We start from the raw sequence: 57165 nt of genomic DNA on the forward strand, positions 1-57165 counted from the left end.
CATCGTGTCCCAGTTGGAGAACGGGTCCACGACGCCGACTCCCTGCACCACCATGTGCGCCCCCGTCAGCTCGGCCACCGATGAGCACTCCCCGGCGCGCCGTGCGACCGCATCCGTTCTCTTAGCGGCTTCGTTCGCGTCTGCCCCCTCTTTGGGCCAACACGTGGGAAGGTAGCCGAGCCCTGGTCCACTCATGCTTCCCTCCTCGTGGAGTTCCATGAAGGCCTCGAACGACTCCTGAAACCGTTCGAGCGATTCGATGGTCCGGCGGAGGTATGCGGGTGTCTTGTCGGTCACATCCACATCTTCGCGTGTCGCAGTCGATCCAGAGGTGCAGGCAATGAAGGGCTAATGGCGCATCGCGGGTCTGGGAGGCGCACTACTTCCCTAACGCGCGCTTCTGCCGCGTCAACGTCGAATACGACCCCTTGAACCCAAGTGGACGCAACTCGTCGAGCAGCGTCTGTGCCCAAAGGTGGGGGTCCTCACGAAGCCGTTCGGTGACGTAGTCGACGAACCGCTCGAACGGGTCCGGGCGGGCCTGGACGCGGACGCCGGGCTGTCGTTCGCCGGCCAAGTAGGCGCGGATCGTCTTGCGGTCGTGATTGGTGTGGCGGGCGATCGCGCTGATCGTCCACCCCTGTTCTTTCAGAGCGTGAATCTCCACGCTGCTCCTCTCTGAGAGCATGAGCAACGGGCCTCCCTCGAAGGCTGGTGTGTGGTCAGAGACCACCAGCATCGAGGGAGGCCCGCCTCATGCGGCGGAGCGACCCAGGGTGGGGAACCTCGATGAGCAGAAGTGGGGAGTTTCAATGAGCGCCGTCACAGTCCCGTACGGAGCGGCCCAGACAGTCACTAGCGGGCGTTGGGTGCTTTGGTGAGGGTTGCCTGTCAGCAGGCGGCTCCGACTGCGCCGATGTTCAATGTTTCTAGTGCGAGGCCAGGTTTCGCCGTGCCTCCTGGAGCCTTCGTGCTGAGGGCATTCGTACTGTCAGTGGCGCTCGTTACCGTGGCTGTCGAAGTAGCGAGAGACCACGGAGGGATCTGATGTTCAACTATGAAACGAGCTTTCCTATCGCCGTCGCCAGCCATGATGACGAGGCGTTGAGGACGGCTATCGGCTGGTGCGCCGCGCATAGGGAGGACGGGGACCGTGTGACCGTCTGGACACGCCAGAAGCAGAATCTAGGCCACAACAGAATTCTTAGCAGGTTCGTCGACGGATACCGCGACGTGGACCATGTCACCGCGCGAGGCGGGTCCTATGTGCGCGGCTCCGGTCCGGTGCTGATGGCGTGGCCGGATCCGGCGGACATTGGGGAGTTCCTTACCTGGAACCACAACAAGGTTCGGGCGCTCTGCGTGATCGCCTGGGACGCCGACACGATTCGACCTTGGGTGACCCAGGTGAAGCCCGCGATCCTCGGCGACAACAGCCTGTGGGATCACCTGTCTCCTGCGCTGGATCCGGTGGTCGAGGAGGCCCTGCGCAGCCTCACGATGACTGTGAACCACAACAACACTATCAGTGCGGGCTACGAGAAGGACCAAGTCGTGGGGTCCTTCCTGGCGCTGCACGACGCCGGGTATCGGCTTGAAGGCGATCTCCTGAGCGGTTGGGCCGTGGCAAACGGATGGTCCGGAAACAACGCGCGTCGACTTCAGGACTACGCCGAACGAATCGAAGGCGGCGCGAGACCGCGCACACGCAACTCTAAGGGGCCGAAGGTGGTCGACTACTACCGAAAGAAGGCCGCGGAGCGGGCAGCAGGAGAGCTCGTCGACTGAGGCGACTGCCGGGAGCAGAAGCTCCTGTGGAGGCTCGAGCCTGTACGGATGAGGCGTTCCGAAATCCCACATCGGATCATGCCGCTGGTAGGAAGATCGTTTCAGCATCGCTGGCGGCTCTGGAAGCTAGCTGTCGCCTCTCGAACTGCTATGTCGAGTCCGACACGGCTTGAACCATCGACAGGACCAGGTCCTCGAGCTTTCCAATCTCGGTGCGGACGGCGTCCAGCGTGAGCGTTGGCGCGAACTGCATGCGCGCGCCAAAGAGGCACTCGCGGTACTTCTGCTTCGCAACCGCCATGCCGAACCCTTTGCCCAGCCAAGGTGCGCTGCCAGCGTCCACAATCGACTGCCACCCACGTCGGTCGATCGGGTGGTTCGGGCGGGCGGGAGTACGTTGCCAAGGCCATGGGGAGTGGGATGCGTCCCCGTCTGGCAGCACGGTGGCTTCAAACACCTTCTTCAGCAGCTCCCAGTCGAAGGCCTCCGAGGTGTCGGTGTCGCTCAAGCGCAGCCCGATCAACGGAGCCGGGCCCTTGACCCGATCCCGGTATTGGCGAGTTGGATGCGGACGCCACTCGTAGGCGCTGAATCCTTCTTGGACCTCGACCTGGACCCTCAGGTTCGGCACGACGGTGTCCTTCCAGAGCCGGAGTACCCACTGCCCGCCACCGGATGACTGGACGAAGTCGCTGTGGAGCCGGTCGGTGGGCGGATGGCTGGCCAGCCAGGCTATCCGCGCCCGGAGGGCCAACTCGAACCCGGCGGCGTCGTCGGGGACGTCGTTCCACACCGTCGCCCCGTCCACCCGAGGGACCAACTCGTCCAGCTGCCGGCGCCATGCCTGCGCAGTCCGGGCCACCCACGAGTTGGAACTTGTGGCGAAGGCGGCGAGGAGCGACTCCCAGGTGAGCGACTGCCACGGGGCAGGGACCATCACCGGCAGGTCCGCCAAGTGCAGTACGTGGTACGAGTCGGCGCCAGCGAAGGCAGTCTCGTAGCGCTGCAGTTGGTCGAGGCCGAGATCCGACAGCACCTTCACCTCGATCGCGGCCGCGGGCTCGCCGCCCGCCATGAGCAGCAGGTCCAACCGCTCCCCCCGAACGGCTGTGCCGGCGACAGACACCTCCCGCCTCACGTCATCGACCATGGCACCGCCGATGAACTGGGCGAGTGGGTGCGGGTCGGTGAGCACAAGGGTGGCCAGCAGGTCACTCCACCGGTTCTCGTTCCAACCCGGCGCCAGGAACCGTAGGTCGGGCATCGTGGTCGCTGCCATGGAGAAAACCCTCTCAAAGACCGGCTCCGATGGGGCCGCGTCCCGGATACTCCGTGGCGATGTGCGCCACATCAGGATGCTACGACTACCGGAGACCCAGTCAGGGGGACAGCTGTCGGCGACGCGCCATGTGGTACTCGTCCCTACCCGGGGAGCCAGCCTTCGACGTACGCTTCTGCCGCAGGGTGCGCGAGGGTGGCCTGTCGGCTGCCGGTACCCGAAGCGCAGACCCGCTCATGCCGCGCTGCGGGCAGCTGGCCGGCAGTGCTCTAAGAGCGCGGCTGTTCGGAGGAGGCCTCCCCGGGGTGTATCGATTGGCGCCGGACGCGGCGAGAACCGTCTTGGAAGTGGAGTCATCGGCGGCCACAGGAATAGCCAGCCAACATTGCAGCAACGTGATCATTGTCATCGAGCTCGAAGATTGCCCCCGTGGTGTCCCCGACGAAGATGGAGAACACGCGGTCGCCGGCGTCACCTTCGACACCCGCATAGTCCCACTCTTCACTGTCGAAGCGCGTCTCTAGGATGGCGAGCGGCGTACCGATAGCTGTGCCGGCGGGTCCTGTCGCGTTCGGGGACAAGCCCGGACGACCATCGAGCGTCGGGTCTATGCGCCAGCCGGAAACCGAGCCGGGCGGGTAGGTCTCGCCATACTCGTCACCGGTGTCTACCTCGTGCAGGACCACCACGGAGAAGTCACCCCAGCGGTATGTCGTGTTCCGCAATGAACTGCTACCACAGGTCGCGGAGTCTGCTTTCTCGTCCGGCTCACCGAGCGCAGCTATCAAGGTGCTGGTCGATTGCGGGCCGTCGCGGCCCATCTGCTGTCCATCCACAGCAATCCAGCCGCCGGCCAGACCACTCAGTGTTGGCCACACACGGTCAGTTGGTAGACGGCCGGCTGGTGTGGCGTCTACCGGATCTGTCGTCGCGGACACCTGAGGCCCTCCAGTGGGGGTGCTGCTCCCAGATGTTCCACTGCTGGGCGCGGTACATGACGATGCGGCGATCGCCAGCGTGACGATCAGGGTCACAAGTCGCAATGAACGATGTTCCATCCGTGCCTCCATGCTGAGGGTGTGAAACGAGTGTGCCCTGCTTCGCATCCCCACAGCAGACGGCACGCGGCCCTTCCGTCCCAGAGGCGGTGAGCAGCCTCCGAGCGCAAATTGCCGCTTGTGTTCTCTCGTCGCAACGTCCGCAAATGCCGCCGGTCGTGGATCACCATCATGCCAACCATCTACAGAATGGGATGCTTTCGGAGAAGGTCGAGATGACCTAGGTCAGGTTGGGCGGAAGTGCCAGGTTGTGCTTCTGAGCGAGGTGGATCGTCTGGCTGTAGCGCACGGAGGTTTTGGCCAGCGATCCCAGCACCGTGCCATTGATTCCAGCGGAGGTGACGACCGCGATCGCGGGCATCTTGGCCACGACCTTCTCGATCGGGATGTGTTGCCCGTTGCTCACTTGCTTCAGTAGCTTCTCGACCGCAGCAGCAATGCGGTGATCGTTGCGGAACTTGTCGCTCCAGCGCACCCGTCCCGCGCCCTCGACGAAGGCATCTCTCGCCCCCTTGACGGTGCCTGCCTTGGGTGCTTGGGCCGTCCAAGCCTTGCGGATCATGCGGTCCAAATGGTTGCGTCCGGCGTCCCCAGCGGGGTCGAGTCCGTAGGCGTGCGCGGCGCGAGTGGCGATCGCGGTGGACAGTGCGTGCATGATGATCAGGTCGAGACCGATAGCTGCCACCGACCCTGCGATGGGGACAAAGGTGATGAGCCCAAGCGCGGCCCCCTCCACGACACCGGTGGTGCGGCACCGCCACACGAAGCCGCGCGTGACTTCGTCGAGGTCTTCCAAGTCTAGTTCTCGCAGGTCGGTCAGGCTCGCGACTGGGCGGCCTTGATCGCGGTGGTGAGCGTAGATCGCCTCAGGGTCACTGAACTCCTGGACAGTTTCAGTGACCCACTCGATCAATCCGAGTGCCGCCTCCGCGGTCGGCTCCAGTGCTCGGTCTATGACGATGCCGCCAATGTCCTTGACGGGCTGCGGAGTGACAGCGCTGATGTATCCGCGAGTCGCTGTGGCGGCCTCTTTGATCCTCGCGACCGCGGCATCCTTAGCTTGTTCGGCTTTCGGGGGGAGGCTACGGCGGCTTGCCTTGCGCTGCCAGAACTCGTCGAGCTCGGTCCACGCCTTCGCCTCATAGGGCGACATCCGGGGCCGATCGGTGGTGGCTTCGCTGCTGGTCACGGCCCTACATAAGCACACCACGGCGGGGCTACGCCGCCCCGTCGTCATTCCCGTGTCTGGTGTGCAGCGGCCCGGCCCTCTTTACTGAACGCCCCGCCGTCGAAGGAGGGGGCATCCGATCATGCCGCTGCGGGCTGAGCGTCAGGTGCACGCTTGGATCGGTCCAGAGGCGGTATGGACCTTGCCTTTGCAGATGCAGTCACGACTCAGGGCGCCCGCCCTGGTGGACGCCATGTTGGTTGCCTCCATCCGCAAGGCTCAGATCCTCCGAGAGGTCTCGAAGGCGTTCCCAGGCGTCTTTGAGGAACCCGTTGTAGGCACCCACGAGATGATGCAGGGAGACGTTCTTGAAGGTCGGGCTTGATCCGAGCTTGTTGCGCGTGACAGAGAGCGATGCCACGCACGGCTCAAGTGCACCAACCACATTCAGGTCAGACTGGAGGAAGGAGTGCTTGTGGGCGTTGGAAACGCTATTAAGCGTCTCCAAGAGCCAACGATGCGTCTCGAAGATGGGCCACCCGAGCGTAAGGGAACTGGAAACGGAGTCGACGATGAGCTTGTTGGGGTATGCCCCGTCGTCGAGTCGCTTCGTCAGCACCCAAACGAGCGTAACCAACTCGTCTGAGGCGCGCCGAAGCAGTGAAACGGCTTCTTCGGCGGTGAGCCAATGGAGAGTGCAATGGTCAACCGTTCCCGGGAGCATCGCCTTTCGAAACACCTCCCAATGTCCATAGCACTCGCTGAGCCGTAGGTTGGCGTGGGAAAGCCTCTGCCCGATCTTCATTAGCTTGAGCTGCATATTCCCCCAGGGGGTGTCGGGAGGCAGCCAGAAGAAGTCCTGTGCGAGCGTGATCGAGTCGAATGGCTCGCCGGTGGGTTTCAAGACGAGGGGGAACACCGGACCTAGCGTACTCACGCGCGGCGCAGGACGCGGAAAGGGGACGCCGCGCAGCGCACAACGGCCGACGCGCGGATCTGCCGCTGTCAGGTCGTTGGCAACAGCGGTGCTGCTGCCGTGTCTCCCCCGATCCCCACCGGTCATCGGCGAGCCATGTGGCGCCAACGTGGCTAGCGGTCGACCCCACGGGATGGGGCACGTGCCGGCACGGGGGAGTCGCCGGGATGGGCAGCGGTGCGACCGGGACGGCTGGTCACGCGCTCGTGAACGCCTACGGCTTCAGCGTGCGCGAGCCGGGTCTTGACGTGGGTGACGTCACGCAGGGCGATTGCGGCTGAACCGCGCGGATCCTGGTTCCAGGCATTGACCAGGTCGTGGAGGGCCGTGCGGAGCAGGCCGGCGGGCAGTCTCAAGCGTTCGGCAACGTCCTGGGTGCCGGTCTCCCAGCGTTCGGGTGGGGAGGCTGCGATGACTCGGAGCGCGTCGACCGCCGCTTCGCTCGCCGGCAGGTGCGCGAAGCGTTCGTCAACGAGCTGGTCGGCGAGCGGCCTCGCGCGCTTGAGCGCGGCGGCGAGGACGCCCGCGCTTCCGGTGGCGACGAGGTCGGCAGGGTCGGTGCCGTCGGGCAGTTCCGCGTGTCGGGGATCGTGTCCGTGGGGGGTGAGGATCCAGTAGTCGCGTTCGGCGGCGACGCGACCGGCGAGGTCGGCGTCGGTGGCGACGATCGGCGTCCGGTGCCCGTGCTGGCGGAGTTGGGCGGCTTGGTCGTCGGTGAGGGAGGTTCCCAAGGGAGCGACGCCGACGTACGTGCCGCCGGTGGCGAGGGTGATGGCGATGGCGTCCAGGGGGCCTTCGACGATGACGGGGGTGACGCCGGGGCCGAGGGGTCCGGTGGTGTAGAGCTGGTCGCCCTTGTGGAACAGGGGGGTGTCGCCGGTGTTGAGGTACTTGGGACCGGCCTTGTCGTCGTCGGTGCGGTCGGGGTGGCGGCGTCCGACGAAGCCGAGGATGACGCCGTCATGCCGGATCGGGAAGACGGCCCGGTCGCGGAACCGGTCGATGAGTCGGCCGGTTGAGGCCCGGGTGGCGACCCCCGCGGCGAGCATCTCCTCGTCGGTGACGCCGAGCCGGTGGAGGTGACCGACGAGGGTCGTCCAGCCAGCGGGGGCGTAGCCGGGGTGCAGGTCGGGGTGTCCGGTGAGGTCGATGCCGAACCGTGATTCGAGGTAGGGCCGGGCCCACGATCCCGGGAGACGGTCGGCGTAGAAGCTGGCGGTGAGCTGGTTGATGTGGGCGAGGCGTTCGGGGGTGGAGGGGCAGTCGCGCCACGCGTCGGCGCGTTCGAACATCTTGTGGAGGTCGTGCTCGGTGGGCTCGGGGAGGCCCATCGTGTCGCGGATCATCACCTGCAACGCCAGCCCTGCCCCCGCGTCCAAATCGTCTGGGTTGGCGTCCCACGGTTCGGCGTCGAGGGTGTCGACGGCGATCGGCGCGACAGCTTCGTCCGGGTCGCCGATGAGGATCGGGTTGGTGGGTTCGTGGCCGTGCCACAGGTCGGCGGGTGGTTCCTCGGCAGGGTGCGGAGGTTCGGGTTCCTGGTCGAACGAGCTGTGGGGGTCGGTGAGGGTCGAGATGCGCCAGACGAGGGCGAGGCAGTCGTCGACCTGCTGGTTGTTGCCGGCGCCCACGCTGAGGAGGTCGGTGGGGGTCCAGCCTTGCCGGATGCCGTGGTCGACGGCGGTGACGAGGGCGGGCCACCAGCGGCTGGCCTGCAGTTCGTTGGCGCGTTCGGTGCCGAGTGTGTCGGCGAGGGTGGTGGTCCAGGCGGGGGTGAGGGGTTGGTCGGTGTCGAGGGCGGCGGGGGTGAGGTGGCGGGCGATGCGCCACCACAGGGCGGCCGCGGCGTGGTCGTCGGGCAGGTTTCCCTCACCGGCCGCTGCGTGGAGCAGAGTGCGGGCGTTGAGTCCGGACGCCGACAGGTGCGCGAGCCGGCTGGCGAGGGTGGAGGTGAAGCCGTCCCCAGCGAGGCGCGGTTCGAGGTGGCGCAGGAGGGGTCCCCACTCAGCCATCGCGGGTTGGCGGTCACCAGTAAGGCGGCGGTCGAGGTGGCGTTGCCAGCGAGCGGCTGCTTTCGGGAATTGGCGTTCGCCGGTGGGGCGCAGGTCGGTGTCGGGGACGCCGATCGCGGCGCGCCAGACGGTGAGCTCGGCGATAGTTTGTCCGGTGGGCTGTCCGAGGATGGACGCTAACCAGGCCGGCGTCCGCCCCGCAGTGAGCGCTTCTTGGTGGACGGTGTCGCCGAGTTCGCTGACCAGGCGGGCGCGGGCGTTCAGGTAGGGACCCCATTCGGGGTGTTCCCGCAGTCTGTTCGGGACGGCGGGGAGCCAGGGCAGCGGCCCGGGTCGGCTGCCGCGTAGTCCGGTGGCGTCGAGGCGCCAGTCGAGGACGGCGGCCGGATCCCCGGCACCGGTCAACGGTTGTTCGGTGGCGGCGCGGCGAAGTTCGGTGAGGGGGTCATGGCCGTCGGCGGCGATCAGGAGCAGGCGGGCGCGGAGCGCGGGCCAGGCGTCGCACCACGGAACGCCGGGGAGTGCGTGGTCGACCTGGCGTTCCAGCGCATGGACGGCGAGGTCGCCGGCGACGTCTTCGGCGGCCGCCGATAGGGCGTCGGTGTAGCGGGCGACGGCCTCCCCGAGCCGGACGCGCGGGTCACCCAGGTGCTGTTGAAGGCTCGTCGCTGAGATGGGGGCGGTGTCGCGGGCGAGGATCTGTTCCAGGACATCGGTGGCCGTCAACGGGTGGACGGTCTCGGGGCGGATGACAGTGTGTGGGTCGCCGTCGCCGACGACCTGGAGGTACACGTGGTTGGCGTGCCGTCCGCGGGTGAGCATCGTGTACAGCTGCTGGCGGCCTTCGGTCCCGGTGGCGAGGCCGTGCATGGTGTCGACGGACACGCCTTGGGCGGTGTGCACGGTGGAGGCATAGCCGAGTTCGGTCGAGGTGGTGACGTAGTCGGCGGGCAGGACCACGCTGCGTCGGCTGCGGGTGTGGAGGGCGCGGACGCTGCCGTCGCCGGGGAGGGCGGTGATGCTCCAGCGGTCGCCGTTCTTGACCCAGTCGGTCGCGGACACGCGGAGTCGGCGGTCGTTGGTGCGGGTGATGATCACGTCGCCGACCGAAGCGGACAGCCCATCGGCGAGTTCGACTTCGTGGCTGGGGAGGGTGCCGTTGAGGCGGTGGTGGCGGGCGCGGGTGTTCAACTCGGCGACGAGGTCGCGGGTGGGGGCGAGCATGATCGTGTCCAGGCCGGCGGTTCGGTCGGTTTGCCAGGCGTCGAACACGTCGTCGGTGATCGTGGCCAGGTCGCCGACGTGGACGCGGTCGTGGTCGAGGTAGAAGCCGAGTGCTTCGGGGTTCCCATCGCGGAGGGCGAGGCTGGCGCCGCCTTCGGCGGGGTCGGCGAAGCGGACGAGTTCGTTCAACCGGGCGGCTCCGTGGCGGGTGGCGATGTCACGCAGGACGCCGCCGGCGCCGATCGCCGCCAACTGTTGGTCGTCACCGACCAGCCGGACACTCGCCCCACGTTCGAGGATGTGCCCGACGGCGGCATCCAAGGAGAGGGTGTCGGCCATGCCTGCTTCGTCGATCACGACCAGCGTGCTGGGCCCGATTCGGGCGGCCCAGTCAGGCAGGTCGTCGTGGTCGATGGACCAGGTGAGCTTGGCGAGAGTGTCGGTGTGGGTGTCGATCTGGGAGCCCAAGGCGGCGGCCGCGGCCGCGGAGGGGGCGAGGCCGACCACGGTGCCGCCGGCCTGCTGCCACGCCAACGAGAGGGCGCGCATGGCGGTAGTCTTGCCCGACCCGGCTGGTGCGATCGCGACCTGGACCCGTGCCCCGGAGCACGCCATCGCCCGGACGAGCGCTACCTGCCCGGCGTTCAACTCGACCCCGTTCGCCGCCGTCTCCAGTAGAGCGACCTCGACGGTGGCCGGGTCGACGGTGCGGCCGTCGTGGCGTCCGGCCGCGTCCACGAGCCGTTGCTCGGCGGCGAGGATCCGCGGTGAGGTGAACAACTCAGCCCCCGCCACCGTGTAGACCGACTGGCCGTCCACGCGCTGCAACGCTGCAGGTTCGGCGATCGCTTCCGCGGAGACGGCGAGCGGAAGGGAGTGCTCGCCCAGCGCGGTCGCGACGAGCCGTTCCACGGCGGCGTCGAGTTGGGCGGTGGGGATGCTGGCGGCACGGGCGCGGCGTTGCGCTTCGGCGCGGACGTGCCAGGCCTGCCAGGTCGCCCGGGAGCCCTCGACCGTGGCGACGATGCTCGCGGCCGTGCGGGTGAACCAGGCCTCATCCAAGGTGGGGGCGCTGGCGCGCGTGGGGTGGAGGGCGGTGTGGAGCATGCGACCGATGCCGTCCGGGCCACCCAGCACGGCTTCGGCCTGGGTGCGCCAAGCGGTGCGCTGCTCGGCAAGGGTGCGGGGTTCGTGCTTCGCGTCGCGGGTCTCGAGGTTGGCCTGTTGGGCCAGGGCGAGGGTCTCGATCGGGGTCGGCGGACGCCCGTGGGTGGCCTGGAACTCGACGGCGAGTTCGTCCTGGCGGGCTTCAATGCTGCGCCGGCGGGCCGACCAGCGGGTGTTCAACGCCGGGTCGACGCCGTCGATCTCCGGCGGCCGCTGCCTGGTCGGCCACTACGACCAGGGTGAGTACGTGGCCGGCTGGCCCGAGGTGGCCTGCGAGTCCATCCGGGCGATCAACCACCTGACGGACCACGGTCCCATCCCGGCGCCCACGCTTTACCGCGTCCTGGGCGAACTCAAGGGCGTCGGCCACTTCCTGCCGCAGGCCTTGGCCCAGATGACGCGCGGACTTCAGGAGTCGCTGGGGCTGTACCGGGTCTACGACGCTCGGGCCCCGGCCGACTCGGTCCTCGAGGCCACCCTCCTGCTGAACCAGGCCCTCCGGAAGGCCGCCGAGCTCGGCAAACTCCTCGAAGCCGCGCAGGCTGCCATCAGCGAGCAGGGCTACCACGACGAAGACGAGGGGGATCCCACCCTCTTCGACGACGGGGACGACCCACGATGAGCGACCCGATCACGACAGTGCCGCCGCGCGCCAACGCCCTAGGCGTGCTGCTCAAGGCCGCCGTCGTGATCCCCGACCTCATCATCGCCAGCCTGCTCTGGCTGGTGATCATCGCCCTGCTTCCGCCGGTCGCCGGCTTCGTGCTCACGGTCGGAGGCTTGATCTTCGCCGCGGTGCTCGCGGCCGGGCTCGGCGAGGATCTGACCGTTCGGGTGTTGTACCGGGCCCGCCGTGCCACTCCCGCCGAGGCGCCGCATCTGGCCGTGGCGCGGCGGATCGCCACCCGCCGTTTGGACGCCGACGGCGTCCGGCTGCGGATCGTCAGTCACGGACCGCTCGTCGGAACGGCCGGACGCCAGCACGTCCTCCTGCGCAAGGACGTCGTGGCCGCCTACTGCACCAACCAGGTGGCCGCCCATCAGGTCGCCGCGATGATCGCCCAGGGCTTCGGATGTCTCCGCCACGGCCACACCCGCTTCGACCTGCTCTGGACGTTCTGGACCATCCCTTGGGACCTCGTCCGCGGCCTCGCCCACGCCATCGGACGCCGCCTTGCTTGGCTCCCGCTGGTTCAGTTCGCTTGGCGGATCCGGATCGTCGTCGGCACCATCGCCGTGATCCTCGAAGCACAGGCCGGACGCTGGCCGTCGGCGATCTTCATCATCGCGTTCATTGCGCTGAGCTACGTCATGCCTTCGTCGGCGCGCTCGTGGGAGCGTCACTTGTTGCAGCACTCACCCCTGATGTTGCGAGCCGCAAGCTCCTGAAGTGCCGTCGTGAGAACGCAGGTGGACGCACGAGGCGTCATGGGATGCGGTCGCTGCTGCGGCTGCGCCGAACTGAGCGAGATGTACTCGTCGAGGAGGAGATTCTGGGTCTCCATGATGCGCCTGTCCTCGAGGCCCCGGTCGAGGCGCTCGGGCCGCCTCCTCTGAATGAGCCTCGATTGTGATCTCATCTGTCTGTCCGGTAGGCAGGATGGTCGAAGGCGTCATCTCTCTGACTGCCAGCCGTGGGAACACCTCCCCTCACCGGACCCGCGAGGTAGTCGTTGCCCGTGTTCCTAGGAAGGAAGTGACTCGTACAGGGCCGACTCGACGCGGATCAGTTCGGACTCGACGAGTTCGGTGAGTGGGCGTGACTCCACCTTGAGGCCGAGTTCGATGTTGTGGAGCTCGGCGCTCGCGGACTGGTTTGCGCTGGTGACGATCAGGAACTGGTGGTCGACGGCCACGAACTTCGCATGGTTGCGGATGTGCTGTCCGCCGTTTTCGGCTCGCGTCACGTACACCTTGGCGCCGACCATCTGCGCGGCGACCTCGGCGAGCGACGGTGTCCCAGCCCAAGTCGACTGCGCGGTCGCGTCATGATCCAGGTAAAGGCGGACGCCGACCGTGCCCCGCAGGCACACCTCACCGAGCGCGTGCCACAGGCTCGATGATTTCTGGATGTTGAACGTCGAGCACGTGACCGCGAACCGGGCCGACAACACGAGATCACTCAGCGACGAAGTGAGTGAGCCGTAGCCGGCGAGGTGCCCGGGCATCGTCCAGATCGGGGTGGTCGAACCTGGGCGCAAGGCTGCGCCCTCGATCGCCCGAAGGACCGGCACAGCCAGCTCCCGAATCACCGGCACCAGCCCGGCGGCGTCCAGGGCCGCCTTGACCTCCGGACGCCGACCCTCCGGTACACCCTTCAGCGCTTGCGTCAGCGTCTGTCCCGCGTCGAGCCGGGCTGCCAGCTGGGACGCCTCGGTCGAGGTCAGCAGGCGCCCCAGCTCCACCATGGGGTCGGTCATGACACGTCGAAGAATCCGAGGTGGCGGTGAGGCCCGGGCAGCCTGATCAGCAGCCGGCGATCGAGGAACCGGTTCGACCGCTCGCACGATGTCTCGGAGGCCATCGCGCACGCGTGGCATGCCGCACCGTGCAGGAAATCCTCCTTCGGACCGGGCGTTCGGTGCGAGCAGAGCGGGTCGGAGCTGCAGCGCTGCGCTCCCCGCAGTGCAGACGTCACCAACTGGCGCAGGCGCACCGGCTCGCTCAGCTGGACGAGTCCGCCCAGCGTGCCGTCCGAGTCCGACGAGGTCGTGAGCAGGAGAAGGCCTGCCGCAGGCGGTCGGTGTTCGGTGCCCCGCCAACCGTAGAGGCGCTCGGAGATGCTCGCTGCACCGTAACCGGACGACAGTGCCATCTGGCGGAAGAGCACGTGCGCCAGCGTGTGCAGCAGCCAGTAGCGGGGCGGTGGCATGCGGGTGTCGGGGTCGATGTTGGCGGCCGTCCCCGACAGGCGGTTGGCGTAGTTGTTGCGGTGTGCCTGCTTGTGGGCAGCCCACAGGTCGGACGCCTCGACCGTGGCTTCCCACGCGGCCACAGGCTTCTCGTCGAGTTGGAGGAACACGCCTTCGCCACGGTTCAGTGTCGCCAGCGCCCATACGGGTTGGTTCACGGTCAGAGGCACCTGACGGGTGGGGACGTCGTCGATGCGGTCCCACTCGTCGATGCGGGTGAAGCCCAGCAGGGCGGTCGCTTGGCGCAGCTTCTCCACCGCAAGGACGCGGCTGAACTCCTTTGGTAGACCCGGGTCGAGCTGGCGGGTGGTCACTACCAGCCCGCTCGCCTCGTCCTCGTGGTGCGCGCCGGCAGTGCCCAGCTGAAGGTGGTTCCATTCAGGCACCATCAGGTCCAAGGCGCTCCACTCGGTGTTCGGCACGACCTCGGGGTCTGCTGGCAGCGGTGAGAGGGCTTCGGTGAGGGCCTGAGCCAGGTCAGCGTCGCTGATCTCGGTGACATCGAGCCGGTCCTTGAGATACTTGCGCAGGAACTTTAGCTCGCCGACGTAGTCCGGCAGGTCGTCCCCAACCACGGACTTGAGGCGGTCGGCCAGGTTCTGCTTCTTCTCGCCGTCGTCCATGGGCATCACGATGGCGCTCTGGGTGATCGGGAACCAGAGGTTCGACGCGCCGACCAGCATCAGGTGCGCCGGCGCGTCGCAGCCACCGACCGCGAAGGCGTCCAGGTGCGGGTGACGCCCACGGCAGGCAGGCAGCTTCGCCTTGCCTGCGGCTCCCTGCGCCTCGTTCATCCCGCGCGAGGCGCCGCACGACGCGCACACGATCCGGGCGGAGGCGCCGCGGCTGAGCGTGTTCTCGGTCATCTTGAGCATCGGGGTGCTGGCGTCGGAGCAGGTTCCCCCGCGGTGCACCCACCCGAGGTAGGGGAACTCGTCGAGGTGCCCGTTCTCGCAGGCCAGCAGGTAGCGCGCCGGCACGCAGGGCGAGCGCTTCTTGCCGCCACCTTTGGCCGTGCGGCTGCGACCGGGGCAGCCGACGTGCTCGAACTTCGCCTCGTCGGGCTTGTACGGGTTGGTGTTGGAATAGGCGAAGGTGCTCAGCGGCGCCAGCCGGTCGCAGCCGGTGCACCGCAACCACTGGGGAAACACCAGCGCCGGAAGACCGAGATCGCGGCCCTCGTCACTGAACGAACTCTCCGCGGGCTGGTGCGGGAAGGGACGCAACTCGGTGACCTGCTGCCCGAGCTGGCGGCGTACAGCCGCCAGCAGCTTGGGCGCATGGATGTAGGGGACGCCGTCGCGGCGCTTCCAGATGCGATCCCATGCGTCGAGGCCCGAGGGCATCACGGTGAAGCGTGGCAGGTCCATGATCGCGCCGGGCCCGTAGGTGAACAGCAGCGTGCTGGGCCGCCCCGACCCCACCTTGGCGTAGTTCTTCTTGATCCCGGCCTTCTTGAGCGCCTCAGCGTCGCCGAGCGGGTCGAGGCTGTGGTCGCCGCTGACGAGGTCGGCCATGTCAGTCCTCCTCCGGGGCGGGGAACGCCCAGGCAGGGGCGCTTTCGGGCGGTGCGAGGTAGAGCCGGTCCGGGTTCGGGGAGACCAGCAGGTTGATCTCGGGTTGCACCTCGCGCATCGAGTTGGCGACCACGAACGGCGCACCGGCTAGCAGGTCCTTGGTCGTGGACGCCTCAGCACTGATCATGAGCGGCCCCTCACCAGCCCCGGCCCGCACACGCTCGTACACCAACCGCTTCTGCTGGGCGGCGAGACCGGCGCGGCGCTTCTTCCACGTGTCGACCCGGTTCTTCAACCGTGCCCGCACCACGTCGGCAGACGCCTCATCGGATGCGGCCAGCGCCCGGGCGACGAGCAGGTCGACCAGGTCACACACGAACGCGGCCGAGGAGTCGATGCGGTCCGCCCCCTTCTCCGGGGTGAGACCGTCGACGCCGGCCTGCGCGTCGAGCACTCGGGCGGCGCTGACGAGGACGCCGTCGAGGCCCCGCTCGATCGACGTGAGCGAGTACGGGGTCACCGATAGGGCCTCCACCTGGGCGTAGAACGTCTCGTGGTAGTGCCGGAACTGCTCGAAGTGCGCCAGATCGCGCGGCCGCGCCCAGTTGCCCAGGGTCACCACCAAGCCCGGGCGATCGCCCGCACGGCCAACGCGCGAGGACGCCTGAATGTACTCGGCGGTGTTCTTCGGCTGACCGACGATGAGCATCAACCCCAGGCGCAGCACGTCGACGCCGACCTGGAGCATCGAGGTGGCCAGCACAGTGTCGTAAGGCAGGGCGCCCCGTTCGGGTGCGGGCTTGCCGCCTTGGACGGCCGCCAGTGCCGCCGCACGGGCGGCCGTCGAGTCGGACGCCGCGGTGAACGGCACAGCCATTCCGTCGAGGGTGTCGGTGATCCGGGACGACGACACGCGGCTGGTCAGCTCGGCCCGGTTCAACTGGCCGTAGTTCGTGCCGCGGCGGCGCGGCAGCTTCGACCACGGGCGTCCGCGCCCCAGGGCGGTCTCGACGTCGTCGCTGAGGTAGCGGGTCATGCCCGCCAGCTCGCGGATCGCGTTGAAGTAGCCCACCAGAGTGAGATAGGCGTCCGCAGCGTCACCGTGCCGGTCGAGCAACTCCTGCCCCGAGGCGAGCAGCACCTCGGACAGGCGGATCTCGGCGGCCGTCAGCCTGACGCCTGTCGCGCAAACGCCGAGGTAGCGGCGTCCAGGCGCCTCGCGGCTGATCGGTTCCTCGGAGCTGAACCAGGTGTCGCCGGCGTCCAGCACCTGGGGCGGGAAGATCGCCAGCCCGCGGCCGTACAGGCTGCGCACCTGGTCGGCCGCCCGTCGGACGGTGGCCGAAGACGCCACGATCAGCGGCGCGACGCGGCGACCCTGGCCGTCGGTCCACGTGCAGAGCGTGTCGATGACCGCCTCGAACAGGCCCACCGTCGTGCCCAGGGCGCCGGTGATGAGGTGCAACTCGTCCTGGATGATCAGGTCGGGCGGCCGCAGCCGACCGCACGCCCGCACGGACGCCGCCGGATGACCGCCGCTGGCGTTGTGCTTCGACCCGGCCTTGAGCGAACAACCGGAGTCGTCGGGGTGGGTGTAGCCGTGGCGGTCGCACACGGTGGCGACGTGGCCGAACAGGGCGGCCGCCTGCCCCTCGCGGGCGAGCCGGGCGAACTTGTCGACCGTCGCGATGACGAAGGCGGGAGCCAGCCGGTAGATCTCTTCGTCGACGGTGAGCACCGGCAACCCCTCGCTCACCTCACCCGCCGAGCCGAACGGGCAGTCGAAGTCGTCGCCGCAACGCACGAACACGCGGCCGAGCACCGTCTCGACTCGGATGTTGTCGCGGGTGATGGGGGTGCCGCACCACGGGCAGCGCCGGAACTGCAGCACCGTCAGGCCGTGGTCGTACCCGCTGTCGGCGGCCGCGCGTAGCTGCTCGTCGGCCTCCTTCACCCGCTTGGGTGACACGTTCGACCCCACCCACAGGCCGATCCGGAACGGGGTGGGACCCCAGACCTTCTCATCCCTTCGGCGCTCCAGTTCGGCGGCGCACACCATCGTCGTGGCGCGCTGGAACTGCTGCGCAGTCAGCAGCCGCAGCGTGTAACGCATCAGCACCGCCAGCCCGTCGCCGCCGTCAAGGGGCCCGGACGCCGACGCCACGACCCCCCGCCGGCGCCGGATCGCGAACGTGAACGCTGCCAGGCCCAAGTAGGCCTCGGTCTTGCCGCCACCGGTGGGGAAGAACAGCAACTCGACCTGAGCCAGGGCGGGGTTCGACCGCTGCGGCAGGGTCGGGTCACACAGGGCCGGGAGCTGCATGAGCACGAACGCGAGCTGGAACAGGCGCCAGCTGTGCGCGCCCGCCCCCTCGGCGTTGACCTCGGCGAGGGCGGTGGCCGGCGTCAGCTCCGGGCGCTCGCCGCGGCGCCGGACGACCTCGGAGTGAATGCGCTGATCAGCCATCACGGTGTTCATGAACTGAAAGCACCGCAGTGCCTCCTCATCACGCAGCAGGAAGTCGATGCCGTCAGCCAACCGGCCGGCGGCCTGCTCTGCCTCGACGATCGCATCGATGGCCTCGCCCTGAAGGTAGACCGGCAGGCTGTCAGCCGTCGCCTTGAGCCCCGTCAACCAGGCGGCATAGCCCGTCGTGATTGGCGTGAGCGCGGTGCGCAATTCATCGACGGACGCGGTTGCCAGCCGCCTCATGTCGGTGACGACCGCGGACTCGGACCGGGCCCGGGTCTGCGGGGTCTCGGAGGTGGGCAACCAGGTGGTGCGCACCTGGGAGGCCCGGCGGGCGCCCGGCTGGGCCGTCCAGTCGGCCGAACAGGTGCGGCCAATGGCAAACTCGAGCCTGTCGCGATACTGGAGGCGCAGCCGGTTGACCTCGTCGTCGTCGTGCGGCGGGATCGCCTCCGCCACCACGTCCTGCACCGGCAGGAAGGCCTCCGCCCCACCGGCCTCGACATGCAACTGGGTCTGGAACAGCGACTTGCCGACCGGCACCCGGCCCACCCCTGGGTCCGCCTCGTTACACAGGGCCAGCTCGAGGATCACCGAGTTGTCCGTGTTGTAGCGGTCCACCCGCAGCACCACGCCCTCGGGTTCGACCCCGGTCAGCGGGATGTCGCGGGTCTGGCCGGCGGTCAGGTCGGCAATCGTGACGACGACGGAACGGGACACCTGGGTGCGCACGTACTCCGTCGCGCGTGCGGCCGACGGCGCGCCCTCCTCGGCCGCCCGCTCAGCCTTCCGGGTGGAGTAGTGCCCCCACGACGCCCGCACAGTCACTGACCGTTGCCCGGGTGAGATCTGACAGCGCAACCCCATGGACGCCGGCGTGATCGCCCCGCGGCGCACCGGCGTGTCCTCGTCGGCGTCCGCGTCAGGAGCGCCAGCCTCATCAAGGTCCTCCTCCGGGGCACCCTCGGTGGGGATCGGTTCGGTGGCGAGTTGCTGCGGGTCGAGGCGGCCCACGAGGTAGGCGACGTGGGGAGAGACCGGCAGCACCTCAGCATCGCCGTACAGCGGGCCAAGCAACTCGCGGGACAGAATCGACGTCAGGTTCTCCCGGACAGCCCACGCCGTGCCATCGGGCACCTCGTAGGGTCCCGGCGGCAGCACACCGTCGTGCGCAGTGGTGGTCATGCCTCGGCCTCCTCAGCGTCGAAGTCGTGTTCCTCGGGCTCCGACGCCGCGAATGAGACGCCGGTGCCTGCCGCCGCCTCGGAGGCTGCGCGGCGGTGGTTTTCCTCAAGCAGCCGGTCGAGGATCTCGACACGTGCCGCGGGGCTGACCGTCCAGCGGGTCATCTGCCGGTAGGTGTGGAAGCCATGATCGAGCATCACGTCCGACCAGCCGTAGGCCGCCATCACCGTCTCGTCGAGCTCGACGTGGATCGCACGCAGCCGGGCCGCATCGGGGTCGGATGCATCGGGCAGGTCCGGGTCGTTGACCAGGTTGTACAGCTTCGTCAAGCCCAGATCGCGGCGCAGCATGATCTCCCTGCGCTCCTCATCGAGGGTGCGACCAATCACGCGAAGAGCATCGGTCTCATCGGGCCGCGGGAATGTCTCGAACACGTCCGAAGGCGTGTACCTAGGATCGTTTCGCATGCCCGACCCATACTTGATCGCCCACATCTGGTGGAGTGATGACGAGAGCACGGCCTGCTGGGCGAACGAATCCGTGGCGAAGACGCCCAGCGCGTGGCTGAAGACTTGGCCCGTGGGGACTCGCAGGGGCATGACGGTCTTGCTGACTAGCGCGATTGCCAGGACTTCTTTGAGGGGGAGGGTGGCTCGCCGGAGAGCGACTGCCGGGGCCTCGTAGAGCCACCATCGATCCCGCACGCGGGGCTTATTGCTGAGCCCCTCGCGATGAGGCTTGACGCGGGACTCTACCCAAGCGAAGGGCTCCGAGAACCTCGATGCGGCTATGCGATCCAAGCCGGTAAAGTCCACGACATACCTTGAGGCGAGTCCTTGTGGGTCGGAGTTGATGTCCTCACCCCCAAGGAAAGGGGCCAACACCTGGGCTGAGGGGGGGGAGGAATCAATCATCTTGCGGGCGACCCACGGTTCCATCGTGAAGCCGACGCCGTTAATGTTGTTACCGATATACGCCTTGGCGAGGTTTTCCGTGAGTCGTCTTGGGGGGCCTACGATGCGTCCTTCGGGTTCCAGCAGCGAGCTAATGCGTACGACCCACTGGTCATCGGAAACCGCGCCTAGCCCATCGGGGAGAGTGCCGCGAGCCCCCCAGACCGCAGCGTACTCAAGGTTGGCGCTCGCTGCGGGCCAGGACCTCGACTGAATGCTGCGGGTGATGGTGAAGTTCTTGGCAACCATCGTGTCCAAGCTCACTTCGCGAGTGTCCCCTTGGGCCACCGAATTTGTGGCAATCAAACCCAATGTGCCCTCGGGGTCGAGCAGAGAATAGGCGCGGAGTAAGAAGTAGGCAACTAGGTCCGCATTTCCCTTGGCGCCGTCAGCCAACACATTGACCAACCATTCGCGGAGGTTGGAGCCCATTGCGGGGGAGATCTTCTTACCGCCGAGGAAGGGTGGGTTTCCGACGATGGTGTCGAAGCCGCCGTGGTCGAAGACGTCTGGCAGTTCGATGGGCCAGTGGAGAGGCTGCCAACGGCAATAATCTGTGTCAACAGTGGGGGTGAGGCCGACGCCAAGGATGTCGTCCAGCATCGCGCGGTTTGCGGCTCCCTGGGCCGGATAGGCATCGGCGGCGGCGACACGTAGATCGGCGTACGCCTCGTCGAGGGCCTTCCCGAGCTTGCCTCCGAGGCGCAGGCCGGCGGCGATGACCCCGTCGGCGAGGTCGCGGACTTGGGCGGTCACCGTGCGCAGCTCGGCAAGTAGGGCCGCCTTGGTGACTGCCGAGCGCTGGGGGTCGTTGTTGTCCACCACGCTGGACAGGTCTTGCCGCAGTTGGATTGCTTGGTCGATGGCGGAATCAACGTCAACGTTGGTGCCGACCGCTGCCGACGTGACCTCGAACAGCGCGGGCGCGTTGGTGGCGCGGCCGGGGTTGATGTGGAGGCGGCGCACTTGGTCGAGGTCGGTGATGCCGAGCAGGGAGTTGCCGACCAGCACCTTGTCGTCGACGAAGCTGAAGGGCAGCTTGGGGTCGAGCGAGACCAGCCATAGTGACAGCTTGCACATCTCGATGGCCATCGGGTTGATGTCGGCGCCGTAGAGGCAGTGTGCGACGACCTCGCGGAGCGCTCGGGTCTCCTGCTCTTCGGGGGTACCGAGGCCGGAGCCTTTCGCCTCCCACGCCTCGACGAGGCGTGCGGCCAGATACCGCGCTGCCGCGACGAGGAAGGCGCCCGAGCCGCAGGCAATGTCGGCCACCCGTAGCCGCAGAATCTGCCCGGGTGACTTGAGCACCCACGCCGTCCGGTCCATGGTCTGGTGCGGGCCGGGGGCGTAGACCAGCGGTTCGAGGGCGTGCAGGACGACTTCTTCGGCCAGCGAGCGGGGCGTGTAGTGGGCGCCCGCGTTCTTGCGCGACGGGGTCTCGACCACAACCAATCCGCCTTGCAGGACGACCGTGGGCCGGTCGCGCAGGTCGCGGCGGATGATGCCGAGCCAACCACGAAGCTCCTCGGCGAGCGCGGGGTCGTGGGTGACGGCGCGCAGGGCGACGTCGGCGTCCTCGATCGTGTCACCTGCGGCGAGAGCCTTGGTGAGCTGGTTGACGGTCGGGGTGCTAGCACTGGGTTGGTTCTCCTTGACCCAGGCCAGGATGGCTGCGGCGACGCTTCGGTCGTCGGCGTTGTCCTCGTACAGGTCATTGAGCACGCTCAGGGGGATTTCGGCTTCGGCACCGGCCTTGCCGATCAAGCCGATCACCGTCTCGGGCGCGCGGCGACATGTGTAGCCGAGCAGGCCTTCGTAGATGTAGCCGATCTGTTCCACATCGATGTCGCGGAACGAGATCGGACGCCGCCCCTCCCCCTTGACGTCGGCCATCTGCACGGCGTCCAGCACCTGCATCATCACCCGGTCATCGACAACCAAAGAGAGCTCGCCGGTCGGGGTCAAGGTGGCTAAGAACGGGAACCGCTCTGGGTCGAACAGCGATCCGCCGTAGGTGGGCAGGCGGAGGTCCTCGAACGAGGCCCCGCGGTAGAGCGCCCGTGAGGTGGCCAGCAGGCGGTGCCAGACCGCGGAGGTGGCGTCCAGGCCCTCGGGGGTCTCGACTTGGGCGCGGCTGCGCAACTCGTCGAGCTGTCCGGTCAGGCCATAGCCGCCGCGGAACAGTTCGCTCGAGGGCAGGAGGCCGCGTTCCTCGGCGAACAGGAGGAACACGACCCGCATCATGACCGTGACCGCCGCTTCGTAGATGATGCCGGCGTCCTCGGGGAGCGGATCAGCCTCGCCGCGGTGGAGGGCCTCGGCGGCGGACTCGGAGAAGGATTGCACGACCAGCTCGACGGCACGTCGCACCTGGGCGCCAAGGGCCTCGGTGACGAGTTCGGCGGACGTGACTGACTCGCGGAACAGTGCGGCTAGGCGGTCCTCGGGCTGGCCGCCGGCGAGGCGCCCGGGGGCGAGCAGGGCGGCGACCGCGTCACGTGCGGCCGAGTCGTTGACCCAGTCGAAGGCGTCCACGATGCCGGAGGCTGCTGTGATCGACGTGCCCGTCTTCGGGTCGCGCTGGGCGCTCACCAACCCCCACCAGCGGCCGTCGGTGACCACACCGACCGGCGTGTGTGAGGCGCGCAGCATGAGTTCGAACCGGTCGATGGTGTCGGTGGCCCAGCCCTCGGTGCCGATGGAGCGGAGGTTGTCGACGGGGTCGACCACCCAGACCAGCGCTGCGACCTCGTCGCCCCGGCGGAAGGCGCCGGTGCTCGTCGCGGTGATGGCCCCGGTGGGGGAGGCGACGGTGGTGTGGACGGCTTCGTCGAGGACGAGGTGATCGCCCCAGCCGAACGTGTCGCGCAACACGTGCTCGACCCACGCGTCGCGGGCCACGCGGAAGGCGTCCAGCGGCAGCTCGCCGATGGCGTGGGCGTCATGGGCCCCCTCGAAGGACGCCTTGGCCACCTTCAGGTCGGCCAAACGTCGGGAGTCCAAGCCTGGGAAGTTGGCCTGAGGCCACACCCGGAGCAGCGCTGGCAGCGTCAGGAATGGGCCCTCGGTATCGACCAGAGCGAGCCACGAGCGGTGCAGCTCGGTGCCGCTGGGAGCGCGGCGGCGACCGAGGGCGGGGCGCGGACTCATCGGGTGACCTCCCATGCGGCGGCATCCTCGGCGGTGATCGCGAAGACGAGCCCGGCCGTCGAGGTGTAAGGCTTGACGTCGGTGTACCGGACTTCGATCGCTTCGCGTTCCCGCCGCTCCTCGGCGTCCAGTGAGTCGAGGCGGGACTCCATGGCGCGAACGTCCTTGGCGCGCTGGACGCGCTGGTCGTCGGCCAGGGGCAGCATGTCGAGTTGCTCCTCCTCCTCGCGCTTGAGGCGTCGCAGCGAGTCGGTCAGGTTCCTGCGGAAGGCGGAGAAGATTGCCGAGGCACGCTCCAGGTCGGCAGTGCGGCGTCCGGCCAGGGCTGCCTCGACCCGCTTCTGCCGGGCCTCGGCGCGGTTGCGGACGGCTCCGGTAAGTCGTTCGTGGAGGCGGGAACCGTCGGCGTTCCACGCGTCTGCAAGGTGCTCGCGCACGGCGGGGGATGCTCCTTGGTGTGCTCCGGCGTCAAGGGCGCGGTCGAGCAGGTCGAGCACCTTCTCCTCGGCCATATCCTGGGCCTTCATGCGGATACCCGTCACGAACACCTCCTCGTGCAGGCGCAGGCCACCAGCGCCCACGAGGACGAGCCGTGAGACCGCGGCCGCACAGGAGGCGTCCAGCCCCGGGACGACGACCGCGGTGACGCGGTTGACGTCGGAGCCGCCCTTGGTGAGCGTGTTGCGCAGCAGCCGGGCGGAGCGTTGCAGGAGCGGGTGGCCCAAGTGGATCGCCACCACGTCGGTGCGCGTGCCTCCGTCCGCCGTGAGCAGCGCAGCCGGGTCGAAAGTGATCGGGCGCAGGCGTCCCGGGTCGAGCCTGGTGGACAGGCCCGTCAGCGCCTCCTGCCAGCGGGTGCTGAGCGCGGGCACCCGGTAGAAGTCCGCTTCGGCGGCGTTCGGACCGTCCGCCGGGTCGTCGACCGGAAAGGCGGGGTCGTCCGTGCGCACGAGCGCGGGCTGCCGGGACAAGGTGAGCGCCTCCTGCACCACTCGGTGGGTGGCGGCGGGGGTCAGGTGCAACTCGGTGAGCTTGCTGGCATACGAGCGGCTCAACTCGTCGAGCTGCTTGTTGAGCTCCAGACCGCCGGCGAGGGTCTTGTTGATGAGCGTGGCGGCGCGGTCATCGCGGACGGTGCCGCGGCGCGGGTTGGGTGAGAAGCGCTGCTGGATGTCGTGGTCGATGACCTGGTTCATCGAACCGAGGTCGGACGCCGCCCGCCCTATCTTCAGCGCGATGCGGGCCAGGAAGTCGAGGTCGGCGTTGAAGGTGGTGGAGGTCTTGTCGGGCACGAAGTGGTAGACCTCGGGCGCGTGGGTCTGGCCGTAGCGGTCGATGCGCCCGATGCGCTGCTCCAGGCGGCTCGGGTTGAACGGGATGTCATAGTTCACCAGCCGGTGGCAATAGGCCTGCAGGTCGATGCCCTCGCCGGCGGAGTCGGTGGCCAGCAGCACGCGAACCGGTTCGTCGTGGGGGTCGGCGTTGAACCGCTGGCGGATGAGCTCACGCTGTTCAGTTTCGGTCGAACCCTGGATGACCGCCAGCCGGTCGCCATAGCCCTTCGAGGCGAGCACCTGAGCGATCCAAGCGAGCGTGTCGGCGTACTCGGTGAACACCACGACGCGTTCGTTGCTCCACGTGCCGTCGGGGCGGCAGATGGCGTCCAAGAAGCGGATGAGGGCGGTCAGGCGGGCGTCCGGGCGTGCCTCATACGACAGGCCCCAGTTGATGAGCCGGTCGAGCTGCTGGGAGTTGGCGGCCACGAGCGGATTCGTGCCGCGGCGCTGCTGCAGCGCGATGAACTCGGGGTGGTACCCGGCGCCTTCCTCCTCGTCGCTGGCCTCGCTGCCCAGCACGTCGCGGAGGACCTCGTCGTCATCGTCGAACAGGGATGCAGGGAGGGCGCGGCCGCCCTCGGGCAGGTGGGTGAATGCGCTCAACGTGCGCCCGAACGAGACCGGGCTGGACAGAAACCGCTTCTTCAACAGCATCCCGGACAGGTCGCCACCGTGGTCGCGGCCGTTGAGCTTCTTGCTCTTCTGCAGCAGGTCGGTCAGGTCCGCAAAGTGCTGTTGTTCGTCGGCGTTCGGCGTGAATGGGATCGGCTCGATGCGCCGGGATTGGAATTTCTTCGAGGTGATCTCGCTCTTCAGGCGGCGCACGGTGACATCGCGCAGGGCGGCCTCATCGAGGTCGGCGCCGCGGGCGAACCGGCGGTTGTCGATCATCTCCAGCAGCGCGGTGAACGACTCGCTGTGCCCGTTGTGCGGGGTGGCGCTGAGGAACAGGCGATGCTCGCACCGTTCGGCCAACTCCCGGGTGTGGATGGTGCGCAGGCTGTCGACGGCGTAGCTGCCGGCCTTTCCGTTGCGGGTCGGGCTCGCCGGGGCGACGTGGTGGGCCTCGTCGACGACGAGGATGTCGAACGCATAGCGCCGGGCGGTGCGCCGGTCGTCGGCGTCGGCGTACACCTCCCGCAGAAGACGCTGGGCGCGCGGCGAACGCAGCCACGCCATCGACACGATGACACGCGGGAAGAGGCGGAACGGGTTGGCGTTCAGCCCGTGGCTGCGACGCAACTCCGCCATCCTTTCAGAGTTCACGATGACGAAGTCGAGACCGAACTTCTCGCGCATCTCGTCCTGCCACTTGACCGAGAGGCTGGGCGGGCAAAGTACGATCACGCTGCTGGCGCGGTGACGCAGGAGCAACTCCTGGATGACGAGGCCCGCCTCGATCGTCTTGCCCAGACCGACGTCGTCGGCCAGAAGAAGGTTGGTGCGGGGGGCAGCCAGCGCGCGACGCAGCGGCTCGAGCTGGTACGCCTCCACGTTGGCCCCCGACCGGAAGGGCGCCTGGTAGGCGTTGTCGTCGGCCGAGGTGACCGCCCCCCACCGGGTGGCGTCCACGATGGCACCCAAGCGATCGACGCTGTCGAACGCGGCAGGGTTGATCCGTTCCGGCAGGTCCTGGTCGGGGGCGAGGGCGTGGCCGACCTCCAGCTCCCAGATGACGCGGAGTTCGTCGCCGAGGTTGTCCTCACCGAGGGCTTGCAAGGCCACAACGTGCTGCAGGCCGGCGTACCCCTCATCAGCAGGCGAGCGGGACAACCCCTGCTCCTGGACGTCGGTCACGGCCCACGTTGCGCCGCGCACATTGACCACTGCACCGGGATGCGGAAGGGGGGGTGTCGACAAGACTCACTCCTTTGCGGCTTGTGGGCCCCAGCCAATCACAGTCTGGGGACGCCAGGTTGATCGTGTCATGTTTTGCGAAAATCGCAAACTGCGCGCAGACTGTGACGCATGGAGACAACGGGCGACCGAGTGCGCCGCCTCATCGACGAGGCAGGCAGCACGCAGAGGGCGTTCGCCGAGCAAATTGCCATAGAGCAGTCGAAGCTGTCGAAGTCACTCAGTGGAATGCGGAGGTTCACGTCGCTGGAGTTGGCGCTGATCGCCGAGGCCCTCCACGTGACTGTCGACTGGCTGCTCACAGGCCAGGAGCCGGAACTGGCGACCGCAGCACGCCGCTCCGCGGGCAGCTCGGCCGAAACGGCTCTGCGGTTGGCACGCCAGTACGCGACACAGAGGACCAATCTCACCCGTCTGGGATACCCGCAGAAGCCCAATCTCCCAGGGCCGGTGAGTCGTTCCACAACCTGGATCCAGCAGGGGGAGGCGCTGGCGAGTGCGACGACGGCCATGCTGGACTCGATGGGCCTTTCGACGGTGGGTGACCTGCCCAAGGTCATCGAAGAGGCCTTCGGCATCGACGTGGCCATCGAACAGCTGGGAACAGGTTTCGACGGGCTGGCGGTAAGCACGGAAACCACGAAGCTCATACTGGTCGACGCCACGTCGATCACTGCACGGCAGCGGTTCACCATCGCACACGAGTTGGGCCACCTGCTTAGCGGCGACGATCAGGCCATCCATGAGGATGCTGACATCTACTCCTCAGCCAGCAAGAAGGGCGAAGGAGAGGTGCGCGCGAACGCGTTTGCCGCGGCCCTTCTCATGCCGGAACGCTTGGTTCGGTCGATGGTCGCCGAACAAGGGTCGAGCCTTGAGGGGTTGAGCAGTGTGGCCCAGGCGCTGAGTGTCTCACCTACCGCCCTCGCGTACCGCCTCGAGAACCTACGGGTCATCGACGCGGGTCTGCGGAGCGCACTGATGGCTACCACGTCCAAGGCAGCTGCCATGAAGGCGGGGCGGGCAACCGAGTTCGCTGCCGCCAGTGCGGCGTCGATGCAGCGCCGTCCCCCGGGGTTGCTCTTGGCCGACGCCCTAGCTGCCTACGAGGCGGGCCAATCCACCCTGCGGGTGTTCGCCGAGATCCTCGGAGTCGATACCCAGACCTTGCGGCGGGAGTGGGCCGAGGGTGAGGGCCGATAGCTGATGGCCGCCCTGGTCTTCCCGGACACTACGGTGCTCTGCAACTTCGCCGTGGTGCGACAGATGGGACTCCTTGAGGGCTGGCTGCGTGGGCGCGGCCGTTGGACGTCTGCCGTCCGGTTCGAGGTGGGTCGATCGCGCGCTTATCACCCGGCGCTGGGGGACGCGGTCGACGGGCGCTGGCTCGGGGAGGTCATCGAGTTGGAGGGCCACGAGGAAGCCGTCGAGCGCATGAGGCTGGGCGTCTTTGGGGGCATGCCGGAAGAACCGCTGAAACACCTTGGTGAGGCGCAGACCTGCTACCTCATACGCCACCTCAGCGAGTTCGAGGATTCGTGGTGGGTAACCGAGGACGGCGACGCTTACGACTTCGGCGTCCGTTCAGGCATGCAGACGCTGCGCACGTTCGAGGTGATGCAGCACATGGTCGCAGACGGCGATCTGACAGCTGAGGCGGCTCTGGCCTTGATGCGCGCGATGGAAGAGGCGGGGCGCGCCCTGCTGCACGTGCCACAACGGCCGTCATCATTTCGCTAACAAGCGGACTGGCGCCAGGAAGAGCCCAGCCCCTATCCTTCGAAGCCCGCTGCCTCACTCTGGAAGGTGGGGCGCGCGATGGAGTGCCGCCCCACCAGGCCCCCCCTGACTGTCACCGACCGCTCGGTGGCGCACCGACCACCGGGACACTGGCTCACGTCGAGCGCAACACGCAGTCGCGGGATGGGAGATGCTCCGACGGGGACCGGCGTCCAGCGCAATTCCCTGTGCGCTTCGCGGACCACGGCGAGAAGGGGCGTCCAGCGGATCGGGAGTACGGGCAGCCGGGTCCGAAGCTCGACGCCGGGATGGCGCTACGAGCCGCAGGTCAGTGCGGGAAAGCGACAAGAGGCGAAGGCCACCTAAGTCTAGTTGCTCATGACGTTGGTGACGCCCGTCCGGAGGCGTGAGGCTGGGGGCTGGTCACCAGCAGCGCTGTGGGGCCGATGGTAGTTGTAGTGCAGGTTCCAGGTCGCGATCGCTTGGCGGCGGTGCTCCTCGCTGGCCCAGGGGCGGGCGTAGAGCAGCTCGTTGGCCTGGATCCGTTGGTAGCGCTCGACCTTGCCGTTGTGTCGGGGCGTGTACGGCTTGGTTCGCTGATGGCGTGCGGCGAACGAGCAGACCGCGCGGGTGAAGCCCTTGGCGCGATAGCAGGAGCCGTTGTCGGTGACGATCCGGGTGAACCGGGTGATGCCGTGGGCGGCGAACCAGACGTGGGCGCGGTGGAGGAACCCGATCGCGGTCTTGGCGGTCTCGTCGGGGAGGGCCTCGGTGTAGGCGAGCCGGGAGAACCCATCGACTGCGGAGTGGAGGTACACATAGCCGGGTCGGGCGCCACGCACTTTGGCCTTGGCGGTGGGCGCGGGCTGCGGCGCGGGCTTGGTCTGAGTTGATGCCGTGGATGCGCCAGCCGCCGCCGTCGGGGATGCGGCCGACTTTCTTCACGTCGAGGTGGATCATGTGCCCGGGCCAGTGCGCGGTGATCTTGCCGGGCTGGCGGAGCGGTTCGCCGTCGACGTCGAGGTGGTCGAGTCGGTGCAGGCCGAGCTTGTGGAGCCAGCGGGTGACGGTCGCCACCGAGATGGTGATGTCGATCGCCGCGAGTTCGCGCACGATCCGGCGTGCTGACCACTTGTTCTTCCGCATCAGCGCGATCTGCTCGACCACCGTCGTCGGGGTCTGGGTCGGGCGTCGTCGGGGTGCGCTGGAGTGATCGTGGAGGCCGGCTTCGCCGTGCTCGCGGTAGCGGGCCACCCACTTGCCCAGGCACTGGCGTGAGACGCCTGCTTCGGCGGCGATGTGGGCGATTGGGCGGTGGCGGCAGGGCAGCACCAGCCGCAGACGGCCCTCGGGAGTCAAGGGGGCATTACGGTGGGTCACAGGGCAGGTCCTTCGGATCGGCGAGGGTTGTCTTGGTCGACTTCCATCTTGCCGCCGGGGACCTGCCCGTCCCTCACCCCCTACCGCCGGGTGACACCAACCTCATGAGCCGCAACACCTAAGCGGACGGTGCACCATGCAGCAACCCTGTGACCATGGCACCGATGCTGGAGTCGAGCTCCTCGGGTGAGCCGTGCAACGACAGCCGGACTGTGTCCAAGATGGTTCCCCCGTTGCGCACGTGAAGCCGCCTCGGTGGTGCGGGGAGGTCTCCGGCGTCGGCGTAGATCAGGACGCCTCTGGGAAGTGCGAGCGACGTGCAGTAGGCGAGGAGCTGGTAGTAGTCCGAGCTGCGCCCCGTGCCATCGGTGGTCAACTTGTACTTCACGTCGGCGACCAGTTCCGTGCGGCCCCCATGATCGGTGACGATCAGGTCCGGCGCTGTGACCACGAAGCGTTCTTCGTCCAGGGGCACGGGTTGCTGGCAGGTGAGGCGGCGCCCGTCGGTCAGCAGGGCGGCGACCCGCGCCGAGACGAAGTCTTCGAACACCTTGTTCATGTCGACCATGAAGGAGGAGCTCACGGTCGAGCCGGCCCCGTGCCCGAAGCCAGACGACCTGAGGATGAGGATGGCTAGCTGGGCGGTGTCTGCGTAGTGGTCGTTCAGGCGGTTGGTGAGCGGTGCGGTGGCTGTGAGGTCATCCGGCCGCAGCGCTCCGACTCCCGGGATCATGCGCATGAGGCGCCTGAGATCCATCGCGGTGTGGGCGGGCACCCCTGGCTGGCGGGCCAAGGCGTGGGCGGCCGAGGTGACGAGCCGGTTGAGGCGCGTGTCGACCGTCCATTCGTCGAAGCGGCACGGAAGGGGGGTTGGCAGACCGCCTGTGTGGGCGAGCGCGGGGAGATCGACGCGTCCGCGTAGGGCGTCCAGTCGCTCAGCCTGCTCCACATAGGCGCGATCAGGGCCGAGCACCAGCGTCCGTTCGAGCATTCGCGCGTACCACGCGGCCACCGCTGGGGTGAGGGACGCCGAGGCATGGCCCAGTGAGAAGTCGAGGAAGGAGACACGCCGAGTGCTCCATGTCATGAGGCGCAGAACGTTCTCCATCGGCACCTTGGGGGTGACGTGCACGATCAATCCGGGGATGCTGATCGACCCCACGTGGGAGGACGCTGTCAATCGGAAGCCTGAGCGCGCAGGACTGATGGTTAGCCGAGATCCGCTTGCCAGCTGAAGCTGGCGAGCTTGGGCGTCCGTCAGCGACACGTCCACCGACCGGTACTCGGGAACGTGGATGGTGACGGGTTCGACGGTCATGCTGGCCCGTTCAGGGCAGTTCTCCGTTGGGTGCGCTCGCGCCGCTTTGCGTGTTGGCGTCAGGTGACTCGCCTTCTGGTTCCTCGTCCCGAGGTGCGGCACCCAGGTTCAGCTGGGATTGGTAGCGGACGCGTACCGCAGGCCAGCTCCACCGTGCGAGCTCCTGGGTGCGGCCCCACAACAACTCCTCCAGGGTCGGGTGGATGTTGTAGGTCCAGATGCGTTCCAACGCCTCTTCGGACAGGTCCTCCTTCATGAAGTGGCTGGGTCCGATCACCAAGTGGTCGCCGATCTCGGTTCGCAGCTCAGCATTGACTGCGTCTAGCAGATCCGCGACGACGGTAGCGCGGCCGTAGCGGTGAAGCCAGCGGCGCAGGAGACCCTTCATGGCGCCGAGGTGCGGGAAGAAGGGGATGAAGTGGAAGCGTCGACGCAGGGCGGCATCCACCAGGGCCACTGATCTGTCGGCCGTGTTCATGGTCGCTATGAAGAACAGGTTTCGTGGCAGCTGGAAGCCCTCAGGTCGGTACAGAGTTGCGACCTTCGCGTCCCGGTACTCCAGCAGGAACAGCAGTTCACCCATCACCTTGGGCACGTTCGCTCGGTTGAGCTCGTCGATCACCAGGACGTAGGTGTGATCCGGATCGACGCGGGCTGCCTCCGCGATCCTGGCCAGGGGTCCCGGGCGAAGCTCGTAGTGCACCTGACCGCTGGCGAGAGTGGGTCGGAGCCCCTCGAAGAAGTCCTCGTAGGTGCTGGCGGGGTGGAACTGGACGATGGTTGTCCGCTCGGCTTCGCCTTCGGCCAGTGCCGTGGCCAAGCGCTTCGCGACGAAGGTCTTGCCCGTGCCAGGCGGGCCGTAGAAGACAACCTGCCCCTTGTCGTCCAGGAGGGCCGCGATCTCCTCGAGGAAGGACCGATCGAGGCTCAATTGCGTGGCGGCGTCGCCGAGGTAGTCCACCTCCGTGGTCGGAATCTCCTCTGGTTCGGGTGGTTCTTCGCCCTCTTCGAACGGCACCGCTCCCCTGAAGGCGAGCAGGTCGTTCCACTCGGCGTCGGACCACGTCTCCGGCTTCCCTCTGAGGCGGACGAGGGTCCACAGGAGCCCTTGGACGTCGAGCCGGTCGCGGGGCGGGTTCTCCCAAGTCGGAGCGTCGCGCAGGACCTCGTCGAACAGCAGGTACGCGCGGTGGAGCAGGTGCCCCGGGGTGGAGTCCGGCGGCGCCTCTCCCCAGCCAGTCAAGCGCCACATGGCACGTGCGGTTCCTATGGTGACCGGGGGGAACTGCTTCTCATCCTTGGCAAGGAGGAGCGTCGATGCGAGGCTCAGGATCGCGCCCGGCGTCGTCCGTCCCGACGGTGCGATCAGCCGCCCGAAGGCATCGACAGCAGGTGCGACATTCTCGGGACGCGCATCGGCCCAGAGTGTGTGCAGCGCGTGAGCGCCGTCGGCGGGATTCTCACGGACCCAGTCGTTGAGGGGCAGGCGGTTGAAGGTGCTGGTGAGGTTGTTGCTCCTATGGTTGAGCCCGGCTCTGACCAGATCAGGCCAATCCGGACTGTTCGAGGCTGCACTGCGGGCTTCGCTGAGCTTCCCGGCGACCTCGAGCTTGTAGCTTCGCTCATGCCGGTCGAAGTCCAACTCGGTGGTCTCCCACAGTCGGCGCGCCCAGGAGAGGAACGCGTTCCATTGCTTCTGAGGCGCAGCCCACAGCCAGTGCAGCGGGTCGCTGGTGGCGTCGTAGTAGCTGTAGCCCGCACCCCAGGTCGCCGAGAGCCGTCGCCGGATGGCCATGAGTGCGCGGTCCGGGTCCGAGGTGTCGTCGCCCTCTTGGGCGAAGCGATCGATGATCAGTCGCTTGTGCGTTGGAGAGACCGTCGACTCGAACACGTCTGGGTAGAGCTCATGCAGCAGACCCCACCGGGCGGCGTCCCCCGACGGTGTCGGTGAGGCGGCCCAGAAGTCTCGCAGTGCCAGCGGGTCGTTCTGCAGCTCGGCGATCTTCTCGGGGGGTTCCCGCAGGAAGGCCGAGATGAGCGTGATCAGCGTCGTGAGCTGGACGTCGCGGCGCGTGTTGGCCCACTGGCCGGGGTGCGCGAAGCCCGGGCTCATGGACGCCGCCACTTCAGCAGGCAGAGCGGGCCGGTCGGGGTGCCAGGACAGGATCGCGTTGAGGTCGGAGATCTTCTTCTTCCCGGAGATGGCCCCTTCCCAGATCCACCAGAAGAAGACCACGTGGAGCTCAGCCATGAGCTGAACGGCGTCAGGGGACGCATCGCTCAGTTGCTCCTGCAGCTTCTGCAGGAAAGTGAGACCCGCCCTCAGGTCGGGGCGTTGGACGAACTTCTCATCCAGCTCCTCAAGGTTCTCGAGGGTCCAGATTCGCTTACCCGGGGTCAGGATGGAACCGCCCTCGGGCAGGGTCTCCACAAACCATTGGGACGCGAGCGTGTAGATCCGCTGCTTCTCGGCGTCGTTGCCTGCATGAGCTGTCACGGTGCCTCCTGGAAAGACTTACCCCCATCCTGCCCACTGAAGCCCCGATGCTGTTGTCGCGTCGCTGAACTGGGATGGACGCCCACAGTGCGGCGCGGGTCGCGGAATCCCACGAGGACCACCAAGCCGACCCCGTGTTGCTGAATGGTACGGATTTCGTTCGGAGTGTCCGTGGAGGGCCTTCTTGGTCACTTCTGGAGGGCGAAGGACCACACCAGCGTCCGTCAATCACCGAGGAGATGACATGACCGCCCTGACGATGACTCGTTCGAGGAAGCCCACCAAGCAGCCGACGTGCGATCGCACGTCGAAGTGGTTGTCCTACCCTGAGGCGGCCGAGCTGTCCACGCTGTCGGTGCGGTCGCTGAAGCGGCTGACTGCGGCGGGGAAGCTGCCGTGCTACGTGGTGGGAGGCAAGGTGCTGCGGCTCAAGGCGTCCGATGTGGAGGCCCTGTTCGTGCCCGCGAACGAGTGCCGAGGGCGGTGACCGTCCACGGATCTGGATCCCTGGAGTGCGCGTCCCCATGGGGGCGCGCACTTCGCGTTGGGGCGGACGGGCACGGCGGGCCTCAGGCGTCGTCGAGAGGATGGGCGAGCATGGTCATGCGCTTGGCGAGGTCCTTCTTCCGGTCGTTGACGGCTTCTTGGTAGCGCATGGCGACGTGGATGTCGCTGTGGCCGGCGAACTGCATGAGCTCCTTGGTGGTAGCCCCGGAGATCGCCGCCATGGTGGCGGCGAAGTGCCGGAGGTCGTGGAAGCGGAAGTCGGGGCGTCCGATTTGGTGCCGGGCCTTGTGGAACCCATTGCCGGGGTGGGTCTGCTTGCCGGTGCGCTTGTTGAAGCGGGGGGCGTGGCCATAGACCTGCCCAGGGGTGAGGGGGAGACCCTCGTTTCCGGGGAAGACGAGTGCGTCGGCGTCCGACGCGGTGAAGGTGGCGAGGTGCTGGTGGACGTCATCGATCAGGTGGGGTGGCAGGTAGACGGTCCGGCGTCCGGCCACCGACTTGGGGGTGGTGATGAGTCGCTGCCCTGACACAGTCACGGCTGCTTGCCGGACGGTGATGGTTCCTTCGGTGAGGTCGAGGTCGCGGCGGCGGAGGCCGGTGAGTTCGCCGAACCGGAGACCGCACCACGCAGCCAGGAGCACCAGGAGCCTGTGGCGTGGGGGCATCGCTTGGGCGAGGTCCTCGATCTGGGCGATGGTGAGCAGGGTGATGTCCTTGGGGGTGGCGCGGGCGGTGGCTCCTTCGACGGAGACGGGGGACTCTGTTACCAGTCGGCGGGCGACGGCGGTGCGGAAGATCGACTTGAGCAAGGAGTAGGCGTGTGAGCGCATGGTCGGGGCGTCGGGGAGGGTGCGATACCAGGCGTTGATGTCCTGATGGGTGATGGACGACAACGTCCGATCATGGAGCGGGGCGAACCAGCGTTCGTGGATGTCGAGGTAGTGCTCGCGGGTGCGGTCCTTGAGGGGGCGTCCCTTGACCAGGCGGTTGTCGATCCATTCGCGGGCGAACTCGTCGAACGTGGTCGACGCGACTTCGACCTGCCTGCGTCGATCGGCGGGAGGCGTCCACTCTCCCCGCTCGATCAGGCCAAGCTCCTGGGCCAACCATCCTTGGGCGCGGATCTCGTTCGAGAACGTCATCCCGGCAGTGTGGTACTTGCGATCAGGGCCCTTGTAACGGACGGCGAACCGGTTGCCGGTGCGGAGTAGAGTCCCGAATGATCGGTATCGCGCTCCCTTGGCGGGCCCGGGACGCTTCCTCGTCGTGTCCGGGGAGCTTGGTTCTCCACGAACGGTGTGTATCTTCCGTGTATCTTCGCGGTCTCGATCGGCCCTTGGTGCCCGTCCGGTCATGAGCCCGATGATAGCCACGCCAGATGCAAAAGTGCTAGTGGATGCCTGATTGGCCTGCCCTGTCATGCCGTGGCTGCAAGAGGCTGAGATGGTCAAATCACTAATTCAAGTCCAGTTAGGCCCACCGATCATAATGCCGGTTTTACTAGGGGAAACATCCACCAGGTCGAACCGGCGTTCTCGTCTCGTGCGATATAGGTGCGATACGGGTACCCCTCGACCACCTCAACGGAAGGTCGTCCCTCATGTTGACCACACCGCGCTACACCCGTCACGAGGCCTATCTTGACCGGGGGTACTTGCCGTAGTGGTAGGCCTCCGTAGCCCCGCTTACTTGGGGCGAGATCTTCAGCAAACCGGGGTCCGTATCTCTTGTCATGATCGATGCCTCTCAGATGTCCAGATCCTCGACGAGTTGCCCCTCGGATGCTCTTTCGAATGCTGCCCACTGCTCCGTGGTTAGAACCCCTTTGAGGTCTTCGCTCGTCGGGAAGATCCGGAGCGATCTAACGACCGCTTCATAATCGGCGGGGCCCCATCCAGCACCGTCAGATCTCAGCCCGGTGAACGTCCACGTCGGAATGTTGCGGACATAAACGGCGAACTGCTGCCTAGCCGTCTCGAAGATCTCGGTAACCACGAGGTGCTGTTCGGACTGCTGGCGATGCTTCAGGAGCCGGCGCCCGAGGAACCGCTTCGTCACAGTGACACCGCCCTCATCGACGTCGAGCTCCACCCTCGCCAGCCCCGCGGACTCACGATGCTTGGCCTCGACAAATAGCCGCAACCCACTTGCGACTGCTGGCGAGAGGCCGCCGCCCAACTCTGCCGCCTCACTGAACAGCTCGGCATCGTCATCCGACACGTACACGTTCCTCGTAGCCATGACAATGAGCATAGTTATGCACATACACCTAGTCAAGAAGATTCACTGATCAATCTCTCTGGCTCCAGACCCGGTATGCACTCGTGCTCCTGATCATCAGAGCGTTGCAACGACCACCAGGTTTCAGCGATTTCACCCTGTCACCTACGTCTTGAGACATCACACGATCTCCCGTCTGTACGTATGCCACGGCGAGGCCGTGGCGCACACCTCCCTCACGAGACGACTCATGAGGGAGGCCGAGATGAAGGGCGGGGTGAGCCTGTTACGCAGCACAGGTGCCGCCGCGCGCCGCTATGTCGAGGCCGACCGTTCCCGCGCTGACGAGTACTCCCATCCATGACGTGACGAACCTGCTCGCGCGAGGTCAGTGCTGTCATGTCGGGAACTTCCCATCAACCGATGCTCGCCCGGTTGAAGGGGAGGAGGAATACCGCGAGCACGTGGTGCAGAACACTGCGGTCCGGATCATTGCGCACACCCTGGATCTCGATGACGAACCCACCGTCGTGTTGCGGAGCGTCCACCAACTAGTCGCCGAGATGCGGGCTGCGGGCGTCGCAACCTGACGAGTGTGTTCCTGGTGGTGAGTCACGGTTTGCCCGATCTCATATCGCCTCCCAGCAGAGTCCCGGGAGGCGCGAGGGTAGTTGGGGTGCTCAGGAGTAGCTGGTGATCAGGTTGATCGCGACGCCGACGATGGCCGTGTTGTACAGGAAGCTCAGCACTCCATGCCAGGTGACGATGCGGCGCATGTGCGGGGTGATGACGCTGGAGTCGCTGGTCGCGAACGAGATGCCGAGGGTGAAGGCGAAATACACGTAGTCGGACGGCTCGGGGGTGGCGTCCCCGGCGAACTCGATGGCAGGGGTTTCGCCGCGGGCTAGCGCCATCGCCGCCTCGTCGCGATACACGTCGGAGTAGCCGAAGTGGAGTACCGCCCAGGCGAGCAGGATCATCGGGACGGCGACTTCGTCGAATCCGTAGTCAGCGGGGGTGATGACGGCATTGAGGGCGCCTGTGAGGCCGACGGCGCTGGCGAGCAGGGCGAACGCGAGCCGTGTGCGGATGCTGCGGGCCGTGGTGGTCCGGTCCCTGCCGGGGACGCGGAGCCGGACGAGCCGGAATATCACGTACGTCGCAGCAATGAGGCACCACACCAACGATCCCGCGGGGCCAGACATGAGCACCACGTAGAGGCCCGACAGGGTGAGGCTGAGTTGAAGCAGGGTTTCGATGATGATGCTGGTGCGTGCCTTCATCGCGTGCACGCCTCCACGGAACGAGGCGAGGTGAGTGCGGGGAACAATCCTCTGGGTGCCCGGATGGGTGACGTGGCCACACTGCGGTGGGCCAAGGGGGCAAGCTCATGGAGTCCAGGCTAGAGGTTGGGGTGGAGGGCGCCATCCCGTGCCGTGGCTACCGCTGAGGCGCGCAGGTAGCATGAGGTGGCAGGTTTTCCCCGAACAGCGAGCCCCAGGAGTGTCGATGTCAGAGTTGTACCTTCTCCACCCCGAACCGCGTGCCGCGATGGTGGTCGTACAGGTCCCCGAGGTGCCCACAGCCGTCGTTTCGGTCGTTGACTACCCGCTGGACGAGATGTCGACGCTGTTCGACCGGGGGTTCTCGGCGCTCTTCCCGGCCTTGGCCGCCGCAGGGATCACGCCGGTGGGCCCTGCCTTCTCCCTGCACCACCGGATGCCGACCGCGACCGGCGACTTCGAGATCGGCGTCCCCGTCGACCGGGTGTTGCCCGAGCCGATCGACGCTGACGGCGTCCGGATCGAGCCGTCAGTTCTGCCCGGCGGCGACGTCGCGACGGTCTCCCATGTGGGCGCCTACGACGCGCTGGGGGAGGCGTGGGGCGGGCTGATGGCGTCCGTGATCGCCGATGGTCGCGAGCCCGCGTTCCCGTTCTGGGAGGTCTACGTCACCGAACCATCCCCGGACGCCGACCCTGCCACGCTGCGCACCGACCTGTACACACGGCTGGCTTAACGCAACCCGGCTGATCTGGTACACGCGACCGCGGTCGGCCGCCTCCGCCTGGGTTTAGGTGGCCGGATCGAGCCGTTGCATCTCCTCGACGATCCAGCGCGCCGTCTCGCGGGGGCAGGCGCCCGGATCGCTGAAACTCACCGCGAACACCCCGGTGATCTCGGTGAGTTGCGGAACGCCGCGCAGCGCGAGGATCTCGTCGGCCTCGGCGCTGTACTCGTCCCGGGGTGCGCCCGTGGCGATCAGCCCGACCGGGTCGGCCTTCGCCAGAATCTCGATGAGCACGTCCCGTGAAATCGCCATGCGCTCAGACTAGAAGACCGAACCGAACCCCGCTCGCCACAACCCGGCTCACCGTCGGACGGCTAGCGCATCCGCGTGATGGAAACCTCGACATACATGTCCTCGGCGGGACCGCCGGTGAAGATGCCGCGCATCGGCGGGACATCGGAGTAGTCGCGGCCGCGTCCCACCACCACGTGATCGTTGCCGACCACGCCCGAGTTTGTCGGGTCGAGCGGCACCCAGCTTCCGGCCCAGTACTCGATCCACGCGTGCGACTGCCCGGTGGTGGGCTCATCGAGTTCTTGGCCGCTGTCGGCCACCAAGTAGCCCGACACGTACCGTGCGGGTACGCCCGCGACGCGGAGCGCCCCGATGGTGAGGTGGGAGAGGTCCTGGCAGACGCCCGCCCCCTTGCTCCACACCTCCTGCGCTGTCGTGGACACGCTCGTCACACCCGGAACATACGAGATGCGTTCGGCGATCAACTCCCGCGCAGACGCCACCAGCGCCTCTGGTGTGGCGGCCCGGGCGGACGCCTCCGTGATCGACGCGGCCAGATCCGGGTGAGGGGCCACCAGGGGGCGGCATTCCAGGAACTCGGCGAAGTCACTGAGCAACTGTGGTGACCGCAGGGTCTCCCAGGACGCCGACCGGTCAGTGTCGGTGGAGCGGTCGACGTCCACCGTGCTGGTCGACACCACCCGCAGATGGTCGTGCAGTTCGTGCACCTCAAAGCTGGTGACGGCCGTACCCCAATAGTCGGTGTAGGCGTGCGTCCAGGCGGTCGGGCTCACATCCAGCCGGGTGTGCAACACGACTTGGTTGCCGTCCGACAGGGGGGTCATGCGCACCTCGTTGAACGAGGACGTTGCACCCCCGTCGTAGCGATAGCCGGTCGAATGGACGACCCGCAGCGTCGTCGCCGTCATGCCGCACCCCCGCTCCACACCGGGGCCAGCGACCCGACGAAGTACCGGTGCGCGATCGCCGCATCGACGTCGACACACACCTGCTGCAACTGCCTCAACCGATCAGGAAGGTCGGTGAGAACCTCCGACAGGCTTTGATACTCCAACTCGGCTCGGGCCCGCCCCAGCAGCCGCAACCCTTCGCTGGGGAAACCGCTGCGCCGTGATCCGGGCTCCAACTCCGCCAGCGCCTCCTCGGCCCTGCTCAGCGAGTGGACCACCGAGCGGGGGAACAGCCGATCCAAGAGCAGGAACTCGGCGGCGTCGTGGCCGAGCGTCGCCGCACCGTGGGTGCGACGGTAGGCGTGGAGGGCGCCGCTGGCGCGCAACGCGTTGTTCCAGGCGCTCATGGAGCGCCGGTTGGCGGACACCCACAGCAACAGCCGGGCCATCATGTCGACTCGTTCGAGTTGGCGTCCCAGTTGAAGAAACTGCCAGCCCTCATCGTGGCTCATCGTCGTGTCCGCGATACCTGAGATCAGGACGCACCGATCCCGGACGAACGCCAACGCCGCCAACGGACGCCGACGCCGCGACTCGTCGGTGCGGACGCTGTTCCAGGTGGTGTTGAGGCTCTCCCACATTTCCGGGGGGACGGTCTCGCGGGCCCGGCGCGCGGACTCGCGTCCGCCCCCGAGCGAGGCGAGGATCGAGCAGGCTGCCGTCGGATGGTTTTGGATGGTGCGCAGCACCTCCTGGGAACTCACCGGCCCGGCGGGAGGTTCCATGCCCAACACGGCGAACAGGGTCACCGTCGAGAGACGGGTGTCGACCGACGGATCCTCCACGAGCAACTGGAGGTACACCTCCAAGAGACGGGACGTGTCTTCGGCGCGCTCCACATAGCGCCCGATCCAGTACAGCGACTCCGCGATGCGGCTCAGCATGTCGCGCCCCCCTCGGATGCCGTTTGCTGTTGTTGTTCCTGCTGGGAGCGCGGCGGCTGAATGCGGACGTCTTCGCGTCGCTGCATCGCCATCGCGACCGGATGGACGCTCGCCTCCGGGATTTCCTCGTGCGGACGCTCGGAGGTGTCGGCCAGCACCCAGGTGTCCTTCGAGCCGCCGCCCTGGCTGGAGTTCACGATCAACTCGCCTTCGGGCAGGGCGACGCGGGTCAACCCGCCGGGCAGCACCCACACGCCGCTGCCATCGTTGACCGCGAACGGACGCAAATCCACGTGCCGGGGAACCAGTCGGTCATTGATCATCGTCGGCACGGTGGACAGTTGCACGACGGGCTGCGCGATCCAGCCGCGCGGATCGGCCTCGATTCGGGCCCGCAGGGCGGCGATCTCCTCGGCGGAGGCAGCCGGGCCGATGACGATGCCCTTGCCGCCCGAACCGTCCACGGGTTTGACGACGAGTTCGTCTAGGCGGTCCATCACCTCTTCGCGGTGCGCGTCCTCTTCGAGGCGCCACGTGTCGACGCCCGCGATGATCGGTTCTTCGCCGAGGTAGTAGCGGATCAGGTCGGGCACATAGGTGTAGACGAGTTTGTCGTCGGCCACACCGTTGCCGACAGCGTTCGCGATGGTGACGTTGCCGCGGCGGGCCGCGTTCATCAGCCCGGCGACGCCCAGGAGCGAATCGGAGCGGAACGTGGCCGGGTCGAGGAACTCGTCATCGACGCGGCGGTAGATGACGTGCACCGGACGCAACCCTTGGGTGGTGCGCACCGACACGTAGCCGTTCTGGCAGACCAGGTCGCGGCCTTCGACGAGTTCGCAGCCCATCATCCGCGCCAGCAAGGCGTGCTCGAAGTAGGCCGAGTTGAACACGCCCGGCGTCAGGACGACGACGGTCGGGTCGGACACACCGCGGGGCGCGCAGGCGGTGAGGGCAGCGCGGAGCCGCAGCGGATACTCCTGCACCGAACGGAGCTGGTGCAGCGCCGCGACCTCGGGTAGCGCCGCCGACAGGGCACGGCGGTTCGAGATGACATAGGAGACCCCTGAGGGCACCCGGACGTTGTCCTCCAGGACGCGGAAGTCGCCCTGCGGGTCACGGATCAGATCCACCCCGGCGACGTGGACGCGGACCCCGTTGGGCGGGTTGAACCCGTGCGCTGCCCGGTGGAAGTGGTGGGAGGTCGTCACGACCTTGCGGGGCATCACCCCGTCGGTGAACACGCGTCCCTCGCCGTACACGTCGTCGAGGAACTTCTCCAACGCCAGCACGCGCTGCTTGACGCCCGCCTCGACGACCGCCCATTCGGCGGCCTGCACGATGCGCGGCACGATGTCGAGCGGGAACGGGGTTTCACGCCCGCCGAGGTCGAACGTGACGCCCTGATCGACGTAGGTGCGGCGCAGGAACTCGACACGTGTGTGCAGTTCGCCGGGGTCGAGCTGGCCGAGGGCTTCGAGAACACCCGCGGCGGCGGGGCGGAGTGTCCCGTCCGCGAAGAACACTTCGTCGAACGAGTCCGGACGGAGGGGGTAACCGTCGAACCAGGGGCTCATGGTGAAGAAAGCTACTGGCGGGTCGTTTCCGCCGTGTTTCGATCCGGTTCCACCCGAGCGCGACCCTCTAGGCTCGGGGCCGATGAACGCTACACCTGCTGTGCCGGGCCTGACCCCTGCCGTCCTCGCTCAGCGCACTACTGCCGTCGCCGCGATGGTCGAGGGGGACGGCATCGTCGCCGGTGCCGACGCCGAGGGACGCCCGCAGCCGTTGCGCGTGGATCCTGGCCCCCTGGTCATCGACGCGCAGGAATGGGCGGGGCTGGAGCGGGCACTCGCCCAGCGGGCCACCCTCCTGGATGCGGTATTGGCAGACCTGTACGGCCCGCGTGAACTCGTCAAACGGGGCCTGATCCCGCCCCAGATCATCGTGGGGCATCCGGGGTTCTTCGCGGCGGCGTCCGGGATCCCGACCCGGGGTGCGCTCCTGACGACGGCCGCCGACCTCGGCAAGGACGCCGACGGGCAGTGGCGGGTGCTGGCCGACCGCACTCAGCGTCCGCTGGGGGCCGGGTATGCGATGGCGATCCGCCGGGTCATCGCCCGTGCGCTCGCGCCCGTGCACCGCGCCACACCGTTGCGACGCCTGCGCGGCTACTTCGACGCGTTGCGCTCGGGGCTGCTGGAGTTGGGGTCGTCCGCGTCGGAGGCGCCCCGTGTCGTCATGCTGCGGGCGGCCGACGAGGACGAGTCGGCCTTCGATGAGATGTTCGCCGCGACACTGCTCGGTTTTCCGGTGGTCGTCTCCGACGATGTGGCGTTGCGTGACGGGCGGCTATGGCTCACCACCACCGGACGCGACGAGCCCATCGACATCCTCGTGCGCCGCGTGGACGCGCGCAGCGCCGACCCGCTGGATCTGGTGGCCGGGTCGGGCGCCGGCATTCCGGGCCTGGTGGAGGCCACGCGACGCGGCAACGTCACGGTGGTGAACCCGGTCGGCTCGGGCGTCCTGGAAAACCCGGCCCTGGGAGCGTTCCTGCCCGCCATCGCGCGCGCCCTCCTGGACGAGGATCTGTTGCTGCCCTCGGCTCGCACCTGGTGGTGCGGTGAGGAGACCGGACGCCGTCACGCCGCCGCGCACCTCGACGACATCGTCGTCGCGCCGCTGGCCTCGTTGCCGGGACAGGGACGCGTGTTCACCGCCGACCTGACCCGCGACGAGCGCGCCGCCTTGTGGGAGCGGGTGGAGTCCGAGCCGTGGGCATGGAGCGCACAAGAGGTTCTGCCGCCTTGGCAGGTTGATCTGGTGGGCGCCGCGCCGGGAAGTAACCGAGCGGGTTTGCTGCGGACGTTCACCCTGGCCGGGGCGTCCGGATCCACCGTCATGCCCGGCGGGCTGGCGCGCTTCGCCGCACAAGAGGGAGCGCGCCGCGTCCCCGCGCTGGCTGAGGCCATCGCCAAGGACGTCTGGGTGCTCGACGAGGACGCCGAGCGCCCCGACGTGCCGCAAGGCCACCGCGACCGCGACCGCATCGAGGTCCCTGCCGCGACGGTCGGCCCCGTCCCGTTGCCGCCCCGCGCAGCCGAGGATCTGTACTGGTTCGGGCGCTACGTCGAGCGAGCCGAATCGACGGCGCGACTCTTGCTGGTGGCTGACGACCTCGTCGAAGACCACCTCACCCGTCCCGGCACCATCGGTCACGCCGCCATGACCACCATGCTGGGCGCCATCGACGCCGTCACCTCCGTCCAGCGGTATCGCGGACGCGCCACCGCAGCGGATACGGCAGCGTTCCCCAGCGGCGAGGATCCCGTCGGGCACCTGCGCCGCCTCGTCTTCGAGGCGGGACGCCGCGGCAGCGTCCGCTTCTCGGCGGCACGCGCCAACCAGGCGGCCTCCCGCGTCCGGGAGTTGCTGTCGCTGGACGCCTGGCTGGTGCTCAGCCGGCTGCAACGCACACTCATCCCCACCCAGCCGAACGAGGAGGATCTGCAAGGCGTCCTGGCGGCGGTCATCGAAGCGTGCCTGGCGTTGTCCGGCATGAGCGCCGAGGGCCTCGTCCGCGACGCAAGTTGGGCGTTCCACGATGCCGGACGCCGCGTCGAGCGCGCCCAAGAGACGGTGCGGGTGCTGCGCCGGACGCTGCCCGCCGCGTCCACCCCGGGTGCTGCGCTGGTGCGGGAGGCGACCCTGCGCGCCCGCGAGAGCCTGCTGTCGTATCGCCGACGCCGCGCAGAGGGCGGCCGTGGGCGTTCCCCGCTCGCCGTGGCGCTGGAGTTGCTGCTGCTGGACGAGACGAACCCGCGCTCGGTGGCCTACCAACTCGACCGGCTGCAGGACGATCTGCGGCACGCGCCCTCCCCTGATCCGGCGGCAGTGCTGCGCGTCCCGACGTTGGCGCTTGCGGGGGCCGACGCCGTCGCCTTGGCCCTCGACCCGGAGGCCCTCGACGTGTTCCTCGCCGACCTGGAGGCGCAACTGCGGGCAGTGTCGGGCAGCGTGGAGGCGGCGTGCTTCCCGCATCGCGCCCCCGCGCACAGTTTCGAGGAGCGCCGGTGAAACCCCTTGATCCGCAGCACTTCGAGCCTCGCTTCTACGAGGTAGAGCACATCACCACCTACGACTACAGCGCCGACGTGCGGGCCAGCTACGGGCGGGCGTGCCTGCGTCCGCGCGACACCGCCACCCAGCGGATCTGCGAACACACGATCCGCGTCACGCCCGAGCCGGGACTGCTCAGCGAACACACCGACCTGTTCGGCAACGCGAGCCACTACCTGGAGATCCAGCAGCCTCACCGACGCCTGGAGGTCGCCAAAACGAGCCTGGTGCACGTGACGGCTATCGCTCCGGACTTGTCTGCCCTGAATCGTTGGACGGTCGCCGAGGCGGCCGCCGTGCCGCCCCCCGGCGATCCCACCTTGGGGGCGGCGTACCTGCTGCCCTCACCGCTGATCCGCCCCACGGCCCCCGTTCACGCTCGCGCCCTCGATGCGCTTGCCCCGGATGCTCCCTTGGGGGAGGCGCTGGATCGCCTCATCACCGGCATCTACACCGACTTCACCTACTCCAGCGGTGTCACAAGTGTGACGACGTCCCTGGCTGAGTTGTTGGAGTTGAAAGCGGGCGTGTGCCAGGACTTCGCCCACTTGGCGATCGGTTGCCTGCGGGCCGTCGGATTGCCCGCCCGCTACGTCAGCGGCTACCTGGAAACGCAGCCGCCGCCAGGTCGTCCGAAGCTGCGCGGCGCGGACGCGACGCACGCGTGGGCGTCCGTGGGGTTGCCGGACGGCACCTGGCTGGATCTGGACCCCACCAACGATTGTGTGGCTGATGGACGCTACGTGACGACGGCGTGGGGTCGGGACTATCGTGACGTCACCCCGCTGAAGGGGGTCATCTTCACTGATGGGACGACGAGTTCGCTGAACGTGAGCGTCGACGTCCATCGCGTCGAGGAATGACCCCACCCCCGTACGCTCGTCCCCGTTCAGAGAGACCCCATGCCCCAGCCTGTCACTCACGTTTCTTCCCATCTGGAGGCCGAGGTCACCGCGGTGGCCGAGATCGTCTTGAGCGTTGCGGTCGCCTACGGCGTCGAGGAGGAAACCCTCACCGTCAGCGTGGACGGTAGCCCGGTCGCCGTCGAGGAGGTCCTCGCCCCGCATGGGACGCGGCTGCACGTCCTGCGGGACGTTCCGGTGGGTGCGCTCGTGGTCGACTACCGGGCCTCCGTCCCTGCGGGGCACGGTCCTGCGCCGATCCCGTCCGCGCAGGACGCCGCAGAGCCGCTGGAGCGCATCACCTATCTGCGCCCCAGCCGTTACGCCGAGTCGGACGCGCTCAGTTCCGTCGCGGTGGCCGAGTTCGACGGGCTTGCCGGGAAGGCGCTGCTGGACGCGGTGAGTTCCTGGGTGGGCCAGCACCTGACGTATGTGAGCGGTTCCAGCGGGCCGACCGACGGCGCGGTGAAGATCTACGTGGAGCGCGAAGGTGTGTGTCGCGACTACGCCCATCTCGTGATCGCCCTCCTGCGTGCCCGCGGCGTCCCGGCACGCCTGGTGTCGGTGTATGCGCCCGGCTTGGAGCCGATGGACTTCCACGCCGTCGTCGAGGCCCGGTTGGAGGATGGCTGGTACCTGGTGGACGCCACCAACCTGGCCCCCCGTCAGGCGATGGTGCGGATCGCGACGGGCCGCGACGCCGCCGACACCGCGTTCATGACGGTCAACACGGGCCGGATGGACTTCACCGGCATGCGGGTGACGGCCATCCGGGAACCTAACCTGCCCGTCGATGACGTCACGAAGCTGGTTCGACTGCGGTGAGGGCAGAAAAGTCTGGCGGTGGTGAACGGCTGCGGATCAGGGCGTGCCGGGGCCCGGAGGAGTATCCGAGCCTGGTGGCGAGCTGGCGCAGCGCCGTGGACGCCACGCACGGCTTCCTCGCGGCCGAGGATCGTGCCGAGATCGAGGCGCACCTGATACCGGAGTACTTTCCCCACGTTGACCTGGTGATTGCTGAGCGTGGAGGGTCGCCCGTCGGGTTCGTGGGGGTGGCGGCGTCCAAGATGGAGATGCTGTTCGTCGACGCGCTGGCACGCGGCAGCGGAGTGGGGAGCGCTCTCGTGGCGCACGTCGTGGAGGTGTCGGGTGTGGACGCCGTCGACGTCAACGAGCACAACGACGAGGCGACGACCTTCTACCGCCGCCGAGGATTCGTCATCACCGGACGCAGCCCTCATGACGACCAGGGCCGTCCCTACCCGATACTTCACCTCTCACGGGAATGAATGACTCCCAGTCCGCGTGCGTTAGCGGAGCGCTGTGAGAAGGTCGATTGCGAGTTTCTGGAGTTCTTCGAGGCCTGGCTTTGCCTCGCTGCCAACGAGGTTGATGTTGCCGTGATGCGGCGTTTCAACAAGGCACATGATTCCGTCGAAGGCTTTGCCGCAGACGATGGCATTGTCTGCCACGAAGACGGGGTCGCTGAGTATCTCGGCTGACTCCTGCGCGGTGGATTCTACGCTGGTTGCCAGCACAATGTAGTTGTCGTTTGGGCGATCGAAGAAGCCCTGTCGTTCGCTGACGGGGGTGTATCCCCAGCCGCCGATGGCGGTCGGCAGCGTCTCCATGAGGGGCACCGCGTCAGCGAGTGGCTCCCGTGTCGAATGGGGTGAGAGCGTAGATGATGCGCCTGGCGCTGGCGAGGTGGGCGTCGGTGGCTGCGAGATGAAGTAGGCGCTCACGCCGATGATGAGCGCCAGCACGGGGAGGCCGATGAATAGAGGCAACATCCACCCGGAGGGTTTCTTACCCGGCGGTGGTGCTGGCGGGTAGCCGTACTGCCCGGGTGCGTAGCCATGAGGTGCTGGTGCGTAGCCATGAGGTGCTGGTGGGTAGCCCTGAGGTCCGGACGGATAACCCTGTGGTGCCGGTGGATAACCCTGAGGCCCGGGTGGGTTGCCATGGGGCTGGGGTGAGCCATGCGGGCCGGGTGGATAGCCGTGCGGCGGGGGCGGGGTGCCATGAGGAGAACCGGCCCCCCAGTTTGCGTTGTTCATGGCTCGTCCTTTCCGATGCCGCCGCCTCACCCCATTGTGCCTGATCGGCCGCCCAGGCCCTAAGACCCTCCAGGGGTGTCTTCAGTTGTCGAGGCGGGTGGTGTTCCTCAGTGGGGGCAGGCTCGACCAGGGGAACGCGATCCACTCGTCGGTGCGCTTCCACACGTAGTCACAGGCGATCAGTGAGCGCGGCTTCTCGTACAGGACCGCCGTGCGGGATTCGCTGGCGTGCTCGTCGCAGAAGTTCCGCACCGAGCGGAGGGTCTCGCCGGTGTCGGCGACATCGTCAATGATCAAGACGCTGCGGCCATCGAGATAGTTCGTGGCGGGCAGCGGCGGCAGGAACACCGGCGCGGGCAGGCGCTCATCGACGCCGGTGTAGAACTCGACGTTGATGATGTGGATGTTCTTCTGATCCAAGGCGTAGGCGATGGCCCCCGCAGGCAACAGGCCCCCGCGTGTGATGGACAGCATCACGTCCGGCTCGTAACCCGAATCGACGATCTGCTGCGCGAGTTCGCGCGTCGCCTCTCCGAATCGTTCCCACGTCAAGATTTCGCGCACCTCACCCATGACGCCATTCTGACAGGCCCGAGGGGGACCGTCAGCGTCTCTCGGGTGGGTCGGTCAGGTCGCGTCGGGGCTGTCGGTGCTGGCGCGGGAACGCGACCGCAAGGCAAAACTGCCACCGGCCACCGCGACGCCGACCAGCATGATCGCCGCCCCGATCAACTCGCCCGCTGAGGGAACCTCGTTCATCACCAGCCAGGCCGAAGCGATCCCGACGACCGGAACGAGCAAAATGTAGGGCACCACCGACGTCGCCGGATGCCGGGCCAGCAAGCTGTTGAAGATCGTGTACCCGATCAGGGACGCCGCGATCACCGTGTACGCGGTGCCCAGCACGGCCGTCCACCCGAACCCGGCAAAGCCGCGCGCCAACGCGGCCGGGCCGTCCAGCACCAGACTCAACGCGAGTGCGGGCAGCGGCACCACGATGCCCGACCACACCACCATCGACAGCCCCGAGGCCACCTTCGCTTGGCGGACCAGCACATTGCCGATCGCCCACGCGGCCGCGGCGGCCAGCGTGACAAACAGGGGGATCACGGGGGCCTGCATCCCGTGAGCCACCGCGATGATCGCCAACCCCACCGTCCCGATGAGGACGCCGACCAGTTGTTCGCTACGCGGACGCTCACGCAGGCCCACCCAGGCGAGCAGGACGGTGAACAGCACCTGGGCCTGGAGCACCAGCGACGCCATTCCGGCGGGCATCCCGAGCGAGATCGCGAGGTACAGCAGGCTGAACTGCCCCAAACTCATGAACGCGCCAATCAGCAAGATGGTGCGCCAGGCAGCGTCCGGCTTCGGGACGAAGAAGATGGCCGGGAACACCACGAACACGAACCGGATGGCGACGAACATCAGCGGCGGCAGGTCAGCCATGCCGAGGTCGATGGCGATGAAGTTGAGACCCCACAAGACGGCAACGAGCACAGCGAGGAGACGATCACGAACGGGCACCCGCCCAGCGTCGCATGCTGCACCCGTCACCCGGGCGGATGCCCACATGCGGCGTCCCCCGAAGAAGCAGCAGCGCTGTCGCCCACACGGCGAGCAGGCAACTGGGGACAACTCCGAGGGCACGGGGGAAGCGAGCCAGATACAGTCGAAGTGCTCGCTGGCTTTTCTGCCGCCACCCTCCGCGAGATCCACCGATCCAACCCCGATTGGGCGTGATTGTCGCGCCCCGGAGACTGCCGCTGTGATGTCCGCTACCCGTTCCCTGACCGCAGGTCCGCCGTTGCGCGTGATCGTCGCCTTCACCTTCCCGCTGCTGATCGGCAACCTGTTCCAGCAGGTGTATCAGTTCACCGACGCCGCCGTCGTGGGCCGCATGGTCGGCGTGGACGCGCTCGCGGCCGTGGGGGCGTCCGGATCCCTGGTGTTCTTGCTGATCGGCTTCACCTTTGGCGCGTCAACCGGCCTGGGGATCCCGGTGGCACGCGCCTTCGGTGCAGGAGACATGGGGGCGATGCGCCGCCATGTCGCGCTCGGCATCCTGATCTCGGTTGGCATCGCTGCCGCCATCACGACGGTCGGGACCGTCTTCGCCGAGCCGATGCTCGTCGCCATGCAAACCCCCGCTGCGCTTATGGCCGACGCCACCGCCTTTCTGCGCGTCACCTTCTGGGCGGCACCGATCACCATGGCGTTCAACTACCTTGCGGCCGTCATCCGCGCCCTCGGCGACTCGAGGACGCCGCTGATCTTCCTCATCGTGTCCTGCGTTCTCAACGTCATCTTGGTCATGGTGTTCATCGGATCGTTCGGGCTCGGCGTGGGGGGTGCCGCGCTCGCGACAGCCCTCGCGCAGTGCACCTCCGTGATCGCCTGCCTGACGCTCATCGCCACCAAGATGCCCATCCTGCGGCTGACGCGCGCCGACTGGCGTGCCCTCCCCGGTGAACTGGGGGAGTCGGCGCGATCCGGCATGGCGATGGGGTTCCAGATGTCGGTGATCGCGATTGGCGCGATCGTCTTGCAGTACGCGATCAACGGGCTGGGAGCCGAGGCGGTCGCGGCCACGACGGCGTCCCTGCGGGTCGACCAGATCGCCGTCGCACCGCTGGCGTCCTTCGGCATGGCGTTGACGACCTTCGTCGCCCAAAACCGCGGCGCAGGGCACCTGGCCCGCATCCGCACCGGAGTGTGGCAAGTGACCTTGCTCACGTGGGGAGTGGCGTTGCTGCTCGGCGGCCTCATCTTCGTGTTCGGTACCGCCGTGGTGCAGATCTTCATCGGGGACGCCGCCCCGCACGTCGTCGACTTGGCTCACCAATACCTGGTGATCAACGCCGCCCTCTACCCGATCCTGGCGAGCCTGTTCGTCCTGCGGAACGCGGTGCAAGGGCTCGGGTCGAGCATGGTCCCCACCCTCGCGGGGTTCATGGAACTGGTGTTCCGGGCCGCCGCAGGCCTCCTCCTGGTGGGCCCGCTCGGGTTCGTCGGCGTCGCGGTGGCGGCACCGCTGGCATGGATCGGGGCGCTCGTCCCGGTCGCCATCGCATGGTTCCGGTGGCGGACCCGGCTGCTGTGCGAGGAACGCGGCTGCACCGGGGTTCCTGCCGACGAACTCGGATCGCTCGCGACCGCTTGACGTCAGAGCCAGTTTGGCTCAGGCAGGAGGCAGCGGCAGGTCGAGGGCGGTGACGGCGCCGATGATCGTCAGCGCGGGAGGTTGGACGCCGGACGCGGCAGCCTGGTCCGGCAGGGAACTCAGCGTCCCGCGCAGCACCGCCTGACCGGGCAGTCCGGCGTTCGCGACCACGGCTGCCGGGGTCTGCGGATCCATGCCGCGGGCGATGAGCCCGGCGCTGATGCCGGGCAGTGCCTTGACCCCCATGAGGATCACGATGGTGCCCCCGAAGTGGGCCAGCGCGTCCCAGTCGACGGTGGACGCCGGATGCTCGGGGCCCACATGGCCCGTGACGACGGTGAACTGCTGGGTGATTCCGCGGTGCGTGACCGGGATGCCGGCAAGCTCGGGCCCAGCAATGGAGGACGACACTCCGGGGATGACCCGCACCGGGATGCCCTGCTCCGCACAGGCGAGCCACTCTTCACTGCCCCGCCCGAACACGAACGGGTCGCCGCCCTTGAACCGGACGACATTTGCCCCGCTCAGCGCGTGCTCGACCAGCAACTCGTTGATGCGGTCCTGGCCGGTCTGGTGGCCGCGGGGGAACTTCGCGACGTCAATCAAGACGGCGTCGTCGCGGCACTCGTCCAGGCAGGACAGGGGCGCCAGATGGTCGTACAGCACGACGTCGGCCTCACGCAGAGCCCGCAGACCGCCGACGGTGAGCAGATCCGGGTCCCCGGGGCCGCCGCCGACCAGCACGACGCTTCCCATGCGGTGATGCGGGGACGCCGCCGCGTCGGCGGTCTGGTCAGTGATCGTGGTGGATTGATCCGCCGGGACGTGATGCGCCACCGGAGCCTCCTCAGGTTTCCTCGCCCGAATGCATGAGCCCAAACAGGGAGGGGTGAGTTCCTGACTCTCGGGCGATGAAACCCGATCACAGTGGCGGGACCGTCCCGGAATCGCATGCGCTCACCGGTGTTCCTCAGCTCATCTCTGCGGCCGTCAGTATGACACACTCGGCAGCGGGTCCACCGAGGAAGGAAGCACACTGATCATGCTTGCCAGCGCCGCACGCGCCACCGGCATCCTCCTCGGTTGGTTCGCTGACCAAGCCCTCGGCGATCCGCGCCGCTGGCACCCGGTCGCCGGCTTTGGGACGCTGGCCCTTGCCCTGGAGCGACGCCTCTACCGCGACGCCCGCCCCGCCGGGGTGCTCTACAGCGCCACCCTGGTGGGCGGCGCGGTCGCGCTTGGCGCGTCCGCGGAGGTGCTGGGACGCCGCCGCCCCGTCGTCCGGATGCTGCTGACCGCGGCAGCTACCTGGACGGTGCTCGGGGGGCGCTCGCTGGCCCGCGAAGCCGAGGCGATCGCCGACGCCCTGGACGCCGACGACCTGCCACGCGCCCAAAGCCGCGTCCGCAACCTGGTGAGCCGCGACCCGTCCGTCCTGGACGCCGATGGAGTCGCCCGGGCCACCGTGGAATCAGTCGCCGAGAACACCTCCGACGCTGTCGTCGCCCCCCTCCTGTGGGGTGCGGTCGCCGGGGTGCCGGGGCTGCTCGGCTACCGGGCCGCCAACACCCTCGATGCGATGGTCGGCTACCGCAACGAGCGCTATCGGCAGTTCGGGTGGGCGTCCGCCCGCCTCGACGACGTGCTCAACTGGGTACCCGCCCGGCTGGCCGGTGGCCTGGCCGTGCTCTGCGCGCCCCTCGTGGGCGGCGAGCGGTCACGTTCCTGGCGCGCGATCCGGGAACAGGCGCCCGCTCACCCCAGCCCGAACGCCGGCGTGGTCGAGTCAGCGTTCGCGGGTGCGCTCGGCGTCCGGCTGGGTGGCCGCAACGTGTACGGCGGCGTCGTCGAGGATCGCGGCGAACTCGGCTACGGGGAACCCCCGCGTCCGGCCGACGTGGCGCGCACCAACCGCCTGGCGGCCGCCGTCTCGCTCGGGGCAGCCCTGACCAGCGCGGGCATCGCCGCAGTGATCGGGCGGGTCCGACGCCGGTAGCGGCGCTCTAGAGGTGTTTCAGCATCCGCGTGTTGCCCAAGGTGTTGGGCTTCACGTGCGCGAGATCCAAAAATTCCGCGATGCCCTCGTCAGGGCTGCGGACCAGTTGGGCGTACACGTCGGGGGCGACGACATGCTCCCCGATCGGCTCGAACCCGAGGCGCCCGAAGAAGTTCACCTCGAAGGTGAGGCAGAACAGCCGTGACAGGCCGAGGTCGCGGGCACGACGCTCCAGTTCGCCGATGATCTTCGCACCGATGCCCTGCCCGCCGTGGTCGGGGCTGACGGCGACACTGCGGACCTCGCCGAGGTCCTCCCACATGACGTGGAGGGCGCCGCAGCCAACCACCTCACCGTCGACCTCAGCGACAACGAACTCCTGCACGTTCTCGTAGAGGGCGACGGTCTCTTTGCCCAGCAGGATGCGGCGGTTCACGAACGGCGACATCAGCGACCGCATCGCCGCGATGTCGGGGGTGCGCGCCGGACGAAGCAAGAAGGTCACCCGACCAGCCTAGGACGCCGGAGGGTCAGGGAGTCCCCATCACCACGAACGCGGCGATCATCAGCCCTGCTCCGCCGAGCAGGCACACGACGGCGAGCACGGCCACGGCGAGGATCGCCACGCGTCCCACCCAGGACCGACGCGTCGGCTGCCCGTCCGGGGGCTGAGGGGGATGCTCATGCCCGCAAACGCCGCAGTTCGTGCAGCAGCCACGGGTACTCGGTCTGGATGGCGTCCACGCCCAGTTCCAGCAGTTGCGACCACGCCGCAGAAGGGCTGTGGGCGAGGGCCTTCTCGTCGTCGAAGCCCGCGAACAAGGGGACGCCGGTGGTCAGCGTCTCGCTGTTGACCCAGATGAGCAGCGATTCGGCTCGCAGCGCGTCCACGACGTCCGGGTCGAACCATGCGCTGTCTTCGTCCAAGGCGATCAACTCGACACCGACCAGGTTGATGCTCGGGTCGTGCAGGGGAAGCGCGTGGAGTTCCTCCTCGGTGGAGCAGATCGCCAACGTGGGGTACTTGACCTTGTGCGCTTTCAGTTTCCCCAGGGCGGAGAACTCCCAGGCGGGCACCTTGAGAAGGCACTGCTCGGTCATCTGCAGACCGTCGAGCACCTTCAACAGGGTGGGCCAACGCCACCAGGAACGATCCAGCGCGAACAAGACGTCCTTGCCACGAAAATCGCTCAGCACCGACGCCAGCCGTTCCACACGCGCCGGATGCCCGGGACGGTTGCGCTGCTGGTAGCTCAGCCCGGCGATGGTGGCCGCGGGCAGCGTCTGAATGTTCTCCTCGACGCCGAGCAACTCGGGTTCGGTGCCGTCGTGGAAGGCGTAGAAGACGTGGTCGGTGCTGCTGCTGACGTCGATCTTGACGGCGTCCGCGCCCGACAACAACGCGCCCCGCACAGCCATGGAGGTGTTGGGCGGGACAACGCCGACGGACACCCCACCATGCGAGACGACCAGGGGGTGAGCCTGGGCGACGAGGCGATGGATCAAGGCATTCGTGGCAGCGTGAGGTGTGTCTCCAAGCAACGTGGACTCCTTGTCACGGGCATGCTTCGGTGGATGACGTGACCCGTCTAAGGTTACCCCGGATGCTGGCGCGACCTGCGGCAATGCCCGGAATGAGGGTGCTGGCCACCCATTAGCGTGGTGGCATGCCGACGTTGACCGAGCGCGTCGAGGGAGCAATCTGGGGTCACCTGGTGGCCGATGCCCTCGGTGTCCCGTACGAGTTCCATCCGCCCGAGTCCGTGCCGACGCCGGTCGCGATGACCCCGCCGCCGGGGTTTCCTCGCGCCCATGCTGGGGTGCGGCCCGGGACCTGGTCCGATGACGGTGCGCAGATGCTCGCCCTGCTCGACTCGCTGCTGAGTCGCGGCCGGTTCGACGCCGACGACCTGGGGGGCCGGCTGCTGGCCTGGCTGGATCGCGGCGAGTACGCCGTCGACGGGATCGTGTTCGACGTAGGCATCCAGACCGCTGCCGCGCTCACACGCCTGCGTCAGGGCGTTCCGGCGCTGCGAGCGGGGGCCGCGGACGAGCAGTCCAACGGCAACGGATCCCTCATGCGGGTGCTCCCCTTGGGGCTGTGGCATCGCGGCACGGACGCCGACCTGTGCGCCGACGCCGCCGCGTCCTCACGGGTGACGCACGCACACTCCCGCTCGATCGCCTGCTGCCAGGTGTACAGCCTGTGGGTCCGGCGGTTGCGCGATGGCGCAGATGCCCGGGAAGGGTTCACCGACGCGGTGGCGGCCTTTCGTGAGGTGCTGGGGCCGCACGCCCCCGAGGTGCGAGAGTTCGACGCGCACGTGCTTCCTGTGGAGGGCGTCCCGCTCGGGGGCAGCGGCTACGTGGTCGACACGTTCCGGGCCGCCGTCCAGCTCACCTTCGCCGGGGGCAACTACGAGCAGGCGGTGCGGGCAGCGATCTCCCTCGGCCACGACACGGACACGACCGCATGTGTCGTCGGCGGTGTCGTGGGGCTGATCGGCGGCGTCCAGGAGGTGCCGCAAGCGTGGCGCGATGCCCTGCGCGGCGAGGAGCGTGCGCGTCGCCTGCTGGCGCGGCTGGAGGCGACGATCAGGGAATGATGACCTGATCCGTCGGCGCCGAGAAGGGGAACGGGGCAGACCTGGGGAAGCGTGCTCGGGCGTCTTGCAGGTAGGGGATCAGGTCAGGGTGCGCCGCGAGCGCCTCGGACAGGATCCGCCACTTGCGGGCCTGGACGCCGAACGTCGGAATGGACATCAAGGCGAGCACAGCCGCCGAACCTAGGGTGATCAGCCCCCAGGTGAGGGCCAGGCTGAGGTCGCCCATGGCGGCGCTCACGATCAGGAGCACGACACCGAAGACCGCCACGCCTCCGGCGACACCCAGCACGTTCGCGGGAGACACCGGCCCCTTGTCGGGGGCAGGTTCGAAGGCCAGATCCAACGGGGACTGCCTGAGTTGGCGTCCGACGATGATCGTGTCGCGCACCAAGATGATCACCACGACGCCCAGCACGGCGCTGATGATGATCGCCACCGGATGCAGCGAGGTGGCCCACAAGATGACCGGAATGACGATGAGGCAGGCCAGCGTCAGAATGCGCGTCATGGCGTAGACGACGCCCCGCATCGTTGTGCGGTTGGCGATGTTCTCGACGTAACTGGCTGCCTCCATCCCCCCAGCCTAGGGATTGTGTCTCTCCACGGCCCCTTTGTTGCCCTCGGGGGGTGACGCCGTGCGACCATGGCGACATGGCCTTGCCTCGCAAACTCCTCGGCGCCGACGAGAAGGTCGTGCTCCACCTGCGGACCCATCGCAAGGCACTCATCGTCCCCGTCTTGTGCGGGATCGCGTTGGTCGTGGCCGTGATCGTGGTCTTCGCGATCACGATCCCCAGCCTCCGGCCGTGGGTGGACTGGGGAACGTTCGCGGTCGCGATGATTTTGTTCATCGTCATGACGCTCGTGCCGTACCTGCGCTGGCTGACGTCGACCTACACGATCACCGACCGGCGGGTCATCACCCGGCACGGAATCTTCCGCACCACCGGGCACGACCTGCCGCTGACCCGCATCAACAACGTCACCTACGACCGGTCGTTGCTGGATCGGATCCTCGGCTGCGGGACCCTCCAGTTCACGACCGCCGCCGAGGCGCCCGTCACGCTGCCGGACGTGCCCGACGTCGAGCGCGTCCACGTCATCATGACCGAACTGCTGTTCGGCGACGAGCAGGGGGAACGTCGCCGCCCCGAATCGCGCGACTGAACGCGAGCACTCGCCTTTTCGCCCCTGCGGGTGCCGGGTTATCCTGGTCGCGGTAGTTAGGCAACCGCGCATCAGGGTGGGGGATGTGCACCGCGAGAAGCGTGCCCGGAGAGTCGATGAACCCGTCTGAACCCCAACCCACCGTTCCTACCGCCCCCTCCACCGCCACGCGCCCGCTGGCGCTCCTGGTGGAGACCGCGGGCGCCCCCTGGATGCTGCTGGCCTTCCTGGCGCGGCTGCCCGTGGCGATGCTGCCGCTCACCGTGCTGGTCAGCGGCCAAGTACTCACCGGTTCCTTCGCCGCCGCAGGCTTGCTGGTCGGAGCCCTCAGCCTGGGCGGTGTCATCGGAGCCCCGCTGGTGGGGGCCCTGGCCGACCGCATCGGGCATCGCCGCACCCTCGTCGTCATCACCGTGCCCGGCGCCCTCGGCATCCTCGGGCTCATCAGCCTCTTCTTCTGGACCGCCCCGCTCGGGGTGGCGCTGGCGCTCGCCGCGATCGTGGGGGCGTCCAACGCCCAGGTTGGTCCGCTGGCCCGCGCAGCGTGGTCGACGCGCTTCGCGCGGCATGCCGACGCCCGGCACCGGGTCGAGGTCGCGATGGGGTACGAAACGGTCGCCGACGAGGTCTCCTATGTGGCGGGGCCCGTCCTGGGTGCCACGCTCGCAGCCGTCGTCTCCCCGGTGGTGGCCCTCAGCGTCACGCTGGTGCTGCTGGTGTGCGGCCAACTCGGGTTCGCGCTGCTCAACCCGAGCGACCACACCCGCGTGGCTCCCATCGGCCGTCGGCTCACGCGTCCGGGCCTGCTGGCTCCCTGGATCGCGGTGGCGGCGTCCGTCGGTCTCGTGTTCGGGTCCGTCCAGGCCTCGGTGACGGCCTCCCTCGCCGAGACGGCACCGGGGTTCACGGGCGTCGTCTACGCCTTTGTCGGGATCGGAAGCGCCACCTCGGGGATGCTCACCCACAAGCTCGCTCGCTGGTCCCTGCCCGACCGGGTGATCGGCGCGGGGATCCTGCTCGCCCTCGCGGGTGGCCTGCTGGTAGCGGCGTCCCTCCTGACCGGTGGGCCGCTGCTGCACGCCGGAGCGCTCGCCCTGGCCTGCCTGGCGGTCGGGCTGTGCGTGGCGCCCCTGCTGGTGTCGAGTTATGCGGCTCATCGCGAATGAGAGTGTATGAGCGGTCTGAATCCGCCGGCTTCGAGGAGCGATCTGGCGATGTAGTGGCTGAGGTTCCGGAAGCCGAGGGCGGAACCGCGAAGGTGCTCGAGCCGGCCGT

Annotated in this window: 45 protein-coding genes and 1 pseudogene (1 of these 46 only partly in view); 17 read left to right on the top strand and 29 right to left on the bottom strand. The window is 67.8% G+C overall.

The features are described 5' to 3' along the window. Positions 1-30: the 5' end (the start) of a TIGR02391 family protein gene (locus C1706_RS06280; protein ID WP_164987457.1), read on the bottom strand. Its footprint begins 600 nt before the window's first position; only the first 30 of its 630 coding nucleotides appear in the window; the start codon lies at positions 28-30; its stop codon lies off the left edge, out of view. Between the two features lie 349 nt (positions 31-379). Further along, complete coding sequence (locus C1706_RS06285; RefSeq protein ID WP_206661003.1) at positions 380-667, bottom strand: hypothetical protein; 288 nt, start codon at positions 665-667, stop codon at positions 380-382. A 488-nt stretch (positions 668-1155) separates the two neighbouring features. Between C1706_RS06285 and C1706_RS06290 the strand changes: the two genes are divergently transcribed. Beyond that, positions 1156-1788, top strand: coding sequence for a DUF1889 family protein (locus tag C1706_RS06290; RefSeq protein WP_206661004.1), 633 nt, complete (start codon positions 1156-1158; stop codon positions 1786-1788). Positions 1789-1936: 148 nt separating this feature from the next. On the opposite strand, the gene C1706_RS06295 is transcribed toward C1706_RS06290, so the two are convergent. The 5 genes from C1706_RS06295 to C1706_RS06315 form a co-directional block, all read right to left on the bottom strand. Next, a complete protein-coding gene (locus C1706_RS06295; RefSeq protein WP_129458361.1) occupies positions 1937-3067 on the bottom strand; it encodes a hypothetical protein in 1131 nt (376 codons plus the stop codon). A gap of 353 nt (positions 3068-3420) precedes the next feature. Further along, positions 3421-4137 carry a hypothetical protein gene (locus C1706_RS06300; RefSeq protein WP_129458362.1) on the bottom strand — a complete coding sequence of 239 codons (717 nt, stop codon included), beginning with the start codon at positions 4135-4137 and terminating at the stop codon, positions 3421-3423. A gap of 208 nt (positions 4138-4345) precedes the next feature. After that, the gene (locus C1706_RS06305; RefSeq protein ID WP_164987458.1) at positions 4346-5314 is read right to left on the bottom strand and encodes a hypothetical protein; all 969 of its coding nucleotides are present in this window, start codon (positions 5312-5314) and stop codon (positions 4346-4348) included. Positions 5315-5513: 199 nt separating this feature from the next. Beyond that, a complete protein-coding gene (locus C1706_RS06310; RefSeq protein WP_129458364.1) occupies positions 5514-6212 on the bottom strand; it encodes a hypothetical protein in 699 nt (232 codons plus the stop codon). Between the two features lie 170 nt (positions 6213-6382). Further along, positions 6383-10852 (bottom strand): AAA family ATPase, encoded by a 4470-nt coding sequence (locus tag C1706_RS06315; RefSeq protein ID WP_129458365.1) that lies wholly within the window; start codon positions 10850-10852, stop codon positions 6383-6385. Between C1706_RS06315 and C1706_RS06320 the strand changes: the two genes are divergently transcribed. Further along, the gene (locus tag C1706_RS06320) at positions 10818-11294 is read left to right on the top strand and encodes a hypothetical protein (protein WP_129458366.1); all 477 of its coding nucleotides are present in this window, start codon (positions 10818-10820) and stop codon (positions 11292-11294) included. The two genes, C1706_RS06315 and C1706_RS06320, sit on opposite strands and share 35 nt — an antisense overlap. After that, positions 11291-12061: a hypothetical protein gene (locus tag C1706_RS06325; RefSeq protein ID WP_129458367.1), complete on the top strand. Its 771-nt coding sequence runs from the start codon at positions 11291-11293 to the stop codon at positions 12059-12061. Before C1706_RS06320 ends, C1706_RS06325 begins: the two co-directional genes overlap by 4 nt. Before the next feature lie 296 nt (positions 12062-12357). Here the strand turns inward: C1706_RS06325 and drmC are convergent, their stop codons facing one another. From drmC to drmD, 5 genes are read right to left on the bottom strand one after another with little or no spacing between them, the layout of a single operon-like run. Then, positions 12358-13092 (bottom strand): DISARM system phospholipase D-like protein DrmC, encoded by a 735-nt coding sequence (gene drmC, locus C1706_RS06330; RefSeq protein ID WP_129458368.1) that lies wholly within the window; start codon positions 13090-13092, stop codon positions 12358-12360. After that, the gene (gene drmB / locus C1706_RS06335) at positions 13089-15101 is read right to left on the bottom strand and encodes a DrmB family protein (RefSeq protein ID WP_129458369.1); all 2013 of its coding nucleotides are present in this window, start codon (positions 15099-15101) and stop codon (positions 13089-13091) included. Before drmB ends, drmC begins: the two co-directional genes overlap by 4 nt. A 1-nt stretch (position 15102) precedes the next feature. Continuing rightward, the gene (drmA, locus tag C1706_RS06340) at positions 15103-18756 is read right to left on the bottom strand and encodes a DISARM system helicase DrmA (protein ID WP_129458370.1); all 3654 of its coding nucleotides are present in this window, start codon (positions 18754-18756) and stop codon (positions 15103-15105) included. Continuing rightward, a complete protein-coding gene (locus tag C1706_RS06345; protein WP_206661005.1) occupies positions 18753-22859 on the bottom strand; it encodes an Eco57I restriction-modification methylase domain-containing protein in 4107 nt (1368 codons plus the stop codon). Before C1706_RS06345 ends, drmA begins: the two co-directional genes overlap by 4 nt. Continuing rightward, positions 22856-26056, bottom strand: coding sequence for a DISARM system SNF2-like helicase DrmD (gene drmD, locus C1706_RS06350; protein WP_206661006.1), 3201 nt, complete (start codon positions 26054-26056; stop codon positions 22856-22858). The genes C1706_RS06345 and drmD overlap by 4 nt, the downstream gene beginning before the upstream one ends. Positions 26057-26164: 108 nt before the next feature. Here drmD and C1706_RS06355 point away from each other — a divergent pair, with 108 nt between their 5' ends. Then, on the top strand, positions 26165-27256 hold the full coding sequence (locus C1706_RS06355; protein WP_129458371.1) for a helix-turn-helix domain-containing protein: 1092 nt from the start codon (positions 26165-26167) through the stop codon (positions 27254-27256). A gap of 3 nt (positions 27257-27259) precedes the next feature. Continuing rightward, complete coding sequence (locus C1706_RS06360) at positions 27260-27793, top strand: hypothetical protein (protein ID WP_129458372.1); 534 nt, start codon at positions 27260-27262, stop codon at positions 27791-27793. A gap of 368 nt (positions 27794-28161) precedes the next feature. Here C1706_RS06360 and C1706_RS06365 read toward each other — a convergent pair. The 3 genes and pseudogenes from C1706_RS06365 to C1706_RS06375 form a co-directional block, all read right to left on the bottom strand. Beyond that, positions 28162-29173: pseudogene (locus C1706_RS06365) on the bottom strand (IS481 family transposase). 118 nt (positions 29174-29291) lie between these two features. Continuing rightward, positions 29292-30491 (bottom strand): McrC family protein, encoded by a 1200-nt coding sequence (locus C1706_RS06370; protein WP_129458373.1) that lies wholly within the window; start codon positions 30489-30491, stop codon positions 29292-29294. Positions 30492-30501: 10 nt separating this feature from the next. Continuing rightward, on the bottom strand, positions 30502-32988 hold the full coding sequence (locus tag C1706_RS06375) for an McrB family protein (RefSeq protein ID WP_129458374.1): 2487 nt from the start codon (positions 32986-32988) through the stop codon (positions 30502-30504). A 244-nt stretch (positions 32989-33232) separates the two neighbouring features. Here C1706_RS06375 and C1706_RS06380 point away from each other — a divergent pair, with 244 nt between their 5' ends. Further along, a complete protein-coding gene (locus C1706_RS06380) occupies positions 33233-33475 on the top strand; it encodes a helix-turn-helix domain-containing protein (protein WP_129458375.1) in 243 nt (80 codons plus the stop codon). A gap of 82 nt (positions 33476-33557) precedes the next feature. Here the strand turns inward: C1706_RS06380 and C1706_RS06385 are convergent, their stop codons facing one another. Beyond that, positions 33558-34916 (bottom strand): tyrosine-type recombinase/integrase, encoded by a 1359-nt coding sequence (locus C1706_RS06385; RefSeq protein ID WP_489687007.1) that lies wholly within the window; start codon positions 34914-34916, stop codon positions 33558-33560. Between the two features lie 325 nt (positions 34917-35241). After that, positions 35242-35736: an EXLDI protein gene (locus tag C1706_RS06390; protein WP_164987459.1), complete on the bottom strand. Its 495-nt coding sequence runs from the start codon at positions 35734-35736 to the stop codon at positions 35242-35244. Between the two features lie 344 nt (positions 35737-36080). Between C1706_RS06390 and C1706_RS06395 the strand changes: the two genes are divergently transcribed. Beyond that, the gene (locus tag C1706_RS06395; protein ID WP_129458378.1) at positions 36081-36305 is read left to right on the top strand and encodes a hypothetical protein; all 225 of its coding nucleotides are present in this window, start codon (positions 36081-36083) and stop codon (positions 36303-36305) included. 90 nt (positions 36306-36395) lie between these two features. Here C1706_RS06395 and C1706_RS06400 read toward each other — a convergent pair whose 3' ends face one another. Beyond that, complete coding sequence (locus tag C1706_RS06400; RefSeq protein ID WP_129458379.1) at positions 36396-36998, bottom strand: DUF1345 domain-containing protein; 603 nt, start codon at positions 36996-36998, stop codon at positions 36396-36398. A 226-nt stretch (positions 36999-37224) separates the two neighbouring features. Between C1706_RS06400 and C1706_RS06405 the strand changes: the two genes are divergently transcribed. Beyond that, entirely contained in the window at positions 37225-37734 is a 510-nt protein-coding gene (locus C1706_RS06405) for a GyrI-like domain-containing protein (RefSeq protein ID WP_129458380.1), read from the top strand. Positions 37735-37788: 54 nt separating this feature from the next. Here the strand turns inward: C1706_RS06405 and C1706_RS06410 are convergent, their stop codons facing one another. The 4 genes from C1706_RS06410 to C1706_RS06425 all read right to left on the bottom strand — a co-directional run bounded on the left by C1706_RS06410 (position 37789) and on the right by C1706_RS06425 (position 41451). Next, the gene (locus C1706_RS06410) at positions 37789-38037 is read right to left on the bottom strand and encodes a hypothetical protein (RefSeq protein ID WP_129458381.1); all 249 of its coding nucleotides are present in this window, start codon (positions 38035-38037) and stop codon (positions 37789-37791) included. A 62-nt stretch (positions 38038-38099) separates the two neighbouring features. Further along, on the bottom strand, positions 38100-38948 hold the full coding sequence (locus C1706_RS06415) for a transglutaminase family protein (protein WP_129458382.1): 849 nt from the start codon (positions 38946-38948) through the stop codon (positions 38100-38102). Next, positions 38945-39874 (bottom strand): alpha-E domain-containing protein, encoded by a 930-nt coding sequence (locus C1706_RS06420; protein WP_129458383.1) that lies wholly within the window; start codon positions 39872-39874, stop codon positions 38945-38947. The genes C1706_RS06415 and C1706_RS06420 overlap by 4 nt, the downstream gene beginning before the upstream one ends. Further along, positions 39868-41451, bottom strand: coding sequence for a circularly permuted type 2 ATP-grasp protein (locus C1706_RS06425; protein WP_129458384.1), 1584 nt, complete (start codon positions 41449-41451; stop codon positions 39868-39870). The genes C1706_RS06420 and C1706_RS06425 overlap by 7 nt, the downstream gene beginning before the upstream one ends. A gap of 82 nt (positions 41452-41533) precedes the next feature. On the opposite strand from C1706_RS06425, the gene C1706_RS06430 reads away from it, so the two are divergent. The 4 genes from C1706_RS06430 to C1706_RS06445 are packed head-to-tail and all read left to right on the top strand — an operon-like array spanning position 41534 to position 46187. After that, positions 41534-43954 carry a circularly permuted type 2 ATP-grasp protein gene (locus C1706_RS06430; protein WP_164987460.1) on the top strand — a complete coding sequence of 807 codons (2421 nt, stop codon included), beginning with the start codon at positions 41534-41536 and terminating at the stop codon, positions 43952-43954. Next, on the top strand, positions 43951-44859 hold the full coding sequence (locus C1706_RS06435; RefSeq protein WP_129458386.1) for a transglutaminase family protein: 909 nt from the start codon (positions 43951-43953) through the stop codon (positions 44857-44859). The genes C1706_RS06430 and C1706_RS06435 overlap by 4 nt, the downstream gene beginning before the upstream one ends. Before the next feature lie 39 nt (positions 44860-44898). Continuing rightward, a complete protein-coding gene (locus tag C1706_RS06440) occupies positions 44899-45723 on the top strand; it encodes a transglutaminase-like domain-containing protein (RefSeq protein ID WP_129458387.1) in 825 nt (274 codons plus the stop codon). Then, positions 45720-46187: an acetyltransferase gene (locus C1706_RS06445; RefSeq protein ID WP_206661007.1), complete on the top strand. Its 468-nt coding sequence runs from the start codon at positions 45720-45722 to the stop codon at positions 46185-46187. Before C1706_RS06440 ends, C1706_RS06445 begins: the two co-directional genes overlap by 4 nt. A 21-nt stretch (positions 46188-46208) precedes the next feature. On the opposite strand, the gene C1706_RS06450 is transcribed toward C1706_RS06445, so the two are convergent. The 3 genes from C1706_RS06450 to C1706_RS06460 all read right to left on the bottom strand — a co-directional run bounded on the left by C1706_RS06450 (position 46209) and on the right by C1706_RS06460 (position 48485). Next, a complete protein-coding gene (locus C1706_RS06450) occupies positions 46209-46529 on the bottom strand; it encodes a hypothetical protein (RefSeq protein ID WP_129458388.1) in 321 nt (106 codons plus the stop codon). Positions 46530-47039: 510 nt separating this feature from the next. Continuing rightward, positions 47040-47531 (bottom strand): phosphoribosyltransferase, encoded by a 492-nt coding sequence (locus tag C1706_RS06455; protein WP_129458389.1) that lies wholly within the window; start codon positions 47529-47531, stop codon positions 47040-47042. A gap of 54 nt (positions 47532-47585) precedes the next feature. Continuing rightward, positions 47586-48485: an EamA family transporter gene (locus C1706_RS06460; protein ID WP_129458390.1), complete on the bottom strand. Its 900-nt coding sequence runs from the start codon at positions 48483-48485 to the stop codon at positions 47586-47588. Positions 48486-48729: 244 nt separating this feature from the next. Between C1706_RS06460 and C1706_RS06465 the strand changes: the two genes are divergently transcribed. After that, positions 48730-50121 carry an MATE family efflux transporter gene (locus C1706_RS06465; RefSeq protein ID WP_129458429.1) on the top strand — a complete coding sequence of 464 codons (1392 nt, stop codon included), beginning with the start codon at positions 48730-48732 and terminating at the stop codon, positions 50119-50121. Between the two features lie 18 nt (positions 50122-50139). On the opposite strand, the gene cobA is transcribed toward C1706_RS06465, so the two are convergent. After that, positions 50140-50877: a uroporphyrinogen-III C-methyltransferase gene (gene cobA / locus C1706_RS06470; RefSeq protein WP_129458428.1), complete on the bottom strand. Its 738-nt coding sequence runs from the start codon at positions 50875-50877 to the stop codon at positions 50140-50142. A 286-nt stretch (positions 50878-51163) separates the two neighbouring features. Here cobA and C1706_RS06475 point away from each other — a divergent pair, with 286 nt between their 5' ends. Beyond that, positions 51164-52117 (top strand): cobalamin biosynthesis protein, encoded by a 954-nt coding sequence (locus C1706_RS06475; RefSeq protein WP_129458391.1) that lies wholly within the window; start codon positions 51164-51166, stop codon positions 52115-52117. Between the two features lie 7 nt (positions 52118-52124). Here C1706_RS06475 and C1706_RS06480 read toward each other — a convergent pair whose 3' ends face one another. Together C1706_RS06480 and C1706_RS06485 are read right to left on the bottom strand one after the other, a co-directional pair. Beyond that, entirely contained in the window at positions 52125-52622 is a 498-nt protein-coding gene (locus C1706_RS06480) for an amino-acid N-acetyltransferase (RefSeq protein WP_241653459.1), read from the bottom strand. Between the two features lie 176 nt (positions 52623-52798). Continuing rightward, positions 52799-53659 carry a glycerophosphodiester phosphodiesterase family protein gene (locus C1706_RS06485; protein WP_129458392.1) on the bottom strand — a complete coding sequence of 287 codons (861 nt, stop codon included), beginning with the start codon at positions 53657-53659 and terminating at the stop codon, positions 52799-52801. A 125-nt stretch (positions 53660-53784) separates the two neighbouring features. On the opposite strand from C1706_RS06485, the gene C1706_RS06490 reads away from it, so the two are divergent. Then, positions 53785-54723: an ADP-ribosylglycohydrolase family protein gene (locus tag C1706_RS06490; RefSeq protein WP_129458393.1), complete on the top strand. Its 939-nt coding sequence runs from the start codon at positions 53785-53787 to the stop codon at positions 54721-54723. Here C1706_RS06490 and C1706_RS06495 read toward each other — a convergent pair. Continuing rightward, a complete protein-coding gene (locus C1706_RS06495) occupies positions 54713-55297 on the bottom strand; it encodes a hypothetical protein (protein ID WP_129458394.1) in 585 nt (194 codons plus the stop codon). The two genes, C1706_RS06490 and C1706_RS06495, sit on opposite strands and share 11 nt — an antisense overlap. A gap of 77 nt (positions 55298-55374) precedes the next feature. Between C1706_RS06495 and C1706_RS06500 the strand changes: the two genes are divergently transcribed. After that, a complete protein-coding gene (locus tag C1706_RS06500; RefSeq protein WP_129458395.1) occupies positions 55375-55890 on the top strand; it encodes a PH domain-containing protein in 516 nt (171 codons plus the stop codon). 116 nt (positions 55891-56006) lie between these two features. Beyond that, on the top strand, positions 56007-57056 hold the full coding sequence (locus C1706_RS06505) for an MFS transporter (protein WP_164987461.1): 1050 nt from the start codon (positions 56007-56009) through the stop codon (positions 57054-57056). Positions 57057-57165: the final 109 nt, after the last annotated feature.

Origin of the sequence: Propioniciclava flava, assembly GCF_004126535.1 — a bacterium.
Classification (GTDB): Bacteria; Actinomycetota; Actinomycetes; order Propionibacteriales; family Propionibacteriaceae; genus Propioniciclava; species Propioniciclava flava.

Excerpts from the sequence above, each read along its gene's own strand:
- C1706_RS06295 (WP_129458361.1), bottom strand. The coding sequence starts at position 3,067 with ATGGCAGCGACCACGATGCCCGACCTACGGTTCCTGGCGCCGGGTTGG.
- C1706_RS06300 (WP_129458362.1), bottom strand. The coding sequence starts at position 4,137 with ATGGAGGCACGGATGGAACATCGTTCATTGCGACTTGTGACCCTGATC.
- C1706_RS06320 (WP_129458366.1), top strand. The coding sequence starts at position 10,818 with ATGCTGCGCCGGCGGGCCGACCAGCGGGTGTTCAACGCCGGGTCGACG.
- C1706_RS06325 (WP_129458367.1), top strand. The coding sequence starts at position 11,291 with ATGAGCGACCCGATCACGACAGTGCCGCCGCGCGCCAACGCCCTAGGC.
- drmC (WP_129458368.1), bottom strand. The coding sequence starts at position 13,092 with ATGACCGACCCCATGGTGGAGCTGGGGCGCCTGCTGACCTCGACCGAG.
- drmB (WP_129458369.1), bottom strand. The coding sequence starts at position 15,101 with ATGGCCGACCTCGTCAGCGGCGACCACAGCCTCGACCCGCTCGGCGAC.
- drmA (WP_129458370.1), bottom strand. The coding sequence starts at position 18,756 with ATGACCACCACTGCGCACGACGGTGTGCTGCCGCCGGGACCCTACGAG.
- C1706_RS06345 (WP_206661005.1), bottom strand. The coding sequence starts at position 22,859 with ATGAGTCCGCGCCCCGCCCTCGGTCGCCGCCGCGCTCCCAGCGGCACC.
- C1706_RS06355 (WP_129458371.1), top strand. The coding sequence starts at position 26,165 with ATGGAGACAACGGGCGACCGAGTGCGCCGCCTCATCGACGAGGCAGGC.
- C1706_RS06360 (WP_129458372.1), top strand. The coding sequence starts at position 27,260 with ATGGCCGCCCTGGTCTTCCCGGACACTACGGTGCTCTGCAACTTCGCC.
- C1706_RS06370 (WP_129458373.1), bottom strand. The coding sequence starts at position 30,491 with ATGACCGTCGAACCCGTCACCATCCACGTTCCCGAGTACCGGTCGGTG.
- C1706_RS06380 (WP_129458375.1), top strand. The coding sequence starts at position 33,233 with ATGACCGCCCTGACGATGACTCGTTCGAGGAAGCCCACCAAGCAGCCG.
- C1706_RS06385 (WP_489687007.1), bottom strand. The coding sequence starts at position 34,916 with ATGACAGGGCAGGCCAATCAGGCATCCACTAGCACTTTTGCATCTGGC.
- C1706_RS06390 (WP_164987459.1), bottom strand. The coding sequence starts at position 35,736 with ATGGCTACGAGGAACGTGTACGTGTCGGATGACGATGCCGAGCTGTTC.
- C1706_RS06400 (WP_129458379.1), bottom strand. The coding sequence starts at position 36,998 with ATGAAGGCACGCACCAGCATCATCATCGAAACCCTGCTTCAACTCAGC.
- C1706_RS06405 (WP_129458380.1), top strand. The coding sequence starts at position 37,225 with ATGTCAGAGTTGTACCTTCTCCACCCCGAACCGCGTGCCGCGATGGTG.
- C1706_RS06410 (WP_129458381.1), bottom strand. The coding sequence starts at position 38,037 with ATGGCGATTTCACGGGACGTGCTCATCGAGATTCTGGCGAAGGCCGAC.
- C1706_RS06415 (WP_129458382.1), bottom strand. The coding sequence starts at position 38,948 with ATGACGGCGACGACGCTGCGGGTCGTCCATTCGACCGGCTATCGCTAC.
- C1706_RS06420 (WP_129458383.1), bottom strand. The coding sequence starts at position 39,874 with ATGCTGAGCCGCATCGCGGAGTCGCTGTACTGGATCGGGCGCTATGTG.
- C1706_RS06425 (WP_129458384.1), bottom strand. The coding sequence starts at position 41,451 with ATGAGCCCCTGGTTCGACGGTTACCCCCTCCGTCCGGACTCGTTCGAC.
- C1706_RS06430 (WP_164987460.1), top strand. The coding sequence starts at position 41,534 with ATGAACGCTACACCTGCTGTGCCGGGCCTGACCCCTGCCGTCCTCGCT.
- C1706_RS06440 (WP_129458387.1), top strand. The coding sequence starts at position 44,899 with ATGCCCCAGCCTGTCACTCACGTTTCTTCCCATCTGGAGGCCGAGGTC.
- C1706_RS06450 (WP_129458388.1), bottom strand. The coding sequence starts at position 46,529 with ATGGAGACGCTGCCGACCGCCATCGGCGGCTGGGGATACACCCCCGTC.
- C1706_RS06455 (WP_129458389.1), bottom strand. The coding sequence starts at position 47,531 with ATGGGTGAGGTGCGCGAAATCTTGACGTGGGAACGATTCGGAGAGGCG.
- C1706_RS06465 (WP_129458429.1), top strand. The coding sequence starts at position 48,730 with ATGTCCGCTACCCGTTCCCTGACCGCAGGTCCGCCGTTGCGCGTGATC.
- cobA (WP_129458428.1), bottom strand. The coding sequence starts at position 50,877 with ATGGGAAGCGTCGTGCTGGTCGGCGGCGGCCCCGGGGACCCGGATCTG.
- C1706_RS06475 (WP_129458391.1), top strand. The coding sequence starts at position 51,164 with ATGCTTGCCAGCGCCGCACGCGCCACCGGCATCCTCCTCGGTTGGTTC.
- C1706_RS06490 (WP_129458393.1), top strand. The coding sequence starts at position 53,785 with ATGCCGACGTTGACCGAGCGCGTCGAGGGAGCAATCTGGGGTCACCTG.
- C1706_RS06495 (WP_129458394.1), bottom strand. The coding sequence starts at position 55,297 with ATGGAGGCAGCCAGTTACGTCGAGAACATCGCCAACCGCACAACGATG.
- C1706_RS06500 (WP_129458395.1), top strand. The coding sequence starts at position 55,375 with ATGGCCTTGCCTCGCAAACTCCTCGGCGCCGACGAGAAGGTCGTGCTC.
- C1706_RS06505 (WP_164987461.1), top strand. The coding sequence starts at position 56,007 with ATGAACCCGTCTGAACCCCAACCCACCGTTCCTACCGCCCCCTCCACC.